The sequence below is a fragment of the Collinsella sp. An2 genome (assembly GCF_002160065.1).
Taxonomy (GTDB): Bacteria; Actinomycetota; Coriobacteriia; order Coriobacteriales; family Coriobacteriaceae; genus Limicola.
The window spans coordinates 1-57,006 of sequence record NZ_NFJW01000007.1 but is presented as its reverse complement, the minus strand read 5'-3'; the positions used below and the strand labels follow the sequence as shown (position 1 = coordinate 57,006).

At 61.6% G+C, this 57,006-nt stretch carries 53 protein-coding genes and 1 riboswitch (1 of these 54 only partly in view); of the genes, 32 read left to right on the top strand and 21 right to left on the bottom strand.

Going from position 1 to position 57,006, the window contains the following annotated elements:
- Window positions 1-1,550, top strand: the 3' portion of a protein-coding gene (locus B5F33_RS06025; protein WP_158095320.1) for a glycoside hydrolase family 32 protein. Its footprint begins 4 nt before the window's first position; the window shows 1,550 of its 1,554 coding nt (coding positions 5-1,554); the start codon falls outside the window, past its left edge; its stop codon occupies window positions 1,548-1,550.
- A gap of 140 nt (window positions 1,551-1,690) precedes the next feature.
- Here B5F33_RS06025 and B5F33_RS06020 read toward each other — a convergent pair whose 3' ends face one another.
- Window positions 1,691-2,443 (bottom strand): SprT family zinc-dependent metalloprotease, encoded by a 753-nt coding sequence (locus B5F33_RS06020; RefSeq protein WP_087410898.1) that lies wholly within the window; start codon window positions 2,441-2,443, stop codon window positions 1,691-1,693.
- Window positions 2,444-2,691: 248 nt separating this feature from the next.
- Here B5F33_RS06020 and B5F33_RS06015 point away from each other — a divergent pair, with 248 nt between their 5' ends.
- Entirely contained in the window at window positions 2,692-3,123 is a 432-nt protein-coding gene (locus B5F33_RS06015) for a peptidylprolyl isomerase (RefSeq protein ID WP_087410897.1), read from the top strand.
- A gap of 184 nt (window positions 3,124-3,307) precedes the next feature.
- Here the strand turns inward: B5F33_RS06015 and B5F33_RS06010 are convergent, their stop codons facing one another.
- The 4 genes from B5F33_RS06010 to rnhA form a co-directional block, all read right to left on the bottom strand.
- Entirely contained in the window at window positions 3,308-3,709 is a 402-nt protein-coding gene (locus tag B5F33_RS06010; protein ID WP_204214427.1) for a transcriptional repressor, read from the bottom strand.
- A 332-nt stretch (window positions 3,710-4,041) separates the two neighbouring features.
- Window positions 4,042-4,317 (bottom strand): acylphosphatase, encoded by a 276-nt coding sequence (locus tag B5F33_RS11090; RefSeq protein WP_255376255.1) that lies wholly within the window; start codon window positions 4,315-4,317, stop codon window positions 4,042-4,044.
- A gap of 136 nt (window positions 4,318-4,453) precedes the next feature.
- A complete protein-coding gene (locus B5F33_RS06000; RefSeq protein WP_087410895.1) occupies window positions 4,454-5,587 on the bottom strand; it encodes a Gfo/Idh/MocA family oxidoreductase in 1,134 nt (377 codons plus the stop codon).
- 74 nt (window positions 5,588-5,661) lie between these two features.
- Complete coding sequence (gene rnhA / locus B5F33_RS05995) at window positions 5,662-6,150, bottom strand: ribonuclease HI (protein WP_087410894.1); 489 nt, start codon at window positions 6,148-6,150, stop codon at window positions 5,662-5,664.
- Between the two features lie 274 nt (window positions 6,151-6,424).
- Here rnhA and B5F33_RS11085 point away from each other — a divergent pair, with 274 nt between their 5' ends.
- The 4 genes from B5F33_RS11085 to hemH all read left to right on the top strand — a co-directional run bounded on the left by B5F33_RS11085 (window position 6,425) and on the right by hemH (window position 10,469).
- The gene (locus B5F33_RS11085) at window positions 6,425-6,559 is read left to right on the top strand and encodes a hypothetical protein (protein WP_255376254.1); all 135 of its coding nucleotides are present in this window, start codon (window positions 6,425-6,427) and stop codon (window positions 6,557-6,559) included.
- Window positions 6,560-6,793: 234 nt separating this feature from the next.
- On the top strand, window positions 6,794-7,978 hold the full coding sequence (locus B5F33_RS05990; protein ID WP_087410893.1) for an aldo/keto reductase: 1,185 nt from the start codon (window positions 6,794-6,796) through the stop codon (window positions 7,976-7,978).
- Between the two features lie 580 nt (window positions 7,979-8,558).
- Complete coding sequence (locus tag B5F33_RS05985) at window positions 8,559-9,443, top strand: deoxyribonuclease IV (protein ID WP_087410892.1); 885 nt, start codon at window positions 8,559-8,561, stop codon at window positions 9,441-9,443.
- Window positions 9,444-9,452: 9 nt separating this feature from the next.
- Entirely contained in the window at window positions 9,453-10,469 is a 1,017-nt protein-coding gene (gene hemH / locus B5F33_RS05980; protein WP_087410891.1) for a ferrochelatase, read from the top strand.
- A 57-nt stretch (window positions 10,470-10,526) separates the two neighbouring features.
- On the opposite strand, the gene B5F33_RS05975 is transcribed toward hemH, so the two are convergent.
- Entirely contained in the window at window positions 10,527-11,825 is a 1,299-nt protein-coding gene (locus tag B5F33_RS05975) for a glycoside hydrolase family 3 protein (RefSeq protein WP_087410890.1), read from the bottom strand.
- Between the two features lie 42 nt (window positions 11,826-11,867).
- Window positions 11,868-13,109 (bottom strand): iron-containing alcohol dehydrogenase, encoded by a 1,242-nt coding sequence (locus tag B5F33_RS05970; protein ID WP_087410889.1) that lies wholly within the window; start codon window positions 13,107-13,109, stop codon window positions 11,868-11,870.
- A gap of 309 nt (window positions 13,110-13,418) precedes the next feature.
- Between B5F33_RS05970 and B5F33_RS05965 the strand changes: the two genes are divergently transcribed.
- Complete coding sequence (locus B5F33_RS05965) at window positions 13,419-13,805, top strand: heavy metal-associated domain-containing protein (protein ID WP_204214425.1); 387 nt, start codon at window positions 13,419-13,421, stop codon at window positions 13,803-13,805.
- A gap of 21 nt (window positions 13,806-13,826) precedes the next feature.
- Here B5F33_RS05965 and B5F33_RS05960 read toward each other — a convergent pair whose 3' ends face one another.
- Together B5F33_RS05960 and B5F33_RS05955 are read right to left on the bottom strand one after the other, a co-directional pair.
- Window positions 13,827-14,189, bottom strand: a complete 363-nt coding sequence (locus B5F33_RS05960; protein ID WP_087410888.1) for a YolD-like family protein — start codon at window positions 14,187-14,189, stop codon at window positions 13,827-13,829.
- Window positions 14,182-15,603: a DNA repair protein gene (locus tag B5F33_RS05955; RefSeq protein ID WP_239284878.1), complete on the bottom strand. Its 1,422-nt coding sequence runs from the start codon at window positions 15,601-15,603 to the stop codon at window positions 14,182-14,184. Before B5F33_RS05955 ends, B5F33_RS05960 begins: the two co-directional genes overlap by 8 nt.
- A 175-nt stretch (window positions 15,604-15,778) precedes the next feature.
- On the opposite strand from B5F33_RS05955, the gene pgi reads away from it, so the two are divergent.
- From pgi to B5F33_RS05875, 16 genes are all read left to right on the top strand, one after another.
- On the top strand, window positions 15,779-17,473 hold the full coding sequence (gene pgi / locus B5F33_RS05950) for a glucose-6-phosphate isomerase (protein ID WP_087410886.1): 1,695 nt from the start codon (window positions 15,779-15,781) through the stop codon (window positions 17,471-17,473).
- A gap of 269 nt (window positions 17,474-17,742) precedes the next feature.
- Entirely contained in the window at window positions 17,743-18,447 is a 705-nt protein-coding gene (locus B5F33_RS05945) for a GntR family transcriptional regulator (protein WP_087410885.1), read from the top strand.
- A 226-nt stretch (window positions 18,448-18,673) separates the two neighbouring features.
- Window positions 18,674-19,090: a hypothetical protein gene (locus B5F33_RS05940; RefSeq protein ID WP_087410884.1), complete on the top strand. Its 417-nt coding sequence runs from the start codon at window positions 18,674-18,676 to the stop codon at window positions 19,088-19,090.
- A 47-nt stretch (window positions 19,091-19,137) separates the two neighbouring features.
- On the top strand, window positions 19,138-19,611 hold the full coding sequence (locus B5F33_RS05935; RefSeq protein ID WP_087410883.1) for a PTS sugar transporter subunit IIB: 474 nt from the start codon (window positions 19,138-19,140) through the stop codon (window positions 19,609-19,611).
- A 306-nt stretch (window positions 19,612-19,917) separates the two neighbouring features.
- Window positions 19,918-20,952 (top strand): SIS domain-containing protein, encoded by a 1,035-nt coding sequence (locus tag B5F33_RS05930; protein WP_087410882.1) that lies wholly within the window; start codon window positions 19,918-19,920, stop codon window positions 20,950-20,952.
- A gap of 62 nt (window positions 20,953-21,014) precedes the next feature.
- Window positions 21,015-21,782 carry a PTS sugar transporter subunit IIC gene (locus B5F33_RS05925; RefSeq protein WP_087410881.1) on the top strand — a complete coding sequence of 256 codons (768 nt, stop codon included), beginning with the start codon at window positions 21,015-21,017 and terminating at the stop codon, window positions 21,780-21,782.
- Window positions 21,782-22,639, top strand: coding sequence for a PTS system mannose/fructose/sorbose family transporter subunit IID (locus B5F33_RS05920; protein WP_087410880.1), 858 nt, complete (start codon window positions 21,782-21,784; stop codon window positions 22,637-22,639). Before B5F33_RS05925 ends, B5F33_RS05920 begins: the two co-directional genes overlap by 1 nt.
- A 270-nt stretch (window positions 22,640-22,909) precedes the next feature.
- Complete coding sequence (locus B5F33_RS05915) at window positions 22,910-23,746, top strand: Cof-type HAD-IIB family hydrolase (RefSeq protein ID WP_087410879.1); 837 nt, start codon at window positions 22,910-22,912, stop codon at window positions 23,744-23,746.
- A 98-nt stretch (window positions 23,747-23,844) separates the two neighbouring features.
- The gene (locus B5F33_RS05910) at window positions 23,845-24,585 is read left to right on the top strand and encodes a GntR family transcriptional regulator (RefSeq protein WP_087410878.1); all 741 of its coding nucleotides are present in this window, start codon (window positions 23,845-23,847) and stop codon (window positions 24,583-24,585) included.
- 280 nt (window positions 24,586-24,865) lie between these two features.
- On the top strand, window positions 24,866-25,288 hold the full coding sequence (locus B5F33_RS05905) for a PTS sugar transporter subunit IIA (protein WP_158095318.1): 423 nt from the start codon (window positions 24,866-24,868) through the stop codon (window positions 25,286-25,288).
- A gap of 46 nt (window positions 25,289-25,334) precedes the next feature.
- A complete protein-coding gene (locus B5F33_RS05900; protein WP_087410876.1) occupies window positions 25,335-25,802 on the top strand; it encodes a PTS sugar transporter subunit IIB in 468 nt (155 codons plus the stop codon).
- Window positions 25,803-26,017: 215 nt separating this feature from the next.
- Window positions 26,018-26,800 (top strand): PTS sugar transporter subunit IIC, encoded by a 783-nt coding sequence (locus tag B5F33_RS05895; RefSeq protein ID WP_087410875.1) that lies wholly within the window; start codon window positions 26,018-26,020, stop codon window positions 26,798-26,800.
- Complete coding sequence (locus B5F33_RS05890) at window positions 26,781-27,635, top strand: PTS system mannose/fructose/sorbose family transporter subunit IID (protein WP_087410874.1); 855 nt, start codon at window positions 26,781-26,783, stop codon at window positions 27,633-27,635. The genes B5F33_RS05895 and B5F33_RS05890 overlap by 20 nt, the downstream gene beginning before the upstream one ends.
- A gap of 153 nt (window positions 27,636-27,788) precedes the next feature.
- Window positions 27,789-28,784, top strand: coding sequence for an SIS domain-containing protein (locus B5F33_RS05885; protein ID WP_087410950.1), 996 nt, complete (start codon window positions 27,789-27,791; stop codon window positions 28,782-28,784).
- Window positions 28,785-28,853: 69 nt separating this feature from the next.
- Window positions 28,854-29,942, top strand: a complete 1,089-nt coding sequence (locus B5F33_RS05880) for an SIS domain-containing protein (RefSeq protein ID WP_087410873.1) — start codon at window positions 28,854-28,856, stop codon at window positions 29,940-29,942.
- Window positions 29,943-30,019: 77 nt separating this feature from the next.
- On the top strand, window positions 30,020-30,682 hold the full coding sequence (locus B5F33_RS05875; RefSeq protein WP_087410872.1) for an HAD family phosphatase: 663 nt from the start codon (window positions 30,020-30,022) through the stop codon (window positions 30,680-30,682).
- A gap of 820 nt (window positions 30,683-31,502) precedes the next feature.
- Here B5F33_RS05875 and B5F33_RS05870 read toward each other — a convergent pair.
- From B5F33_RS05870 to B5F33_RS05860, 3 genes are all read right to left on the bottom strand, one after another.
- Complete coding sequence (locus B5F33_RS05870; RefSeq protein ID WP_087410871.1) at window positions 31,503-31,772, bottom strand: hypothetical protein; 270 nt, start codon at window positions 31,770-31,772, stop codon at window positions 31,503-31,505.
- Window positions 31,773-31,958: 186 nt separating this feature from the next.
- A complete protein-coding gene (locus B5F33_RS05865; RefSeq protein ID WP_087410870.1) occupies window positions 31,959-32,738 on the bottom strand; it encodes a TatD family hydrolase in 780 nt (259 codons plus the stop codon).
- Window positions 32,739-32,740: 2 nt separating this feature from the next.
- Window positions 32,741-33,667: a tRNA threonylcarbamoyladenosine dehydratase gene (locus B5F33_RS05860; RefSeq protein ID WP_087410869.1), complete on the bottom strand. Its 927-nt coding sequence runs from the start codon at window positions 33,665-33,667 to the stop codon at window positions 32,741-32,743.
- Window positions 33,668-33,883: 216 nt separating this feature from the next.
- Between B5F33_RS05860 and ettA the strand changes: the two genes are divergently transcribed.
- Complete coding sequence (gene ettA, locus B5F33_RS05855) at window positions 33,884-35,563, top strand: energy-dependent translational throttle protein EttA (RefSeq protein WP_087410868.1); 1,680 nt, start codon at window positions 33,884-33,886, stop codon at window positions 35,561-35,563.
- A 132-nt stretch (window positions 35,564-35,695) separates the two neighbouring features.
- Here the strand turns inward: ettA and B5F33_RS05850 are convergent, their stop codons facing one another.
- The 3 genes from B5F33_RS05850 to B5F33_RS05840 form a co-directional block, all read right to left on the bottom strand.
- The gene (locus B5F33_RS05850) at window positions 35,696-37,303 is read right to left on the bottom strand and encodes a hypothetical protein (protein WP_087410867.1); all 1,608 of its coding nucleotides are present in this window, start codon (window positions 37,301-37,303) and stop codon (window positions 35,696-35,698) included.
- A gap of 264 nt (window positions 37,304-37,567) precedes the next feature.
- Window positions 37,568-38,560 carry a hypothetical protein gene (locus B5F33_RS05845; RefSeq protein ID WP_087410866.1) on the bottom strand — a complete coding sequence of 331 codons (993 nt, stop codon included), beginning with the start codon at window positions 38,558-38,560 and terminating at the stop codon, window positions 37,568-37,570.
- Between the two features lie 304 nt (window positions 38,561-38,864).
- Complete coding sequence (locus tag B5F33_RS05840) at window positions 38,865-39,926, bottom strand: glycosyltransferase (RefSeq protein ID WP_239284875.1); 1,062 nt, start codon at window positions 39,924-39,926, stop codon at window positions 38,865-38,867.
- A 349-nt stretch (window positions 39,927-40,275) separates the two neighbouring features.
- Here B5F33_RS05840 and B5F33_RS05835 point away from each other — a divergent pair, with 349 nt between their 5' ends.
- The 7 genes from B5F33_RS05835 (at window position 40,276) to B5F33_RS05805 (ending at window position 48,124) form a co-directional block, all read left to right on the top strand.
- Window positions 40,276-42,450, top strand: a complete 2,175-nt coding sequence (locus B5F33_RS05835; protein ID WP_087410864.1) for an NAD(+) synthase — start codon at window positions 40,276-40,278, stop codon at window positions 42,448-42,450.
- Window positions 42,451-42,547: 97 nt separating this feature from the next.
- Entirely contained in the window at window positions 42,548-42,817 is a 270-nt protein-coding gene (locus B5F33_RS05830) for a type II toxin-antitoxin system Phd/YefM family antitoxin (protein ID WP_087410949.1), read from the top strand.
- Complete coding sequence (locus B5F33_RS05825) at window positions 42,807-43,112, top strand: type II toxin-antitoxin system RelE/ParE family toxin (RefSeq protein ID WP_158095317.1); 306 nt, start codon at window positions 42,807-42,809, stop codon at window positions 43,110-43,112. The genes B5F33_RS05830 and B5F33_RS05825 overlap by 11 nt, the downstream gene beginning before the upstream one ends.
- Before the next feature lie 91 nt (window positions 43,113-43,203).
- Window positions 43,204-44,367 (top strand): aminotransferase class I/II-fold pyridoxal phosphate-dependent enzyme, encoded by a 1,164-nt coding sequence (locus B5F33_RS05820; protein WP_087410862.1) that lies wholly within the window; start codon window positions 43,204-43,206, stop codon window positions 44,365-44,367.
- A 269-nt stretch (window positions 44,368-44,636) separates the two neighbouring features.
- On the top strand, window positions 44,637-45,587 hold the full coding sequence (locus tag B5F33_RS05815; RefSeq protein WP_087410861.1) for an L-lactate dehydrogenase: 951 nt from the start codon (window positions 44,637-44,639) through the stop codon (window positions 45,585-45,587).
- 24 nt (window positions 45,588-45,611) lie between these two features.
- Complete coding sequence (locus tag B5F33_RS05810; RefSeq protein ID WP_239284872.1) at window positions 45,612-47,042, top strand: DUF2974 domain-containing protein; 1,431 nt, start codon at window positions 45,612-45,614, stop codon at window positions 47,040-47,042.
- Window positions 47,043-47,119: 77 nt separating this feature from the next.
- The gene (locus tag B5F33_RS05805; RefSeq protein ID WP_087410860.1) at window positions 47,120-48,124 is read left to right on the top strand and encodes a nucleoid-associated protein; all 1,005 of its coding nucleotides are present in this window, start codon (window positions 47,120-47,122) and stop codon (window positions 48,122-48,124) included.
- A 267-nt stretch (window positions 48,125-48,391) separates the two neighbouring features.
- Here the strand turns inward: B5F33_RS05805 and dapD are convergent, their stop codons facing one another.
- The 4 genes from dapD to B5F33_RS05785 form a co-directional block, all read right to left on the bottom strand.
- Window positions 48,392-49,141 carry a 2,3,4,5-tetrahydropyridine-2,6-dicarboxylate N-acetyltransferase gene (gene dapD, locus B5F33_RS05800; protein ID WP_239284869.1) on the bottom strand — a complete coding sequence of 250 codons (750 nt, stop codon included), beginning with the start codon at window positions 49,139-49,141 and terminating at the stop codon, window positions 48,392-48,394.
- Between the two features lie 499 nt (window positions 49,142-49,640).
- Entirely contained in the window at window positions 49,641-50,369 is a 729-nt protein-coding gene (dapB, locus tag B5F33_RS05795; RefSeq protein WP_087410946.1) for a 4-hydroxy-tetrahydrodipicolinate reductase, read from the bottom strand.
- 4 nt (window positions 50,370-50,373) lie between these two features.
- Complete coding sequence (dapA, locus tag B5F33_RS05790; protein WP_087410859.1) at window positions 50,374-51,264, bottom strand: 4-hydroxy-tetrahydrodipicolinate synthase; 891 nt, start codon at window positions 51,262-51,264, stop codon at window positions 50,374-50,376.
- A 1-nt stretch (window position 51,265) separates the two neighbouring features.
- Entirely contained in the window at window positions 51,266-52,573 is a 1,308-nt protein-coding gene (locus B5F33_RS05785) for a diaminopimelate decarboxylase (RefSeq protein ID WP_087410858.1), read from the bottom strand.
- Between the two features lie 11 nt (window positions 52,574-52,584).
- Window positions 52,585-52,753: riboswitch (Lysine riboswitch) on the bottom strand.
- Between the two features lie 152 nt (window positions 52,754-52,905).
- On the opposite strand from B5F33_RS05785, the gene B5F33_RS05780 reads away from it, so the two are divergent.
- On the top strand, window positions 52,906-54,192 hold the full coding sequence (locus tag B5F33_RS05780; RefSeq protein WP_239284865.1) for an amidohydrolase: 1,287 nt from the start codon (window positions 52,906-52,908) through the stop codon (window positions 54,190-54,192).
- 105 nt (window positions 54,193-54,297) lie between these two features.
- On the opposite strand, the gene amrS is transcribed toward B5F33_RS05780, so the two are convergent.
- Both amrS and amrA read right to left on the bottom strand, forming a co-directional pair.
- Window positions 54,298-55,251, bottom strand: a complete 954-nt coding sequence (amrS, locus tag B5F33_RS05775; RefSeq protein ID WP_087410857.1) for an AmmeMemoRadiSam system radical SAM enzyme — start codon at window positions 55,249-55,251, stop codon at window positions 54,298-54,300.
- Entirely contained in the window at window positions 55,248-56,717 is a 1,470-nt protein-coding gene (amrA, locus tag B5F33_RS05770) for an AmmeMemoRadiSam system protein A (RefSeq protein ID WP_087410856.1), read from the bottom strand. Before amrA ends, amrS begins: the two co-directional genes overlap by 4 nt.
- Window positions 56,718-57,006 lie beyond the last annotated feature (289 nt).

The window sequence follows — 57,006 nt, the reverse complement described above, 5'->3', positions numbered from 1 at the left end:
CCACGGTCATGCAGCGCGAAGCGGCGGTCCAGATTCCGACGGAAGTGACGGTGCCAGAAGGGCGGGGCGACCTTTCGGCGCGTGCCGCCGAGGACCCTTCCGCGACGCTGGACAAGGAGGTCCTGAAACGCTGGCGCATGGGCTTTCACATCATGCCGCCGACCGGCTGGCTCAACGACCCCAACGGACTCTGCCAGTTCCGTGGCGTCTATCACGTGTTCCACCAGTACAGCCCCGAGTGGCCGCAGCCTCATGCGCCGCGCGGGTGGGGGCACGTGACAAGCCGTGATTTGGTGCGATGGGAGCATCACGGGATGGTGCTTGCCCCAGACACCCCGGATGACGCTTCGGGAGCTTATTCGGGCTCGGCCGCGGTGGTGCCTGGTGCGGCAAGCGACGGGGGAGACCAGCTGCGGCTGTATTACACCGGCAACGTCAAGGAGCCGGGGGATCACGACTACATCCACACGGGTCGCCAGGCAAACGAGATTCTCGTGACGAGCGATGATGCGCAGGTCTTCTCGGCCAAACGGGTCTTCATGCGCAATGCCGACTACCCGGTCGTGTGCTCGCTTCATGTGCGCGATCCCAAGGTGTGGCAGCAAGACGGATGCTGGTGGATGCTCCTGGGGGCTCGCGACCTCTTTGACCGCGGCATGGTTCTCATCTATCGCTCGGAAGACGGGCTGGCGTGGGAAGAGTATTCGATCGTGCGCCCGACTGCGGAGTTTGGCTTCATGTGGGAATGCCCGGATCGCATCTGTCTTGATGGGTGCGAATACCTCGCCCTGTGTCCGCAGGGCATGGAGGAGCGACCCTGGGCAAACGGCCAGCGCGACCAGGCAGGCTATATCCCCCTTGAGGCGGGGGAACGCCTTATTGACGTGACGGCCGTCGATCCTGCGCGCTTCGAGCGCTGGGACAAGGGGTTTGACTTCTATGCACCTCAGACGTTTGTCGACGATGCCGGGCGCACCATCTTGATCGGTTGGATGGGTATGCCAATCGCGCCCTATGAGAGCGCGCCGGCGGGGCTAGCGTGGTGCCACTGCCTTACGGTGCCGCGTCTTTTGACGAGGGGTGCTAACGGCCTTGTTGCCCAGGTACCTGTGCCCGAGCTGGAGGCACTGCGGGAGTCGCACTGCGAGCTCGCGTCGAGCGGAAAGGTCGAGCTCGACGGCCGCCGAGCGGATGTCGTGCTCGACGGGATTGCGGGAGATATCTCGCTGGTGTTGGACGGCGTGCTCGAGATCGCTTGCGCCGAGGGGGAGCTCTCGCTTGTTTTCCATTACAGGGAAAGCGACGGCCATTCTGTGGGCGCAGGCCGCACCCGGCGCACGTGTGCGGCAGGCGAGCTGCATGACCTTCGCGTGCTGGTGGACGGCTCTGCCGTCGAGGTCTTCGCCAACGGGGGGCTTCAGGTTATGGCGACGCGCTGGTTCCCCACGGCGGAGCACCTGTCGCTTGAGCTGCGCGGCACCTGCGCCTCCGCCGATATCTGGTCCATGGGAGACGGCATGGCCGAGACGTACCGCTCGGCTGATCGGTAAGGTCTATTCTGCTGCAATTCGCACGTTCAAGGGCCTCCAGAAGGGGCCTGAGCGTGTGGATTGCCGCAACATAGAATCCGAGCGTGTGCGTTGCCGCACAACACGCCTTTGTGTTCGAGGTGCGGCTGCTGTCAACGCGCCTAGGCGGGATGGCGAAGTCGCTCGGCGATCGTGCGGTTGTGCGGGCAGTAGATATCGAGAAGCATGTGGAACCGCGCGTTGTGCGTGGGCTCCATGAGGTGAACGAGCTCGTGGGTCACGACAAACTCGAGGCAGATGGGCGGATAGGCGGCAAGAAGCGAGCTGATGCGGATGTTTCGGCTCTCGGGAGTACACGATCCCCAGCGGCTCGTCATGTGGCGCACCTGCCATCGATTGGCCTGCACCCCCATGCGGTCCTCGACGCGATGGGCCACGATGGGCAGGGCGCCTTCCATCTCATGGCGGTAGAGCGCCTTGGTGAGCTCGGCGTGGACGACGGGGTCAAGGGGATGCGGCGGACAGGAGCTCTCGGCGTCGGCGGCCGAGAGCGAAAGGGCAGCTGCTAGGCCCGTCTCCCGCAGGGCTTCGATGAGTGGGGTCCGTTCTCCCCAGAGTGGAACCATGCCGTCGGCAAGCGGCATCTCATGTTGGCGCGCCGCATGGTCGCGGCGGCGTGCGACGCGTTCGGCGATCCAGTCGCGTCGGCGCAACAAAAAGTCCTCGGCATCGGCCCGCGTGCCGCGCAGGGGCACGCTGAGGTGAACCGAACCGTCGGGTCGAACGCGCAGGTTGAGGTTTTTGACCCGCTTGCGTTCCACCTCGACGGGAATGCGGCCGATAGCCGTCTCCAAAACGATTTCATACGACGTCCCGCTGCGGCCGCGCGAGGGGCCGCCGCTCAGATAGCTCATGGGTCCTTCTTCCTGCATCATCGAGTCGAGCCGTCGTATCTTGGAGTATAGCAAAGCCCGTCGAGGGGCTGGGCGCGGCCGCCTCTGCGAGATGCCTGGCAACGTGCGTCTTATCTTTTGTAAGGGATTGCCTGCGAGCGTGCGTATAAGCGATAAGTCATGTATAGTGGGCCGCAATATTCGGGCGGGAGTTCGCGGCAAGCTGTCGCAGCATGGGATGCCTGCCCCAGAGTTGCAAGGAGAGAGACATGTCCAACCAGGGAAAGAAGGTCAAGGCGCATTATCGTGGCACGCTGGATGACGGCACGCAGTTCGATAGCTCCTATGATCGTGGCGAGCCGATTGAGTTCACCTGCGGCGCGCACCAGATGATCGCCGGCTTTGACGCCGCGGTCGTGGACATGGTCGTGGGCGAGAAGAAGACGGTGCACATTCCTGCCGCCGACGCATACGGCGAGCGCCGCGATGACCTCATCCTGCAGTTCCCTGCAGTGCAGGTTCCCAATATCGATCAGATCTCGAAGGGCGATAAGCTGTTCCTTTCGGGCCCGGGAGGCATGCCGGTGCCGGTCGTGGTGCTCAACGTCGACGCCGACGGCGTGCTGCTTGACGCCAATCATGAGCTGGCGGGCAAGGACCTCAACTTCGACATCGAGCTCGTCGAGGTCGAAGAGGACTAACGGCACGGCAGCGCTGCTTGGTGCGCGGTGCGGACCGTCTACAAACGAACGAAATAACAGCGCGGCCCCGTGATTGGCGGGGCCGCGTTTACGTACGAATGGATTGTGTGGACCGCATCCAACGGGTGCGTGAAGACTGATACGAGACGCGGTTGGAACCGTTGCGCCTGCGTTGGAAAGGAGGCTAGCGGGAATCTTCGGCTTGTCGCTTGCGGCAGGTCGGGCACAGGCCCTCGAAGAACGTGTAATGCGAGTGCACCTCGTAGCCTGTCGCCGAAGCGGCCTTCATGTCGAGGGCGGGGTCATAGGGAAGCGGCAGGTCGGCGATGGCTCCGCAGGAGGAGCACAGCACGTGGGTGTGCTCGTCGGTACGCCAGTCGAAACGGCTGCCGCCAGGGGCTTTGAGTATGCGGATCGCGCCTTCATCTACCAGCAGGTTGAGGTTGCGATAGACGGTTCCGCGTCCGATGTGCGGGTCGTGTTCGCGAGCTGCGAGGAAGATCTCGTCGGCGGTGGGGTGGTCGTCCATGGTGCGGACGATATCCAGGATGAGTTTGCGTTGCCGTGTGTTTCTGCGCTGCACCATGCCCTCCTTCCTCATCGCGGGGCTGCGACGTCCCTGCGCCGGGGTCGGCGGGACATCACGAGGGTCCGTCTTCCATGATTGTAATGTTATCGCATGAATAGCTTTTTATGCGACCGCGCTGGCATATACGCCACAGAACAGGCAAAACCTCTGCAGCGCGGCATGCGCGGGGCGGCAAAAACGCACGACGGCGGAAGATCTGCTTTTGCGGCAAATCTTCCGCCGGTATCTCGTCGTTGCTTTGCATGTGCGTTGTTACGCATCCGGCCGCGCCGCGCGGCGTATCCTTCGGCAGCGGCGCTCGTCTGGAGCGAGGCAGCAGCTGCAACGGGCTAGAAATGCACGTCGAACGTGTCTTCGTCGGTCTGGAGCGGCAGCCCGTGCTCCTCGTCCAGGCGAATCTCGTAGCCGGCATGGTTGTAGTAGCTGTGCACGCCGTCGAGATGCTTGATGATCGCAGCAGGCGTTCCCTGCACCTCGAGCTCGACCTTGCCGTCGCGCAGATTCTTTACCCAGCCGGTGAGGTTGAGCTGGTTTGCCACGCCCTGGTTGGTCCAGCGAAACCCAACGCCCTGGACGGTGCCCGAAAAGAGCAGATGAAGGCGCAAGGGCTCGTTGCCATCATTCAGGCTTGTCTGCAGTCGCTTGATGAGGTCGCGCTCAAGGGGACTCCGAAGCGTCGGGTCGATCGGCTTGTAATTCGATGCGTCGGGTGTGCGGAATCGGTCGAAGAACCCCATGGCATCACCGCCCGCTCTCGCTTGTTGATGCTTCTTGAGAGGCAGCGTTCCCGGCGTCGGCAGGGAACGAGATGCCACCCTGGCGGCGCGCTTCGTCCATGATCGACAAGGTTGCAAGCGTCATGGCACGGAAGGTTCCCACGGTGCCGTATTCGCCAGCCGGCGCGTCCGAGACGGGGCAGCCGCCGCGGACCGCCTCCACCGCAGCAATAAAGTCTTCGAGCTCGTAAGCCATGGTGTTGGAGCAGTGGGGCAGGTCGAATTGCTCCACGTGGCCGCCCTCCTGCGAGCGCATGACCTTGGCCGAGCCACGCTCGGCCTTGCCGCGGAAGGAGATTTGGGCGTGCGCAGGAACCGAGATGGAGTCGAGGGTGAGGGTCGCCGTCTCACTTTCAAACTGTACCGGCAGGTCGTCGTTGGAGATCTTCGAGTAGGCAAGCTCCACGATATAGCTGGGATAGCGCGCCAGAATCGAACCGGCACCATCGATGGGTCCGTTAGTGAGCGCCTGAGTGGACTCGTCCAGCAGGACGGGGGCAAAGCTGATGGACTCCGGCTCACCGAAGAGCGCAACCATGGCTTCGACAGGATAGACGCCCATGTCCATGAGGGCTCCCGACGCCATGGCGCAGTCGAAGATATTGGTGCGCTGCCCCGAAAGGATGCTGTCGTAGCGGGACGAATACTTGCCAAAGCGAATGCTTGCGCGGCGGAGGCGTCCCAGGCGCGGCAGAAGGTCGCGCACGGCGGCAAGCGCCGGGTCATGCACCGGCCTCATGGCTTCAAGCGCCACCACCCCCGCACGTTCGGCGGCCTCGAAGACCTGCTGGGCTTCGGCGCGGTTGGAGCCAAAGGGCTTCTCCACGAAGACGTGCTTCCCCTGGGCGATGCAAGCAAGGGCCTGGGGCGCGTGGAGCGCGTTGGGGGAGCCGATGTACACGGCGTCGACCGCGTCGCTCGCGGCGAGCTCGTCGAGGTCCGTGAACGGCTGGGTGCCGCCATGCTCGGCGGTAAAGGACGCGGCGCGGTCGGCATCGCGCGACAGCGTGCCCACAAAGACGGCCCGATCGCTTTGGTTGAGCACCTCGATGAGATTGTCGGTGATCATGCTTGTCCCGATGGTGGCGATACGAAGCACAGAGACCTCCTTTGTGTGAAGCGGGCGGGCGCCGCGCGGGCCGGCGATGTGACGGACGCGTTGCCGTGCGGCTGTCAGTCGGCGTCTGCCGCGGTGAAACCGGTATCGATGTCCAGTCTACCCGAATCGGCCGCGGTGGTAGCAAGCTCGTCGCAGCGCTCGTTGAGCTCGTGTCCTGCATGACCTTTCACCCAGACGAACTCGACATGATGGGGCCGCTTCGCCTCGAGCAGGCGCTTCCACAGATCGATGTTCTTCACCGGCTTTTTCGACGCCGTCTTCCATCCGCGCTTGATCCAGCCGTCGATCCAGTGCTTGTTGAACGCGTTGACCACATACTGGGAGTCCGAGTGCAGCTCTACGTCGCAGGGTCGGTTGAGCGCCTCAAGGGCTGCAATGACGCCCATGAGCTCCATGCGGTTGTTCGTGGTGCGTTCAAAGCCGCCGCTCAGCTCGCGTGTGAACGTTTCGCCGTGGCGGTTGGTATATGAGAGTACGGCTCCAAAGCCTCCGTTGCCGGGGTTTCCGCGGGCGGAGCCGTCGGTGTAGATGGTTACCTTCACACGGGTCCTTTCTTGTAGAAGGGCTCCCGGTCGATGCGGGACGCGTGCGACCTGGGTGCTCTATTGTCACGCGAGAGCGGGATGTATGGGCGAAAAACGAGAAAAAACCGAGACGCGTTGCGGGTTCTGGGTCCCATCGGAGCGGCGCCTTGCTCTTTGCGGACAGCTTACCAAGTCTTTGCCATGGCCTGTCGAGCGGAGCGTAAGGTGTACGGGTGCGATGCCGCGTCGCCTTCCGGGCAGGTGTGGCGATATGTCTGGGAAAGGGGTCTCTATGACCGAGTTCGGTTGGGTGGTTGCAATGGTCGCGGGGGCCGTCGGTGCCTTTATGGCGTCTGAGGTCGTGCGCGAGCTTGAGCGCCGCCACGATGAGATGGCGCTGCAAGAGGCCTCTGAGCGGTCCTGCTAGCAACCACCGACACCTGGGACACGCCGCGTCGTGCAGCTTTGGTTGGTTGCGGCGCTCCAAAGGTGGGTGTCGGGCTTTCCCGTGACGTCGCACCTCTTCGGCTTTCCCGTGGCGTCGCGCTCCTTCGCAGGTGGGCAGGTACAATGGTCGAGGGCCGTGCTCGATGCGCGTGCCCGCCCTGGCTTCCTGTGCCCATCTGCAAGACGCCGGGGCTTCTCGGCGTGAGGAGGATGCATGCAGTATCGAGTCGACCCAACCAACGGGCAGCGTATATCCGCTCTTGGGCTGGGGTGCATGCGGTTTCCCGGCTTCGCCTTGGGTAGGCCCGATGCCAAAGCGGCCGACGCCATCATTGCCCGTGCCGTCGAGCGGGGCATCAACTATCTGGATACCGCCTACCTCTATCCGGGCAACGAGCAGTGTGTCGGCGCGTCGCTTGAGCGGCTGGGCCTGCGCGACCGCGTGCTGCTTGCAACCAAGTTTCCTCACGGCTCATGTAAGCGCGCGTCCGACTTCGACCGGTTCTTTGACGAGCAGTTGCGCCGCCTACGGACCGACCACGTCGACTATTACCTTATCCATAACGTTACAAGCCCCTCGCAGTGGGAGCGGCTGTGCGCCTTGGGGATCGAGGGCTGGATCGATCGCTGCAAGAAGGAGGGGCGGATTGGCCGCATCGGTTTTTCCTACCACGGCAGCGCCGGCGACTTTCCGACTATGCTCGATGCGTTCAAGTGGGATTTCTGCCAGATTCAGTACAACTACCTCAATGAGCACTATCAGGCGGGCACTGCAGGTCTAAAAGCGGCCGCAGCGCGCGGTATGGCAGTGTTTGTTATGGAACCGCTGCTGGGAGGTCGCCTGGCCCAGCACCTGCCGCCGGATGCGAGTCGTATCCTGGAGCGGGCGGCGACCCCCGAGCGCCCGACCCCGGCGGCGTGGGCGCTATCCTGGGTGTGGAATCACCCGGAAGTGACCATGCTTCTGTCTGGTATGGCCTCGCCCGAACAGGTGGATGAGAACGCACGCGTTGCCGAGACCGCCCTGCCTGGGTCGTTCGGTGTTGACGAGCAGAGGACGATCGAGCAGGTGGTGGAGGTGTTCCAGCGCTTCGAGCGCGTCCCCTGCACCGGCTGTAACTACTGCATGCCTTGTCCCCAAGGCATCAACATCCCTGGCTGCTTTTCTGCCTACAACGCATCGTATGCTCACGGATGGTTCACCGGCGTGTCACAGTACTTCACCGCCTCAGCCATCCGCAGCGGGCATCCCAAGCTGGCGACGAACTGCGTGCGGTGTGGCGCCTGCATGCGCCATTGTCCCCAGCATATCGAAATACCCGATCGGCTGGATGACGTCAGGCGCCGGTTGACACCAGGACCGGTAGGTGCCGCGCTCAAGCTGCTTGCTCGGCGCTAGGATTCGGTTGCTGCGGTGACGCTGCACCGGCGAATAATAGCCCTGCTGCCGCCTCATGTCCTCTTGTAGACAAACATCTTTGCAGGTAAACGACCTTAATTTAGCTGTCCTTGGGAGAGGAGCATAACGAATTGGCGCGTCGAGCCGTTTTCTGTCTTGAGCCATCGCAACGTTGTAGAGCCAAAAATGCATAGTTTTGTTTGGTTCTTGCATAGCATGAGTCGGCTTTCGAGCGCATTTGTCGTTGGCAAGGCGCTGCCGGGTTGCAAGGTGGACAAATTTTCGAGATGTCTGTAGGTATAGGGTGTCCAATAATTGAGCTTCATAGCCATTGGCCTTTATTAGACGCCCTATTATGAGGCAAATCTTGATACATAGGGCATAAATGGGCGTCGCGGTTACAGACAACTCGATTATTTGTCCAGTTCGGTAAGGTACGACGTCCTGCTATCGGAAGAGGGGCTCCCGTCCTCAAACGAAGCGTATGCGATGCCGCGTGTGTACACGCTATCGGAGGGGAATCTGGTAAGGTATCCGTTGCCTGTGGGGTAACAGTTTTCATCGGCGAAAGGCGGTCGCGGTGCTTACGATCGGTTGCCATCTATCCATAGCGAAGGGCTTTGCGGCGATGGGTGCCGACGCGCTCGATATCGGTGCGAACACCTTCGCGTTCTTTACGCGAAATCCGCGAGGTGGCAGCGTCCGTGCCCTCGATTTGGACGATGTGGCCCGGCTGCGAGCAATCATGGAGGAGCATAGCTTCGGTCGACTCGTTGCCCATGCTCCCTACACCTATAACCCCTGCTCTGCCAAGGAACATGCGCGGGAATTCGCTCTCCAGGCAATGCGCGAAGATCTGGAGCGGCTGGAGGCTTTGCCGGGAAACCTCTATAACTTCCATCCTGGATCCCATGTGGGACAAGGTGTGGAGCGCGGCATCGAGCTCATCGTCGACACGCTCTGCACGGTCATGGAACCCACCCAGCGCACGTGCGTGTTGCTAGAGACCATGGCGGGCAAGGGAACCGAGGTGGGCAGCAGGTTCGAGGAGCTCGCGCAGATCATCGAGGGCGTTTGTGTTCGCCGGCCAGAGCTTTCCGACCTGCTGGGAGTGTGCCTGGACACCTGCCACGTAAGCGATGCGGGATATGACATCATTCATGACCTCGACGGCGTGCTGGCCGAGTTCGACCGCGTGGTGGGGCTGGACCGTCTGAAGGCGGTTCACATCAACGATTCCAAGAATCCCTGCGGTGCCCATAAGGACCGTCATGCACGCATTGGGGAGGGATACCTGGGAGCCGTCGAGCTTGGCGGCGGTGAAGACGTCTTTGCTGCGATCGTTTCGCATCCCGCCCTGCGCGACCTGCCGTTCATTCTCGAGACGCCTAACGAGCTTGCTGGTTATGCGCGCGAGATCGAGCTGCTGCGCGGCTTGTCCGACGCCGCTTCTTGTGGCAAGTAGGGAGCCGTAATGGAGAAAGCGGATGCGCGGGGCGGCTGGAAGGTCGGCGTGCTCCTTGTCAATACGGGGTCGCCTGCGGCGCCTGAGTCCGAGGCGGTCCGGCGCTATCTGGCGGCGTTTCTCATGGACCCCTGCGTGCGCCCGCTGCCGGCTCCGATATGGTGGGCCATTTTGCATCTGTTCGTGCTGCCGGCACGTAAGCACGCATCGGCTCGCAAGTATCGCCTGATTTGGGAAGAAGATGGCTCGCCGCTTCTATCTCGCTGTGAACGCCTGGCCCGTCGTGTAGAGGACGAGCTCAAACGCCGACATTCAAAGATGGATGCGCCTGTGGTGCGTGCCGCCATGTCCTATGGGGAGCCGTCATGTGCCAGCGCGCTCGTGGAGCTGCGTGAGGCGGGTTGTGCTTGCCTCGTCGTCGTTCCGCTCTATCCTCAGAGTGCGATGTCGACCACCAAGGCGGCGCTGCGCGGTGTGCACCGGTCGCTCGCTAGGCTCGGATGGGCACCCGACCTCGTCGAGGTCAGCGAATATGCTTCGCGGTCGAGATATCTCGATGCCGTGGCGGAGAGCATAGCCGACGCGGGTTTTGACCCGTCGCGCGACTTCGTGCTCTTCTCTTTCCATTCCGTGCCGCTTGCCAATATCGAAAAGGGCGACACCTATGTGGAGCAGGTGAGGGCGACGTGCGACGGCGTCGCCGAGCGGCTTGGCCTTGCGGCGGGAGCATGGGACCTGGCGTTCCAGTCGCCCTTCGAGGACAACCGCACCTGGCAGGGGCCGTTTACGGCGGATGTCATCGCGCACCGAGCGCAAATTGCCCAGCGCACCTTTGTGGTCTGTCCCGGGTTTTCCGTCGACTGCCTGGAGACGCTCTACGATGTGGAACACGAGTTTCGTGCGTGTTTCCAGGCCACGGCAATGCCTGGTGCAGAGCTGATATACGTGCCGTGCCTCAACGATGGCGCGGCGCAGGTCGAGCTGCTCGCGTCCGTTGTCGAGGAACAGGGGATGGCGCGGGCATAGCTCGCAGATCGCACGGCGCTGTGCGGCGTTGCCGTGCGACCTGCCGTTTTAGTGCTATCAGGCAGCGGTGAGCATGCCAGCCTGCTCCTTGAGGCGCAGGACGCGCAGGACCTTCTCGTCGATGTCCTGCTGGGAAAGCGTGCCGTCGTTTACGGCTGCAAGCACACCGTTATAGGACACGCGCAGGTCCTGCGGCATGAGCAGGACGTCGCCTCCGGCCTGGAAGAACCTGACAGCCGCCTCCGCCGGTGCGTAGCGCTGGGTGATGGCGCCCATCGCAAACGAGTCCGAGACAATGACGCCCTCGAAGCCCAGGCTTCCGCGGAGCACGTCGTTCATCATGATGGGGGAGAGCGAAGCGGGCAGACCGTCCGCCGCATATCCGGGTGTTTCGATGTGTCCCACCATCACGAGTGGGCAGCCGGCGGCGATGGCCGCCCTGAACGGCTCGAGCTCGCAGGAATCGATTTCTTCGCGCGACCGCGTCGAGACGGCGGCGCCTGTGTGCGAGTCGCCCGCGGTGTCGCCGTGTCCGGGGAAATGCTTGACACAGGGCAGGGTTCCCGTGGCGAGCATCGCGGCGACCTCGGCCTCGACCATGCTTGCCACCAGAGCGGGATCGGAGCCAAACGAGCGCGGGCCGATCACGGTATTCTGGGGGTTGGTGAGCACGTCTGCCGAAGGGGCAAAGTCCAGATTGAATCCAATGTCTGCCAGGTAGGTTCCGATAGCCTCACCGACCTCTGCAGCCTTCGAAGTGTCTCCGGTCGCGCCGATCTGGGCCATGTTGGGGAAGGTCGGCACGTTGAACAGGCCGGAGTTCGCGACGCGCGCGACGAGCGTTCCGCCCTCCTCATCGACCGTGAGGAAGGGCGCGATGTGCGCTCCCGCCGCGCAGCAGAGCTCGCGCGTTCCGGACAGGAGGTCGCGCACCTGCTGGGCGCCGGTGAGGTTCTTGCTGAAATAGCAGAACCCGCCCACCGGCAGCTCGGCCAGGGCAGCCTCGGTGAGGCCGCCTGCGATGGTCGCGCGCTCGACGCCGGTCAGCGACTCGGGGGTGACGATGAACAGCTGGGCGACCTTTTGCTCGAGCGTCATGGTCGAAAGCAGGCGATCGGCGGTGGCCACGGGCGTCTCCTCGCGCGTGGGCTCGTCGGAGATCACGGGAACGTCCTCGCTGCCGGGGTCGGTGGTCTCCGGTTGCGGGCTCTCGGTGTTGCTTGGTGCCGTTGGAGTGCTCGGCTCCTTGGATGCGTTGCAGCCGCTCATGGCTGCAGCGCTTGCTCCGAAGGCGGCGGCAAGTCCGGCGGCGACCACGCCGCGCCTGGTGATCGACGTGCTGCTGAGCTTCGTCATGTTCATCTCCTAATTGGTTCGCAATGCGTCTAGCGGGGACGGTTACAGGGCGCTTCGATAGATTTCGCGCGCGTCGTCGAGCGTGAGCTCTTTGAACGACCCAAAGCGCTCGCCGCGGTTGATCGCAAGGCCCGGCATGAGCTTCTCGATGTCTTCCTCGGCGATTCCCAGCTCGCCGAGGGTGCGGGGCATGCCGAGGGATACGAAGAAGTCCTGCAGCTCGTCGATGGTGGCCTCGACGGCGTCGTGCACGGCGCGCTCGGGGGTGATCTCCTCGTCGATGTCGGACAGGTCGTCCAGCTCGGGATCGACGGGCTCGATGCCAAACACCTGGCGGCCGAACTCGAGGAAGCGCTCGGGGTGTTCACGCCACACGAAGCGCATCCAGGAGGGGAAGATGACGGCAAGTCCGGCGCCGTGGGTGATGGCGGGGTCGAGCGCGGAGAGCTCGTGCTCCAGCCCGTGGCAGGTCCAGTCGCCGTCACGCTTGCCCGGGATGCCCAGGCCGCACCCTGCAAGGCCGTTGTGGGCGAGCGTGCCCACCCACATGAGATTTGCCCGCGCGTCGTAGTCGCGGGGGTCGTCCATGACGCGCGGGGCGGCGTCGATGGCGGCACGGATGAGACCGCAGGCGATGTTGTCGGTCACCGGCACCGCCGGCTCTCCCGAGAAGAAGCGCTCCATGACATGGGAGATCATGTCCGTCACGCCCGCTGCGGTCTGGTAGGGAGGCAAGGTAAAGGTGAGCTCCGGGTCCAGGATGGCAAGCACGGGGCGGTTGAGGTCGGTGTTGATGCCGCACTTGAGCTGCTGTGCGTCGTTGTTGATGACACAGGAGTTCGACGCCTCCGAGCCCGATGCAGGAATGGTGAGGACGACTGCGACGGGCAGGCGGTCTGCTGGGACGGCTCGCTTTGCAAAGAAGTCCCAGACATCGCCGTCATAGCGGACGCCCAGGGCGATTGCCTTTGCGCAATCGATGGCCGAGCCGCCGCCCACCGGCAGCACGACGTCGACGGCTTCCGCACGAGCGAGCTCGATACCTTTGCGCACGAGCTCGACCTCAGGGTTGGGGCGAACGCCGCCAAGCTCCACGTAGCCGATGCCCGCCTGGTCAAGCGAGCGCTTCACGCGGTCGAGCGTTCCGGTGCGCACCACCGAGCCGCCGCCATAGACGATAAGGGCGCGTCGGAATCCCTCGGCGGCCACCTCTTCACCCGTTCGGTCGCATGCGCCGCGCCCGAATACGCATCGGGTGGGAGAGTAAAACGAGAAGTCGTTCATGGCCGCTCCTTAGCTGTTTGGTAGTTAGGCATTCTTACTCATCAAGATAGCGCAACCGTGCCGCTGCGACCGCCTGGCTGCGAATACAGGGACAGGGTTATAGGTTCGTTGAGGCTCGAGGCATTTGAGGCTGCCGAGGCTCGAGATGGCGCGTGTCGTGCCACCCGCGCGGGGCCAGATCGGGACGGTGCGCACCATGGCTGAGGCGCATGGGCCAAACGAGTAATACATGGTAAACTTTATACGTGACACATGAGGGGCGTCAGACGCGGTGATGTCCGTTTTGCCGCATGAAGGGATGTGGGGGCTGTGGGAGATGTGATTACGCCGGCAAATGCTCTGGTGGCCGTTATCGTGCTCGTTGCGCTGGTGGTGGGGGTGCGGCGTGCCGTCCGGGGCCTCACGAGGGGACAGAGCTGCTGCTCCGATGGCGCGCCTATGCCCTCGTCGCAGCGGGCGGAGGTCGCGGACACCGACTGCTCACACTATCCCTATGCCGAGGAGTTCCTTATTGGCGGGATGAGCTGCGAGGGGTGCGCCAGGCGTGTGGAAGGCGCCATAGATGCGCTCGGCGATGTCTGGGCGACGGTCGATCTTCGCGAACACACCGCGCGCGTTCTCGGCAAGACGCCGATCGACCGCCCTGCCGTCGAGGCCGCCGTCAAGGGGGCGGGCTACTACGTCATGAAGCCGTAGGTGGTTCGCGCGGCGTTATCGTCAGCACGGCACGACGGAGAGCTCGCGGATGTCGTCCAGGGCGATGACGGTGCGCACCACCGTGAGCTCGCGCTGTACAAGATCGATGCGCGCCACGCATCCGGTGAGCGTCGTGTAGGCGTCGCGGTCGTAGTAGGTCACGCGTACCATCTGCCCGCGACGCAGCTGGGAGATGGTGCTCGAAAGCGCGACAGCCTCCTCATCGGTGAGCTCGTGGCGCGGCTCCTTTACCCGTTCCTGCTGTCGGACGAGCTCGTAGTAGCCGCGCAGGGCTGCGAAGGGCATGAACTGGGCGGCGCGGTCTGCGCGCGGCCGTCCGCTGGCGGTACACCGCGGCGCAGAGCTGCGCGATGGCTCATGCATGGTGGCCTCCTACCTGTTCGTTGCGCTCGCGGCCGGTCGCCTTGTCGCGCAGGCTCACGCCGCGGATGAGCGCGTTTTTGCCAAACTTGTCTTTGACGGCAAGCACCGCTCGTTGTAGGTCACGCTCGCGCCCCTCCGCCTCCTGGTCGGTAAATAGGTCACAGGTCGCAAAGTCCTCGGGAAGCAGGTTGCCGAGCCCTACGTTGATGCGGCGTATGGTGCGGCGTGCGTCGACGGTCTCGCTCCAGAGCCGGTCGAACTCCTCCATGAGCTTGCGCAGCGAATTGGTGCGGACGGCAAGCTTGCGCGAGCCGCCTCCGTGCGCGCCTCCGCGGCCGCCGGCCCGCCTGGTGCCGTGCTCGCCCACGATATAGGAAGGCGCCGCGCTCAGCCGCGTCGTGCCCGTTTCGGTGCGCGCGGCATGGCCTCTGGCCCCGCCGCCAAAGCCGCGTTCTCCAGGGCTTTCTGCGCTCCAGTCGGCTGCGGCGCCGTGTCCGTATCCCACGTAGAGCGAAATGTGGTCGCATACCTGCTGTCGGTCCACCAGCTCCAGCACCGATGCGTCGACCATCTCCTTGAGCACGATGTGCGCGTCCTCATAGCGATAGTCCCTCGGCAGCACCTGGCCGTTCACGTAGGAGGTCTCGGTCGGCCGATAGGCCTGGATCTCGGCAATGGTCACTGGTTCGCGCCCGAAGGCATGGTCGATGAGATACTCCGCGTTCACCCCCAGCTCGTCGTAGAGCACGTCCTCGTTGAGCGCGGCCACGCCCATAAGGTCGTATACGCCGTGGGCGGCGAGTCGTGCGGCGATGCCTGGCCCGATGCCCCAGATGTCGGTGATGGGCCGATGTCTCCAGATCTGGCGGCGGAAGCTTTCTTCGTCGAGCTCTCCGATGTTGTCCGGTACGTGTTTAGCGGTGATGTCGAGTGCGACCTTGGCAAGGAAGAGGTTGGTGCCGATGCCTGCCGTGGCACAGATGGCCGTCTCTTTGCGCACGGCTTCCATGAGTCGCTTCGCGAAGGAGCGCGCGTCGGTGCCGTAGAGCTTGAGGTAAGGCGTCGCATCGATGAAGCATTCGTCGATGGAGTAGGGATGGATGTCCTGTGGGCTCACGTAGCGCAGGTAGATGCCATAGATGTTGGCCGATACCTCCATGTAGTGCCGCATGCGGGGTTTTGCCATGATGTAGGGGATGTCGTGAGGGATGTCGAACACGCGGCAGCGGTTGCGCACCCCGAGCGCCTTCATGGCGGGGGTGACGGCCAAGCATATGGTGGACTCGCCACGGGTGGGATCGGCGACCACGAGGTTGGTGGTAAACGGGTCAAGCCCGCGGTCGGCGCACTCGACCGACGCATAGAACGTCTTGAGGTCGATGCAGATGTAGGTCTTTGTCTCGTCGCGCTCCACGGGCCACCTCCTCGTGCCCCAAGTATACCCGAGCGACCGGACATATGTTCGACGACTCATGGAAACGACGAAGGAACAGCCCTTCGGCGGGCTGCTCGTCGCTCGTCTCTGGCTGCGCTAGAATAGAGACGCCTGCGCCGGCAGGCATGTTCTACGCATGTCGTTAGGAGGAACCATGTCAACTGTTCCCGCGCCGATCGATGCCACCGCTACTCCCGCCTGGGAGGCCTTGAAGCAGCATCACGCTCAGCTCGTCAAGGAGGGAATCGACCTCAAGGGTTGGTTCGCCGCAGACCCCGACCGCGTCAAGAAGCTCAGCTTCGAGGCGGGCGATTTGCACTTTGACCTTTCGAAGAACCTCATTACCGACGAGACGGTCAAGCTGCTGGCCGATCTGGGTCGCGCCGTGAACCTCGAGCAGCGCCGTGACGACATGTATGCCGGCGTGCATATCAACACCACCGAGGACCGCGCCGTGCTGCACACCGCGCTCCGTCGCCCCAAGGACGAGATCGGCTCCATCATCGTCGACGGCCAGGACGCCGTGAAGGACGTGCACGAGGTCCTCGACCGCATGTATGCCTTTGCCGAGAAGGTTCGCTCTGGCGAGTGGAAGGGCGTCTCGGGCAAGCGCATCGAGCATCTGGTGTCCATCGGCATCGGCGGCTCCGACCTCGGCCCGGTCATGGTCTATGAGGCGCTCAAGCCCTATGCGGATGCCGGCATCGACTGCCGCTACATCTCCAACATCGACCCCAACGACCAGGCCGAGAAGCTCAAGGGACTCGATCCCGAGACCACGCTCGTGATCATTGTGTCCAAGACGTTCACCACGCTCGAGACCCTCACCAACGCGCGCGAGGTCAAGGCCTGGATGCTCAACGCCCTCAAGGAGGCCGGCGCCATCGACGGCTCCGACGAGCAGAACGCCGAGGCGATCAAGAAGCACTTCGTCGCCGTTTCCACCGCGCTCGACCTGGTGGCCGACTTTGGTATCGACCCCGAGAACGCCTTCGGGTTCTGGAGCTGGGTCGGCGGTCGCTACTCCGTCGACTCCGCCGTGGGCCTCTCGCTCATCGTGGTGTACGGCCCCGAGCGCTTCCAGCAGTTCCTTGCCGGTTTCCATGCAATCGATGAATACTTCCAGAAGACCCCGCTCGAGGAGAACGTCGTCGCGCTCATGGGCCTCATGAACGTGTGGTACGTGAACTTCTTTGGTATGAAGAGCCACGCGGTGCTGCCCTATACGCAGTACCTGCATCGCTTCCCGGCCTATCTGCAGCAGCTCACGATGGAGTCCAACGGCAAGAGCGTGCGCTGGGATGGCACGCCCGTGACTTCGGGCACCGGTGAGGTGTTCTGGGGCGAGCCGGGCACCAACGGTCAGCATGCGTTCTACCAGCTCATTCACCAGGGCACGGAGGTTATCCCGGCCGACTTTATCGCTTTTGCGAACACGGCCAACCCGGCAAAGGACGGCGACCAGGACGTGCACGAGCTCTTCCTGGGCAACTTCCTGGCTCAGACGAAGGCCCTTGCCTTTGGCAAGACGGCCGACGAGGTGCGTGCAGAGGGTACGCCCGAGCAGATCGTTCCGGCGCGCGTGTTCACGGGCAACCGTCCCACCACGTCGATCTTCGGCGACACGCTGACGCCCTTCGCGCTGGGTGAGCTCATTGCGCTCTACGAGCACATCACGTTTGTTGAGGGCACGGTTTGGGGCATTGACTCCTACGACCAGTGGGGCGTTGAGCTGGGCAAGCAGCTTGCCAAGCAGATTACGCCTGCCTTCCACGACGACGAGGCGCTCGCTACCCAGGATGCATCCACGAAGGGCCTCATCGACTTCTACCGGAAGCATAGGAAGTAGTAGCTACCTATCGCGTTCATGCGAGGGGTATAGGGCGGGTGCGTTGCGCAGCAGGGTGTGGCGCACCCGCCTGTTTTGTCTAACGAGGCTGGCTGATGATGGGCGTTTTCCGTCAAATGCTTCCTACAAACGGATGGAAATGCCCGGTGAGCGGCTCAGTTTTGCCGCTTACGTAGGGGATTGTTTGAGGGTGGTTGTCTTTTATCGCATAGGGCATGACAATACGATATATATTGTATTGTCCTCCTGCGAATCAAAGGATCCGTCTCATGATTGAAGCAAACAGCGTTATTCCCTTGTATAAACAAATCGTGCATGCGCTTCGGGATGAGATAGCTGCTGGAACGTATCGAGCAGGGGACAAACTTCCAGCTGAGACCGAGCTCATGGAGGCGTTCGGCGTGAGCCGCATTACGGTGCGCTCGGCAATCAAGGAGCTCGAAGAGGCCGGCATGGTTGTTCGTGCGCGAGGCAAAGGAACGTTCATCTCGTCGAAAAAGCAGCTTATCGCCGCAAATGACCAAGAGAGCTTTTCTCGTTCGTGCCAGCTTGCTGGAAAGACCGCTTCTACCGAGGTGCTTGATCTTGCGTGGACTATCCCCACCTTTCGAGACGCTAAGTTTCTTGGCGTAGATGAAAACACAAAGGTGCTGCGGTCGCGCCGCTTGCGCTATGTTGATGGCGAGCCCACGCTGCTCGAAACAAACAGCTATTCCCGCACGCTTGCATTTTTGGAGCACGAGGATCTTAACGGATCGCTTATGGATGTGCTGAGTGAACACAATGTTGCTATGGGACGGAATATTCGTACGCTCGAGGTGTGTAGCGCAACTGACTATGAAGCGGAGTATCTCCACGTGGAGGTGGGGTCTCCCTTGTTGCTCTTTGTTGACAAGCGCTTTGACGCTCACGATGACCCGCTGTTTATATCTCGTCAGGTGTATTGTACGGAGCGACTCAAGTTTTATCTGTAGGGCAGAAGCGTCTTAAGCAACAGAAACAACCACATTACATGGGGGCATGGAGCGCCGATACGTTCCATGCCCCTTTTCTGATTCAGGCACAAATACCTTTTATGGGCTAATAGATACCGTTCACGGACGCATTACGTTAAGTTTGAGGCTCATCAGCGGTCCTCCACAACGGAATCGTATACTCAGCAGGACAATATAATACGTAATAATATTTTATAGGAGGACTATGAATCGGATACTGTTAGCGAGTCATGGACCGCTTGCACGCGGTATGAAAGAAACGCTCGCCTTTCTTACCGGGGAGAACCCCCGCATTGAGTGCATGTGTGCATACGTAGATGACAATTCGCGCGACGTTGCCAAGATGATTGATGCTTGGGATGCCTCACGCGAGGAGGGCGATTGGTGGATTGTTGTAACCGATGTGTTTGGCGGCTCGGTTAACAACGAATTCTTGCGTCGCGAGGCTTCTGGCTCATTTGCGCTGGTTGCCGGTATGAATCTAGCGTTGCTCGTTGAGCTTACGATGACGCTCGACTCGCTCGATGAAGCAAAGTTGGAAGCTGCGGTAGCGGCCTCTCGCGAAGCTACTCGTATCTGCCACATCAGTGAGGCGGCGACCGAAGATGAAGAGGACTTCTAGTCCTTATTGATGGCACAACTGTTATTTCGATTGGAGAGGTTATTGCCATGATTAAGCTGATGAGAGTTGACTACCGACTGATTCATGGTCAAGTTGCCATGGCGTGGACGCACACGATTGGTGCGGATTGCATCTTAGTTGCAGGAGATGCGATAGCTGCGGACGATATGCGCAAGGCGACGCTTCGGCTGGCTCGTCCCAGTGGAGTAAAGCTCGTCATCAAGGATATCGACAACGCTATTGCTGCACTGAAAAGCGGTGTGACGGAAAAGTACTCGCTGTTCATCATTGTTGAGTCTATTGAAGACGCATATCGCCTTGCAATGGGGTATGACGGCATCACTTCGATTAATTTGGGTGGCACACGTTCCACCGATGACACCAATCACCGTCTTGATACGGCGATTTTTGCTACGGATCATGACATCGAGATGCTCCGCGAGCTTTCCCAAAAGGGTGTGGAGATTGAGATACGTCAGGTTCCTACCGACGACAAGGTGGATGCTTCGAAGCTGCTGTAGCTCTTCAGATATTGGTAACCCATGAGGTAAACGCACGGGGCGCCTTTCGAGGCGCCCCGTTTCTGTAGAGGGGAGCGGTCTTGTTGCTCACGTGCTGATGGGGCCGCAAAATGCCTGTTCCGCTTCACGCGGGACGTGGAGGAAATCCGTTGGAGGCGGCTTGTTGCCGTTTACCGGTCAAAAACAACCGTCTGTCGCGTGTGCGGCGCATGCTCGATTTCATTCTTGCTTAATACATACTGCAATGTATTATAACGTTATAGGATGAACAGAGGGATCATCCACTAACGAAAGGGAGGAACAAGTATGTTCAACTTTGACGAGCCGCGCTACGAGAAAGTTGTGAGCGACGCCCTCGCACTCCGTCCGCAGATCGAGGCTGCGGTGGACGAAATCTGCGAGCAGGGCTATTCCAACATCTTCTTCATTGGTTGCGGCGGCACCTGGGCTCACACGCTGCCCATGAAGTATTGGGTTGACACCACCACCGCCGACATCGATGTTCACTGCGAGATTGCTGCCGAGTTCCTTGCATGCCCGCCCAAGGCGTTCTCCAAGGATTCGGTCTGCGTGTTCTCCACGCGCACCGGCACCACGCCCGAGATTATCGAGGCTGCCAAGTATTGCCAGGAGCAGGGTGCCCGTACCCTTATGTATGTCTCCAACGACAACACTCCTGCAACCGAGTATGCAAATTACAAGTTCTTCAGCTTTGCAGAGGACGACGTACTTTGCGAGGCTATCTACACCTATCAGATTACGCTCGTGGCACGTTTCCTGAAGAACGCGGGCGACTTCCCCAAGTACGACACCTTCATGGAAGAGTTCGGCCAGATCGCCCCGTATCTCATTAAGGCCAAGGAGGCCCAGGATGAGCGTTGCGCAGCCATGGCTGAGGACTTCAAAGACACTGATTACCACATGGTGATTGGCTCCGGCATGCTCTGGGGCGAGGCCTATGACTATGCCATGTGCATTCTTGAAGAGATGCAGTGGATCAAGACCAAGTCCATCCATGCGGCAGAGTTCTTCCATGGAACTATTGAGCTCTGCGAGGAGGGTACGAGCCTCATCATGCTCTATGGCGAGGACGATACGCGCAAGCTCATGGATCGCGTGGACAATTTCACCCACATGCTCGCCGACGAGAAGGACGTACACGTTCGTGTGAACAAGTTCGATACGTCTGAGGTCGAGCTTCCGTTCAGCGACCCAGAGTTCCGCAAGATTGTCTCCCCGATGGTCATCTACACCATCACTGAGCGTCTGAGCTGCCATCTCGAGGATGTTCGCAAGCATCCGCTCACCACGCGTCGTTACTACCACCAGATGAACTACTAAGCGCTTGGGGCGCCCAGCTTTGGGCGCCCACCCCTGCGCGTGTTTGATTAGGAGCTGATGAGATGCTAGTGCAATATATCTTGGTCGCTCTGGTTGCCTTTGTTGCATCGATGGATGAGCAGCTGTTTGGCATCACCATGCTTGGCCGTCCCCTGTTTACCAGCTTGTTTGTTGGTTTGATTTTGGGAGATGTCACAAACGGCGTTATCGTTGGCGCTGCGCTGGAGTCCATGTTCATGGGTGCCATCATGGTAGGCGCCGCTGTTCCGCCTGAAGTGTACGCATCCGGCGTGTTGGGTTGCGCATTCGCGCTTATTACGGGCACGGGTGCTGCCACCGCGGTTGCCTTGGCTCTTCCGGTCTCGGTGTTCCTTCAGGTTTGGCGAAACTTCTGCTATGCCGTTCCGGGAGCATTTGCATGCCGTAAAATCGAGGCTGCCGTTGAGAAGCATGAGCTTGCAAAGGCCAACCTCTATCATCTTACGATCGTTCCGCTTTCCATTGGTATTCCGTCTGCATTGCTGGTGTTCTGCTCGCTGTTCTTTGGCGCCGACCTTATCAACAATGCGCTGAATGCGATTCCGCAATTTGTGATGGATGGCCTCAACGTTGCTTCTGGTGTCATGGTGTGCGTTGGCTTTGCCCTGCTTATTCGTACTATGGGCGACAACAAACTGCTCCCTTGGCTGTTCCTGGGCTTCATCATGGTTATCTACCTGAGCATGGACGTCATTGGTGTCGCTGCCGCAGCCTTCTGCATCGCCGCCCTGTTCGTGTTCAACCAGGGCTCTGCCACCAAGGTAGCTGCTGAAGAAGAGGAGGATTTCTAATGGCAACACTTGAGAACAAGGGTGTCCAGACTTCCCCTTCCAAAACCTCTGAGGTCATGACGCCTGATATGTACCGCAGTATGTTCTGGCGCCAGTTCACCAGCCAGTGCTCGCAGTCGTACGACAAGATGATGGCAATGGGCTTCATGTACACCATCGAGAAGCCGCTGCGCAAGATCTATCCCAATGACGAGGATTACTATGCGGCCCTGGAGCGTCATACCGAGTTTTTCAATATCACGCCGCATGTGCTTCCCTTCGTAGCCGGCCTTACGGTTTCCATGGAGGAAGAAGCAGCTCGTGACAAGAACTTTGACACCTCTTCAATCAACGCCATGAAGGTTGGTCTGATGGGCCCGCTTTCCGGCATTGGCGATTCCTTCTACTGGGGCACGTTCCGCGTGGTTGCTGCTGGTATTGGTGTTGGCATCGCAGCGACGGGCAATCCCTTGGGCCCCATCGTGTACGCCCTGCTGTATTCGGCGGTCAACGTGATTACCCGCTTGATTCTTCCTCATATTGGTTACAACCTGGGTACTTCGTTTTTGCAGCAGTCGCAGGAGAACCATCTCATTGATCGTCTCACTCAGGCAGCTGGCATCTTGGGCATGACGGTTATCGGCGCCATGATTGCCTCGCAGGTGGCGCTCTCTACGTCGCTTGTGTTTAATGTCGGCGGATCAGAGATTGTCGTCCAAGACTTGTTTGATGCAATCTTCCCGGGCATTCTTCCGCTTGCCGCTACCTTCATTTGCGTGGCGCTGTACAAGCGCGGGGTGAAGACCATCTATATCATTATCGGCATCTTTGCCGTGTGCATTCTGGGTACGTTCTTGGGCGTGTTCAGCGCGGCATAACGGTTACGGCTTGCATGTTGCCTAACCTACTACGACCTTCTTAGCTGCAGATGGCCTCATGTCCAAGGATGTGAGGCCATCTTGCTCTCGCGTATGTTTGGGCGGCTGAACATGCGTGCAACGCCGTAGGGAGCAACGGGTTCTATGAATCATAAAGGGACATATGCTGTCATTGTGCAGCATAAGACATGACATACTAGGACGTTTTATCATAGCAACGCTTTGTGATATGTATGCCTGCAAAACGCCATACACAGACAAGGGGAGAGCATGAATATCAAGGCTATCGCACTCGATATCGACGGCACGCTTACCAACGACCAAAAGGTTATTACGCCGCGTACAAAAGAGACGCTGATGCGCGCTCAGAAAGCGGGCATCACGCTCATTCTGGCATCGGGCCGTCCCATCCAAGGTTTGCGCCGTCTTGCTCACGAGCTAGAGCTCGATAGCCATCACGGCATGCTTATTGCCTACAACGGCTCAGAGGTGCGCGATGCCTCCTCGGGCGAGCTCCTGTTCAACCAGGCTATTTCTGTTGAGGACGCGCGGGCGGTGCTGGAGCACATTCGCTCGTTCGATGTCATCCCGATGCTTGTTGACGGCGATCGGCTCTACGTTGAAGATGCGTACGATTGCACCATCTTCCATCGTGGAAAGCCCAAGAACATTATCAAGGATGAGCGCGATGCGTGCGACCTGCGCCTTCATGAAGTGCGGTCGTTGCTCGACTGGTGCATCACGCCGCAAAACAAAATCCTTACGGCGGGTACCGACACCTATCTTCAGGAGCACTACCGCGCTATGGAAGCACCCTTTGTGGGCCGCTTGAGCTGCATGTTTACCGCGGATTTTTACTTTGAATATACGGCGTGCAACGTCAACAAGGGCAATGCCCTCCTGCATGCTTTGCCCGAGCGCGGCATTGACCCTTCGGAGCTTGTGGCGTTTGGCGATGGGCAAAACGACCTGCCCATGCTGAAGCTTGCTGGCATGGGTGTTGCCATGGCAAATGCAAACGATGAGGTTAAAGCAGGTGCAAACATGGTCACCGGTTCGAATAACGACGACGGTATTGCTGCGGCGCTTGATCAGTTGCTTGCATAAGAACACCGCTTGACGCGTGTGCGCCCCTCCATAACGATATAATGGATTAACCCGTATTAATTGGGGCATAACCATGTATCGAAAAGGAGGGGCGTGCCATGGCGATTTCTACCAAACTTGATGAGACATCATCGACGCCGCTCTATGCACAAATCATGGCGGCCATCGTATCTGGGATTGACAGCGGCGAGTACAAGCCTGGTGACCGCATTCCCTCCGAAGAGAAGCTTATCGAGGCGTTTTCGGTGAGCCGTATTACGGTTCGCCGAGCCATTCGCGAGCTGGTGGCCGACGGACGCCTCGTCAAGCGTCCGGGTAAGGGCACCTATGTAAGCGAACCGCAGGTTAAAGCCAAGTTCACACAAGACAATGAGGTCAACAGCTTTACTATTGCGTGTGCGCAAAACGGCATGCTTGCAGGCGCCCATCTTATCTCGCTGACGGTTGTGCCGGGCATGGAGCAGGAGTGTTCCTTCTTTGGATTTGGTCCCGAGGGAAAGCTCTTGCGCATCGAGCGCGTTCGTACGGCAGATGGCGTGCCCATCATGGTGGAAGAGAACTACTTCCCCTATGAGCGGTATGCGTTTCTTGAGCAAGAAGGCCACGAGAACACATCGCTTTTTGCGGTCATCTTCGACCATCTGCATATGAAGCCCAGCCTGAAAGAGCCATGCACGCTCGATATCGAGAAGGCGTCAACTACTTTGGCGGCACACTTGGAGGTACCTTGCGGCGAGCCGCTCTTCCTGTATGTAGGCCGCTATTTTGACGATAACGGCGAGGCCATGTATCTAGGCAAGCAGCATATCGTGGGGTCGCGCTACACGTTCCGTATCTAGCGGTTGCCGGTCCGCCCCATATTGGCAACCCGTCATAACCCGTACTACCGTTTATCCCTGTTTTGATACCGTTTACGGAAAGGGATAGATTCCAGGTGGGTTCTATAATCTGCGAGCGATGCAAAACTTACCATATCTACCTGCGGTAATGTTATTTCATTTCCTATTTTAGGTTTTCGTCCAACGCCTATGTCCTAAATTGTCAGGTGGTCATAACCCGTAATAGATGATATAACGGGTTATGACAGGTTATACCGACTCGCAAGGAGAGGGCGGAAACATGGCGCACATCATCATCGCCTCGCATGGCGGACTCGCCGAAGGTATGGTCGATTCTATCGGCATGGTTGCGGGAGGTGCCGCAGACCGCATCGAAACCTACAGCCTTCATCCGGGCGAGAACCCCAACGACTTTTATGAGGCGATGCGCGAGCGCGTTGCTCATGACAGCGAGCAGTACATCATCATGTGCGATATCAAGGGCGGCAGCGTTCACAATGCCCTTTTCCGTCTTACCGAGTTCCCCAACGTTGTTGTATTCGCAGGCGTGACGCTTGCTATGGCGCTCGAAGTTGTTCTGACGGTTCAGGATCGTCTTGAGCCCGATGCAGCAGAGCGCGTTCTCGATGCCGCGCGTGCGGGCGTCACCGTTTCGTTTGGTGGCGCGCTTCCGACTGACGAAGCGGAAGACGAGGAATTTTAGCTTCAAGCCGCGCGAGGGGCGCGGTTGCAAGGGAAAGGGGAGGCTCATGATTAAGCTTCTGCGTGTCGACCATCGTTTGCTCCACGGACAGGTTGCTGTGTCCTGGAAAAGTGCGCTCGACATCGACTGCATCCTGGTGGCAAACGACAAGGTTCCGGGCGACGCATTCCGTAAGTCTGCCATCAAGATGGCTAAGCCGGCAGACACGAAGCTTGTTATCAAGACCATCGATGATTCCATCGCGGCAATCACAAGCGGCGTCACCGACAAGTACAAGCTGCTTGTTGTGGTGGAGTCCATTGCCGACGCTGCTCGCCTGTGCCGCGCCTGCGGCATCAAGCAGCTCAACCTCGGCGGAACCAAGGCAACCCCCGAGACGCGCAGCCTTTCCAAGGCTGTGAATGTCACCGAGGATGAGACGGCGCTTCTGCGCGAGCTTATCGCCGAGGGCGTGGATGTCGAGATTCAGATGGTTCCCGACGATAGCCCGGTCAAGGCGGAGCGCGTTCTCTAAAGCAGCCTCGCAGGCGAATCTAGCACACAAATCCATAGATGCGTAAGCCCCGCATGCCGGGCTCGATACACCCGTTCAGTTTTTCGCTCAGCGGGAAGGGACTTTTGTGCGCAAATTCGCCCATACATCGGTCACCGCGACGCTGGTCAAGCCATGCGTTCGGGAAGATACGGCGGTCTAGCTACAGGTGCTAGACCAAGAAGGAAGGAGTGGAGATGTTAGTCCAAGCGATTTTGCTCGGCCTCGTCGCCATGCTCGGCAACGCTGAGTACCTGTTGGGTACCAGCTGCCTCTCCCGTCCCCTGGTTATGGGTGCTCTCACGGGCATCATCATGGGGGATATTCCCACCGGCGTGACGCTGGGTGCCACGTTGGAGCTCGCCTTTATGGGTTCGTTCTCCATCGGTGCGAGCATTCCTCCCGAGATGATCTCGGGCACGGTGCTGGGTACGGCCTTCACCATCTCGACGGGTTCGGGGCTGGAGACGGCGCTCACTATCGGCATTCCTGTGGCATCGCTCGTCCTTATCGTAAAGAATGTCGGCATGGTCTTCATTCTGCCGCCGTTTGTGCACAAAGCCGATGACTATGCGGCCAAGGGTGACATGAAGGGCGTCGCTCGCATGCATTTCCTGGGCGGCTTCTTTGGCGTGAACCTCATCATCGGCCTGTGCGTGGCAATCGGCTTCTACGCAGGCGGCCCTGCTGTCCAGGCACTGCTCGACATCATTCCTGAGTGGGTTTCCAACGGTCTGCAGATCACCATGGGCCTGCTGCCCGCCATCGGCTTCGCGCTGCTGCTCAACATGATTATGAACAAGAAGGTTGCCTGCTTCTTCGTGCTTGGCTTTGCACTCTCTGTATATCTCGGTATCCCCACTACTGGCGTTGCCATCTTTGGCGCGGTCGCCGCGATTGTGCTCAGCCAGCTCCAGCATGCTGGCTCCACGCAGGTAGCTCTCGAGGGAGGTATGGACGATGACGACGAAGACTTCTAATGCGGTTGAGTCCGCGGCTTCGGGCGAGAAGAAACTCACCAAAAAAGATCTCAACAAGGTTGTCCTGCGCTCGCTGGGCATGGAGTGGGACTGGAACTACGAGCGGCAGATGAACATGGCATTTTGCTACAGCATGCTGCCGGTGATCAAGAAGCTCTATGACAAGCCCGAGGATCGTATCGACGCCATGAAGCGCCACCTCGAGTTTTTCAACACCACCCCTCAACTCTCCACGCTCATCCTCGGCATCACTGCCGCAATGGAGGAGACTGCTGCCAACGACCCTTCGTTCGACAAGGAGAGCATCTCCAACGTCAAGGTCTCGCTCATGGGTCCTTTGGCGGGCATCGGCGACTCCTTCATCTGGGGAACACTGCGCATCATTGCTACCGGCGTTGGTGTGTCGCTGGCGAGCCAAGGCAACATTTTGGGTCCGTTGCTCTTCCTCCTCATCTTCAATGTCCCTGCACAAGGTCTGCGTTACTACCTCATGCATATGGGCTACAAGCTGGGTAGCGGCTTCCTGCAGAAGATTCAGGAGAACGGTCTCATGGAGACCCTCACCTATGGCGCATCGGTGCTCGGCCTCATGGTGATCGGTTCCATGACCGCGGGCAACGTCGCGGTGAATGTGCCGCTCGTCATTGGCGAGGGAGATGCCGCGACCACGTTTGGCGATATCTGCAACACCATCATGCCTGGTCTGCTGCCCCTCGCTTTCACACTGTTCATCTACTACCTGGTGAGCAAGAAGAACGTCAAGACCACCACCTTGCTGCTGCTGTTGGTTGCCGTGGGTCTGGTCGGCTCGTTCTTTGGCATCCTGGGCGTCTAGGCGTCTGACCCATTCTGGCGGCGCGGGAGCACCGGAAGGTTCCCGTCCCGCGCCGTTTCGCGGCGCCGCAACGCATTTTTGTCCTGCACGCCGCATTCGAATTCACATCTTGAGAGACTTTTTTGATTCGTAAGGAGCTTAACTGTGTCTGATATGGTCAATTTCAATATGCAGAAGAAGGTCGACAGCGTGAACGGCGCCCTTGCCTTGCGCCCCCAGATCGAGCAGATCGTTGACGGCATCTGCGAGAAGGGCTACCGCAATATCTGCTGGATGGGCATCGGCGGCACCTGGGCGAGCGCCATGCAGGCGACGGTGCATATGAAGCAGTACTCGGGAATCGAGGTCTGGGCGGAGAACGCCGCCGAGTACCTCACCACCGGCAACAAGCGTATCGGCGAGGGCACCGTTGTGGTGACTTCTTCGGTCACCGGCAGCACGGTCGAGGTCGTCGAGGCCATCCGCAAGGCCCAGGCCGCTGGAGCTGAGGTAATCGGCTTCATCGACCGTCCCGAGACCGAGCTTGCCAAGATGGTCGACCACGAAATCGCCTACGACGAGAACGAGCAGCTCAAGTTTTTCATGGTGGCGGACCGCTTCATGAAGAATGCCGGCGATTTCGACCAGTACGACGCCCAGTACGCCAACTACGACGCACACCTGGCCCAGGCCCTGGTGGACGTCGAGTGCGCAGCCGACGAGTTCGCCGCCGCCTTTGCCAAGAAGCACTGCGAGGACGAGATGCACTACTTCGTGGGCGCGGGCAACCAGTGGGGTGCCACCTACTCCTACGCCATGTGCTACTGGGAGGAGCAGCTGTGGATGAAGACCAAGTCCATCACTGCGCCCGAGTTCTTCCACGGCATGTTCGAGATCGTGACCAAGAACACGCCTGTCACCATCTACGTGGGCGAGGACGCCCAGCGCCCGCTCTCCGAGCGCGTGGTGCGTTTCATCCCGCGCATCTGCGCGAACTACACGGTGATCGACACGAAGGACTACGAGCTCGCTGGTATCGAGACCGAGTTCCGCGGTGACATCTCGCACCTCGTGATGCACGCCGTGAACAATCGCATCGACGTGCACATGGAGATCGAGACGCGCCATCCCATGGAGATCCGCCGCTACTATCGTCAGCTCGACTACTAACAATCACGTTTGAGCAATGTGCCGCGCGAGGCCTCAGGGTCTTCGCGCGGCGTAGGCGGGAGGTGCGGCATGGACCGGAAGATGACCATGCTCGATTACATTGACGAGGCCCCCTCGGTAGCGCGCGCGAACATCATTCGGCGTGACGAGCTTGTCGGACCGGTGGTGGAGCTTTGCAAGAACGGGGTGCCGCGGCGTATCGTGCTTGTGGCCTCGGGCTCATCATACAATGCGTGCATGTGCGCGATGCCATTCATGCAGTCCTGCTTGGGTGCGGCTTGCGCGCTACGGCTCGTGACGCCGTTTGCGCTCACGTATTACGAGCATGACCTCACGCCGGACGACTTGGTGCTCGTGGTGACGCAGAGCGGCCTCTCTACCAACGCGATTGAGGCGCTCGATGCCCTGCGTGTCCGCGGCCTTCGCGCCGCGTGTCTTACGGGCAACGTGGAGAGCGACGTGCGCGACCATGCGGATACGGTCATTGACTACGGCGTGGGCGAGGAGCTCGTTGGATACGTGACCAAGGGCGTCACAACGCTTACGGTGTTTTTAATGCTGCTCGCGGCACGTCTGGGAGCGTGCGAGGAGCGTGTGAGTGAAATCGAGGGCGCCCTTGGCGTGGCCGAGGCCGTTCGTGCTGCGGCCGATCCCTTCTACGAACAGCACATCAAGCGCTTTACGGGTATGGACGTATGTTATTGCTGCGGGACTGAGCCCACGCGCGGCGTGGCCCGCGAAGGCGCTCTCAAAATCGGTGAGACGGTGCATATTCCCTGTCCGGCATACGAGGTTGAAGAGTATATTCATGGGCCCAACCTCCAGCTGACGCCTTCCTACACCTGCCTCTTTTTTGATGCGGGCGACGAGGCCTCTGCACGGGTGGAGCGAGTGTGGAGGGCAACCTGCGAGGTCACTGACAGCGCATTTCTGGTGACGCCGCATTCTCTCGCTGGGTCCGACGGACGCGTCCTCGTCACGCCGCCGCTGCCCACACCCGATGTCGCTTCCCTTGCGTACCTGCCGTTCATTCAGTTGTTGAGCTATCGGGTGAGTACTGCTTTGGGAGGCACGCGCCAGCATCCGCTTATGAGGAGGTTCAAGGCGGTTGCCGCGGCCAAAACAGGGCATTTCGTCAATTACGACGAGGACGATTGATACAATGCCACTACCGTGATGGATGGCCCCACAGCTGCGGGGTTCATTCATATAAAGGCAACATGAAGTAAGGGGGCATGGCTGTGCCGTTTCCGTATCAGGCCGTCATCTTTGACATGGACGGCGTCATCGTCGACACCGAGCTGTACTACTGGAACCAGATTCGAGACTTCTCCGAAGCGTTCGGGCTGGGCCTGACCGTGGACGACCTCAACAAGCAGGTGGGGCAGTCCCACCAGGCTTTCCAGCGCAGCGTCGCCCGTTGGCTCAAACAGGGCGGCAGGGGAGACTACACCCCCGAGGAGGCCGAGCGCGTCTATGACGATTGGGCCCGCGACCTGCCGAAAGACTATCGTGCCCTGATGAACCCGGGAGTGGGCTCCACCATCGAGGCACTGAAGGGCATGGGCGTGCGCGTCGCCCTGGCCTCGTCTTCTCCTCGCCGCAACATCGATGCCGCGCTCGCGGAATGCGGCCTTACAGACGCTTTCGAGCTCATCGTATCGGGTGCCGACTTCAAGGAGAGCAAGCCCAATCCCGAGATCTACCTGCATACCATCGAGGCGCTGGGGCTGCCTGCGGAGAAGTGCTGCTGCATCGAGGACTCCGTTCCGGGCATTACTGCCGGCAAGCGCGCCGGCCTCACCGTGATTGCCAAGCGCGAGGAGCGCTTCGGCTTCTCGCAGGACGCCGCCGACATCATCATCGACCAGATTCCGGACGTGTTGTCGATCGCATAGAGGGGCTATCGACCTGCTCGGGGCCGGCGAACCCGGTTCCGAGATATTGTGGGCGACGCGGACCTAATGCATGTGGAGGGGCGGAGGCCATACGCCCCTCCTTCTTTGACCAAGATGAAGGCATGACGCGCCGGTCTCCCGACAAATCAAGCTTGATGGTCCAAAGTGTTCGGCACGTTTATGCTGGTTGGACTTTTTGATACATCGCTATGTAAAGTAATCGCAGTTTATCACGTCGAGCGCGTAAAGAATATACATGGTGTGAGAGGGCCAGCGGGCGCCGTCCCTCCGAAGCCGCCCCGAAGTGTGCAAAAAATCGATTTGTCGGTCAACTTAAGGTGGCGCAGGGAGGACGCATAAAGAAAACCCGAGGATGCTGTTGAGATATATTCTCAATAAATGTGATGGGGCATGTGTATAAGCCATCTCATTGACCGACAAATCGATTTTTTGCACAGAATTCGCGCGCTGCGAACGAGAAGCTTTTCTCCAGCTCGATCTGGAGCACATTCTTATCCAGAATCAATCCATTCTTATGCATTTTGATGGAGTGTCTCCCTTTATTGAGTGTTTGCGGCCCGTCGGGCAAGATGTCGGACGTGGCGACTCGGGAACGCGCCGATGTCGACGCTGGTTCCTAGCGCAAGAGGCCTATGCTGCATGAAAAGCTTCTTGCGTGTTTCAAGCGGGCGCCCATATCCGAAGCGCGTCGGGGGCGTGTCGGGCAACGCATATAAGGCGGCCGGCACGTCGTTCTCATTGACGCGCCGGCCACCCCATTATGCCGTGCAATCCGAGAGCGTGTTCAGGCGGATAGCGGCTATGCCTGGCGTATGGGCAGCGAGTTCATGGCGCCGTGGGCGGAGCGGACGGTTGCGGCGGCGCGAGCCCCCGTCGAGGAGCCTTCGTCATGCCATGTCGGCTTGACGCGTGCAGTCCAGCCGAGGGAGGCGTCCTTTGGCTGGAACCAGGTAGACCAGCGACGTGCAAGCGAAGGCGCGACCGAGCCGAGCCCCTCGGCTGCAAGACACGCCACCACCGGCAGGGCGATCATTCCAACGAGTGTGAAGACGGCGTTTGCGTTCATCATCGGTCCTCCTATCGCAAGCTCGGCGGCTATTGATGCCTCATCAATTGCATACCCGCTTTTATTGCGGCTAAGCGGGAGTTTTGGCGACCGGCGTCTATGGGCCGCCGACCCGTTGGTCGGCAAGGCGTCGTTTGGAGGGGCGTATTCGCATGGAGGTGCGGCCTGGCTTGAGCACGGCGTGGCCGGCTAGCAGAGGAGCGACAAGCTTGTCTGCGCTATATGAGCGCCGAGGTCGTGGGAGTCGACGTTGCGGATCGCTGCGACGGCGTCAAGCGTGCGCGCAAGCGATGCCTCGAGGTCTTGTGCGTTCCAGGGCGCATCGAGCTGAGGGGGCGCATCCGTCTCAAGAAGCAGGCGATCCTCTGGGATGATGCGCGCATACTCCCGCCCGCGCCTGGTGGCGAGCATGTGCTCATTGACGGAAAAGAAGCAGCCTGCCCGCCGTGCCCGCGCGAGCTCATCAGAAGTTCCCGAGAACCAATGAAAGATGCATGAGAGCCCAGGCGGGGCGGCCTTTCCCGCAAGGCTGTATCGTTCCAGCACATCGAGCGCCGCGCCGGCGGACCGCACCGCATGGATCGAGAGCACGCGGTGGGGGAGGTGGCGCTCCGCAACGGTCTCGGCCATCCGGCAAAACGCTTCAAGCTGTCGCTCGCGCGCATGCTCGTGGCGACGGCTAAAGTCGAGGCCGACTTCCCCTACGAAGGCAGAGCTTGAGACGAGCTCGACAAGAAGGTCGACATCGCTGTCGGTGCAGCTTCCGTCCGAGAGCCACCACGGGTGCAAGCCGACACCCACGCGAACGGTGTCGCAGGACCCCAGCGTGCGCCGTGCCAGGAGCGCTTCCCGAGGCGCGACGGTGGTGTCAAGAATTGCGATCCCGAGTCTGGCGGCGTCGCTCGCGACCGCCGGCGCGTCAGCGATGCGGTCAAGGTGGCAATGCATGTCTACGAGACGCGCTTCCATGGCTACGCCTTCCGATTTCCGGCAGGCATCGAGGCGGGCTCGTGGGTGCGCAGCCGGAGCGCGGGGGCGGCCGCCGCCTCGTCTGGGTGGCTGGTGGCAGGCTGGCCGCCGGCTGGCGCGCCTCCTGCCTCGGTACCGCGCGCGCGGCCCTGCCCTTTTGCCTGGGCGCCATCGATAATCGAGCGAATCACGTGGCCAGCGATCATCTGTCCCATGATGGGCGGCAGGTACGATGCCGTGCCAAGCGGGGCTTTCGGGGCGCCGGCTTGCCGCCCGGCGCGCGCGGCCCCGCCCGGTCGCCTCATGGGCTCCTCGAAGGAGGACAGCACGGTGAGGCGATCGATGCCGCGCTTGCGGCACTCCTTGCGCATCACGCGCGCAAGCGGGTCGTTTGCAGTCTCGAATAGGTCGCAGACGCGCAGCTTGGATGGGTCGAGCTTCATGGCGCCGCCCATGCTGCTGATGAGGGGCACGCCCCGCTCGGCCGCCCATGAGGCGACGGCGAGCTTTGCGGACACGGTGTCGATGGCGTCCACCACATAGGCGGGCATGCCCTGCTTCGAGATGATGCCGTCCATAAGCGCGGGGACGTTTTCTGCTTTCAGAAACACATCGATGGGGCTGACCTCTGCCTCGGGGTTGATGCGGGCGATGAGGTCGCGCATAGCCTCCACTTTGCGTTTGCCGACGGTGTCGACGAAGGCGATTGCCTGCCGGTTGATGTTGCTCGGAGCCACCTCGTCGCCATCCACGATGACGAGCCTGCCCACGCCGCCGCGAACAAGCGCCTCCACGCAGTTCGAGCCGACGCCGCCCACGCCGAGCACGACGACGAGGCTTCGGCGCAACCGGTCGAGTCCCGCCTGCCCCCACATGAGTTCGAGCCTCGAAGTCGCCGTTTCGGGCGCGATGTCGCGTGAATCGTTCATAGGTGCCGCCTGCTCGTCGGGGTTCACTGGTGCTACGTAAGTATAGGGTAGCGCTCGAAATGAATCGAATGCGGTGGGTCTCCTGCTTAGGTGGTTTCGTGATGGAGACGGGGCGATAGTGCGGCAAATCGTCGCGGTACCTGAGACTATACGGTACGACCGACAAAGCTGCCGATTAATGTCAAGGCGGCAGGCGTGCGAGCAACAAGGAGCGACATGGCAGAGTTCATCTACCAAATGTATCAGGCGCGCAAGGCGCATGGCGACAAGGTCATCTTGGACGACGTGACCCTTTCGTTCTATCCCGGTGCCAAGATCGGCGTCGTGGGCCCCAACGGCATGGGCAAGTCTACGCTGCTCAAGATCATGGCGGGCGTCGAGGAGGTCTCGAACGGCGAGGCGCGCCTCACGCCGGGCTACACCGTCGGCCTGCTTCCGCAGGAGCCGCCGCTCGATGACGACAAGACCGTCATCGAGAACATTCGCATGGCCTTTGGCGACATGCTTGCCAAGATCGACCGCTTCAACAAGATCGGCGAGGAGATGGCCGAGCCCGATGCCGACTTCGATGCGCTCATGGCCGAGATGGGCAAGCTTCAGGACGAGATCGACGCGGCCGACGCCTGGGATATCGACAGCAAGCTGGGCGTGGCGATGGATGCGCTGCAGTGTCCCGACGCCGATACTCCGGTGAGCGTCCTCTCGGGCGGCGAGCGTCGTCGCGTGGCGCTCTGCAAGCTCCTGCTTGAGGCGCCCGACCTGCTGCTGCTCGACGAGCCTACGAACCACCTCGACGCCGAATCGGTGCTGTGGCTCGAGCACTTCCTCAAAAACTACCAGGGAGCGGTGCTCGCCGTCACGCACGACCGCTACTTCTTGGACAACGTCGCCGAGTGGATCTGCGAGGTCGACCGCGGCCACCTCTATCCCTACAAAGGCAACTACTCCACCTACCTGGAGACCAAGGCGGCGCGCATCGCCGCGCAGGGGCAGCGCGACGCCAAGCTTGCCAAGCGCATGGCCTCGGAGCTCGAGTGGGTGCGCTCCAGCCCCAAGGCCCGCCAGGCCAAGAACAAGGCCCGCCTCGCCCGCTACGAGGAGATGGAGGCCGAGGCCCGCGCGAGCCAGAAGCTCGACTGGACCGATATCCGCATTCCGGTGGGCCCGCGCCTGGGGGCGAAGGTGCTTGAGGTCGAGCACCTGCACAAGGAGTTCGACGGCCGCGTGCTCATCGACGACCTCAGCTTCAGCCTGCCGCGCAACGGCATCGTGGGCGTGATCGGTCCCAACGGCGTGGGCAAGTCGACGCTCTTCAAGATGATCATCGGAGCCGAGCAGCCCACGTCGGGCACCATCACGCTCGGCGAGACGGTCAAGATCTCCTACGTCGACCAGAATCGCGAAGGCATCGATCCTAACAAGACGCTCTGGGAGGTGGTCTCCGGCGGGACCGACAAGATGCTCGTGGGCGAGACCGAGGTGCCAAGCCGTGCCTACGTGGCGAGCTTTGGCTTCAAGGGCTCCGACCAACAGAAGCGCGCAGGCGTGCTCTCGGGCGGCGAGCGCAACCGTCTGAACCTCGCGCTTACGCTCAAGCAGGGCGGCAACCTGCTGCTGCTTGACGAGCCTACGAACGACCTGGACGTCGAGACGTTGTCCTCGCTCGAGGCCGCGCTGCTCGAGTTCCCGGGCTGCTCGGTCGTCATCAGCCACGACCGCATGTTCCTCGATCGCGTGGCCACGCATATTCTGGCGTGGGAGGGCACCGACGAGAATCCTGGCAATTGGTACTGGTTCGAGGGTAACTTCGCGTCCTACCAGGAGAACCGTGTGGCGCGTCTGGGCGAGGACGCCGCCTGTCCGCACCGCATCCATCGCAAGCTCACCCGCGACTAGGAGCCCGGCACTTTCTTCTGCCGACATCTGCGCACGTAGAGAAGCCCCGCCGTCTCGCATGGAGTCGAGACGACGGGGCTTCCTCTATATTGATGTGCGGTCGCGGAGGCCAAATCGTTTGGGCCGGGGCTTCTAGGCGTCGGGGCCTTCGACGGATTCGACGGACCAGGGGACGCTTGCCCCGCTTCGGCGCTTGATGGTCACATGCGCCCAGAGGCGCTTGCCGTCACGGACGATGCCCACGGGGAAGGTCGCACGCGAGCGGTTTCCTTCGATGGTCTGCTGGAGCTTTGCGATATCGAAGTAGCAGCTCAGGATTCCCATAACATCGGCGCCGTACGGCAGGAGGCGGGCAAGCTCGCTCAGTTGCTCTCCAGGGCAGAAGGCCTCGAGCACAAAGTCGGTCGGGTAGCTGTCATAGGCGCGAGGCGGTCGGTGGGTGTTCGTTCCGCTGGTCGATGGCTTGGGACCCCCGGATGCGTGCGGTTCCGTTTGCACCGACGCGTTAGGAGCGGGGGAGGACGCCGCCTGCCTCATCTCATGCGAGGGAGGCTCGGCGGCTTGTTCGTTGTGGATGGCTGCCGCAGGTGTCGAAGCTGCGGGAGCTTCGGTGCTCGTGTTGGCCGGCCTGCCCGTTGTGGGTGCAGTCGCGTCGGCCATGGATGGCGCGACTGCGGCGGCGTCGATCATGAATGGCGCGGCTGCGGCGGTGCTGGCCTTAGGAGCTATGGGTTTGGTCGAGGATGCAGGACGGGAAGCCGCCGACGCGACGATAGTGGCGGCTGCGGCTTGCGATGCCGGTTGGGCGGCCTTGGGCTGCACGGCTTCCGGCCGCGCGGTTTCCGTCCGCACGGCCGCCGGCTGAGTAGCCTCGGACTGTGCGTCTTCAGGCTGCTCCGACACCTCCGCTGCCGCTTCGTCCGGGTCATACAGGATAGTGAACTTGATGCTCGGCTCATGCGTTGCCGGCTCGACTGCGAGCTCTGGGGTAGGAGGGACGGCCGGCACGGAGGCGTTCTCCGGCTCGGCAGCAGCCGCCTGACCGGCGGATGCCGCGGCGGTGTTGTCCTTCGGCTCGTCTGCTACTTGCATGGCAACGACGTCGGGCGTTTCCGCCTCGCTCGCGGCAGCCTGGTCGGCAGAAGGCCGGGTATGCATGTCGGCCGCGCTGTTCGAATTCTGCCTCGTGGGTTCTTGGGCTGCTTCGGCCCCGGCTGTCTGTGTGCCTTCGGCGGCGTTCAGCGCTTCCGTGGCGTTTTGAGCCGACTGTTCCGACGTAGGTTCGGTACCGGGGGTTGTCTCTGCGTCAGGACGGGGAATGGACTCCTGCTCGGGTGCAAGTACAGGCTCGGGACGCTTTACCCGCCGCGGCTTAACGGCCTTGAGGTCCTTGGAAGTCTTCTTTCGTTTCCAGGACTTTCCGCCCTGCTTGCCCTTTGCGCCCTTGTTGCGATCGGCGGTCGCTAGGGCCTCGTCCCAGGCGGGTTGCGCCACGACGGTCGCATAGATGCGCCCGCCCTTGAACACCGTGAGGGTCAGGAAATCGTCGAGCTCCTCCAACAGCGTGCGCGTGTCAGAAAACCCCAGGTCATCGGCCGATAGGTTCTCGCCGGACAGAACCTCTTCGATCTGTGACACAAAGGTCTGTTTACCGGTTCCCACGGTATCGCGTAGCAGGCGATAGAGATAGATATGGTTGCCAGGCGATAGCCGTGGCGCTTGTGGATTCGTATGAGACATGCATGCTTCTTTCTTTGTTGCTTGCCCCAGCATCTTAGCATCTTGTCTCATACGGCCGCGGTGTGTCCCCGTGGAGGGGGCATTCGGCTCCGCGTGCGGAAACGGGCGGTGGTGTGGGCGCGCGGCGCCGCCACGGGACGCGCGGCGGCGCCGCAGGCGTCGAGGCTCGATGCCCCCCGATGCCTCACGGTCGACGCGTCTCACGGTCCGAGCAGGCGGAGGGTGTCTCCGCAACTCTGAGACGTAGCGGTGGGGGGAGGTATGCTACGACGCCTGGTTATTCGCGGTGCCTGTTGTCGCCCCGGTTCCATTCGTCGTGGTTCCGGAAGTTGACTCGCTTCCCGTGTTGCCCGCGGTCCCAGACTGCGTGGAGTCTCCTTGGGCGTTGCTGCCATCCGTGCCCGTCGAGGGCGCGGTGTTTCCTCCTGTCGCGCTGCTCGAGTCAGAGGCACTTCCGCCCTGATTCTCGGTGCCGCTGTTCTGCCCCGTCGCATCGGCTCCGCCCGCGCCCGTATCGGACGTGGACGTGTCGGTGGTGTTTTGCGTATCCGAGGTCGCATTGTGAGACGTCGTGTCGTTGGCGGCGTGGTCGCCGACCGAAGGATTGGCGTGCGCCTGGTCCTCGTCTTCGAGCTCGGTTGTGGAGGCGCGCGGGATAAGGGGCTCGGTCTTGGTTCCAATGCCCTCGCCGGCGGTTCCGATCAGGATGGCTGCTGTGCAGACAATCACCATGACCACGGCGATAACAATGGAGAACACGACCACCTTGCGCTGCGTGGCGCTTCGTTCGGCGGCGGCGCGCGCCTGAAGCTTTGCCGGGGCTATGCGGGCTCCGCGCACGTTCGCGCCCGCAGCAGCTCCTCCGCGGCCTTCCAGAAGCGCGGTCTCGTCCGATGCGTTGCGACCGGGTCGAGGAAGGTCGCTCACCCGGCCAAGCGCGTCATAGCTATCTTTGAGCTTTCGTGCTCCCGCCGAGAGAAAGTTGCGATACAGCTGCGAGGCGATCACGGTGACGACGGAGCTCACGGCGGCGCCGATCACCGAACCGGCAATGCCGATCTCGGACGCAAGCACCATGGAGGTGACGGCCGCGCCGGCGCCGGCAATGAGCTGGGCGATCGAGATGCCCTCCAAGAGCTTCGGCTTCTGTGTGATGGCCTGGGTGTCGCCGATAGACGCGCTCGTGCGAGCGTGACGTTCAAGTTTTTTGCGGTCCACGACGCGGGTCCGCTGCTGGTCGGTATATTGAGATGCCATGCAAGGTCCTCCCTGTCCATGGCTTGAGATGTTCTAGAGCCGTCGACAGGCGATGCGCCTGCCGGCGATGTCGCGATGGGATGGTACGACTTTGGTACCCGGATGAGGCGGGTTCCAAAAAACATGTGCGAGACAACACAAAAGCGCCGTCTCCTGCTGTCCGGTTCCTGACGCACGGTCTTGACATCGGGCGGCGCGTCAGTCTGTTCCATTGGGGACGGGTACATTTGGCAAATCGTATGGCAGATGGGCCATCCGCCTGCCAATTGTACCCGTCCCCAATGGCAGGGGGCGGCTGTCTGTCTTAGCGCGTATCTTCTTTGAGCGGCGGCATGGGGCGCCAGTCGCGATCGCGATAGATCTTGCGTGCGTCGCGCATGCCGCGGAAGAGCGCCGGGATGCCCGTTTTGAGGGAATCGCGGTTGACCATGACAAGGCGGATGACCTCCTTGGCGAAGGTTGCTGCCGTGCCCAGGCCAAATAGGAAGCGGTTGTAGTCGCCGTGTAGACGGAAATACTGCATCATGTAGCCGCGGTTGCGCATGATGTGGTAGCGGTTCATGTCCGAGGTGCCGTTGAGCTGGCGCACGCCTGCGATATCCCAGTTGGGGATGTCACGACTTCGCTGCAAGATCAGGTCGGAGACCACGATGGGTTCGGTGACCTTCGAGGCCAAATATCCGTAGACCGTGTCGTCCCAGTAGATGAAGAAGCGCGGGTCGGGCAAGCCGATGCGCTCAACGACCGAGCGGGCAAAAAGCCCGCCCTCGAAGCAGAGCGTGTTCATAATGCGGTATCTCGATTCGTCGAAGGCGCTCGGTGCCACCGGGTTGGGAATGCCAAGCGGCACGATGAAGTCGTACTGCCAATAGAAGGCGCCGCCATCGTAGTCCAGGCGCGACCCCTGGACGACCTCGTGGCCATGCGTCCAAGGCTCAAGTTTGTCGATGGCGTCCGGAAGGACGAGCACATCGTCGTCCATGACCCAGAACCACTGGGCTCCCAGCTCCCAGGCACGCTTGACGCCGGCCGAAAAGCCGCCGGCTCCGCCCAGGTTGTCGGCCTGAGGCGCGTAGACTACGCGCGCGGTGCCACCTTCGGTGTCCGGTCGCTCCTGTTCCACGCCCCACAGGGCGTCGGTGCGACGGCCAAGGTCTGCCACCATGTCGCGGGTCTTGTCGGAGTGCTCGTTGTCTACGATGATGATGCGCCAGGGTGCTTGCGTGAGGGCGCAGAAGGAATCGAATAGCTTTGCCAGCAAGTTCTGGCGCTTAAAGGTAACCACCACCAACGCGAGGCGGTCGATGCCGCTGTCATCCGTTGCGGTGGGGAAGGTTGTGGTGCCGGGGCGTGCGGATTCGCTCACGATCCTGCCACCTTTCATATATCTATCGTTTCGGGCGCAGGGCCCGTAGGTGTTTCGCGCCTCCATTATACGGCGAGTCGCACTATCCAAGAATCTCTACAGATGTGTGGGGGAGCGACAGGCAGCGACGAGGTGTGAGCACCGTTGCCGCTGCGCCGTGGATGTTCTGGACATGGGCTCATGCTGCGGTTGCCAGAGCACGGGGGCGTCGCGGCCTCCGAGGGGATGTGAGAGGCGGCTGTGTCCGGGCAACCCTGCTGTATCGATGCGATGTCCCGAAGCCACGGTACAATGGATGTCGGAAATCATCAGCGGGCGCGTCTGCGCTTCGCCGTGCAAAGGAGTTGCTATGGACGAGCTGTTCTTTACGGACGCGAGCGATGGCGCCGGCGCAGGTGCTGGCGACGGGTTCTTCCGCATCGCGGCGGCAACGCCCCATATTCGCGTGGGTGACGTGCGGAGCAACGCCGAGGTCGCACTTTCTCGCGTTCGCGCGGCTGCCGAGGCGGGCGTGGGCGCGCTCGCGCTGCCTGAGCTGTGTCTCACGGGCTACACCTGCGCAGACCTCTTCTTCGACCGCTCCCTGCAGCGCACGGCCGAGCAGGCGCTTGCCTGGCTGCTGCGCGAGACGCAGGGGCTGCCCATCCTCTTCACCGTGGGCGTGCCGGTGCCGCAGGCGGGCGCGCTCTACAACTGCGCGGCCGTGTGCTGTGCGGGCCAGCTTTTGGGCCTTACCGCCAAGCAGTACCTGCCCAACTATGGTGAGTTTTACGAGCGTCGCTGGTTCACGCCGGCGCCGCGCGCATGCCGCATCGTGGAGTTTGCGGGCCAGATGGCGCCGCTCGGCGCGCGCATCGTCTATCACTGCGCCGACGCGGGCATGCAGGATGTAGTCGTGGGTGTCGAGGTCTGCGAGGACCTGTGGGTGGCCGACCCGCCGAGCGTCGACATGGCGCGTGCGGGTGCCACGGTCATTTTGAACGCCTCCGCTTCGGATGAGATCATCGGCAAGGCGGCCTATCGCCGCAGCCTGGTGAGCCAGCAGTCGGCGTGCCTGTACTGCGCATACGTCTACGCGGATGCCGGCGCGGGCGAGTCTACGACGGACCTCGTGTTTGCGGGTGAGAACCTCGTGGCCGAGAACGGCTCCGTGCTTGCCCAGACGCCGCTCTTTAGCTGCGACATGGCCGTGGCCGACGTGGACCTCGACCGCTTGATGGCCGAGCGCCGCCGGTCGACCACGTGGGTGGGGTCTGACGATCTGGACACTTCCGACGGCTGCTTTGCCATGGACTTCTCGTTTGCAGGTATCCCGGGGATGGTCGACGCGCTGCCCATAGACGGCTCGGCCTCGCTCTTTGCGGCGGACGAGGAGTCCGGTGCCGCAGCCGCGAGCGAGGATGCCGGTGCTGTCGCGGGCGATTGCGGAGCAGGCGCCGCGGGCGACGATACTTATGCCACGGCGGGCGACCCTGTCGATGACCCCGCGGCACTCCTCATGCGCTCCGCCCTCGACATCGATCGCGTCTTTCCGCAGACGCCGTTCGTTCCGGCCGATGCCGGCGACCTCGCCGAGCGCTGCGAGGAGATCTTGAACCTGCAGGCCGCGGGTCTCGCCACGCGCCTTGCCCATACGGGCACCAAGCACGCTGTCATCGGCCTTTCGGGCGGGCTCGATTCCACGTTAGCGCTCCTTGTGACGGTGCGTGCGTTTGATGCGCTCGACCTTCCGCGCACGGGCATCACGGCGGTCTCGATGCCGGGCTTCGGTACCACCACGCGCACCAAGACGAACGCCCAGGTACTCGCCGAGGCGCTCGAGGTGAGCTTCCGAGAGGTACCCATCGGTGCCGCGGTGGAGCAGCACTTCAGCGACATTGGCCACGACCCGGCCGTGCAGGACGTGACCTACGAGAACAGTCAGGCGCGCGAGCGCACCCAGGTGCTTATGGACCTCGCCAACCAGCAGGGCGGCTTTGTAATCGGCACGGGCGACCTCTCCGAGCTGGCGCTCGGTTGGGCTACCTACAACGGCGACCACATGAGCATGTACGCCGTCAACGCGAGCGTGCCCAAGACGCTCGTGCGGCACCTGGTGCGGTACGCGGCCGACGTCTTCGGCGGGCAGATTGAAGCGACGCTCCTCGACATCCTCGACACGCCCGTCTCGCCCGAGCTCCTGCCGCCCACAGGCGACGGCGAGATCGCTCAGCGCACCGAAGATCTCGTAGGTCCCTACGAGCTGCACGACTTCTTTCTCTACTATCTCCTGCGCTTTGGCTTTGCGCCGGGCAAGATCTTCCGCATGGCGTGCCGCTCGTTCGAGGGCGTTTACGACCGCGTGACCATCCACAGCTGGCTGCGTGTGTTCTACCGGCGGTTCTTTGCACAGCAGTTCAAGCGGAGCTGCCTGCCCGATGGTCCCAAGGTCGGCTCGGTCACGCTCAGCCCCCGCGGCGACTGGCGCATGCCGAGCGACGCGAGCGCCCGCCTCTGGCTCGCCGAAATCGACTCCCTCGCGTAAAACGAAAATGCTCAAGTTGGGGACGGTCCCCAGTTTGAGCATTTGGTGGCTATGCTATGATGGGGCCATAATCGTGGCCCCTATTGAGGAGGTGGCTATGCCTGCGTGCGTTCCCATTAAAGAGCTCAAAAATACGGCTGAGTTCGCGGCGACGGTCGAGGCTTCGCCGGAGCCCGTGATCGTGACGCGCAACGGGCGCGAGGTCTTTGCGGTAATGACGGTGGATAAGCTTGATGCCTTGCGTATGGAAGCGGCGCGTGCCGAGCTGTATCGCACCATTGCAGCTTCGGAAGCCGATATTGAGGCGGGCCGTGTCGTGTCTGCCCGGGATGCCCAGCGTGAGGCGCGCGAGCGTTATGGCTGCTAACGTTTACCTAACGCAGACGGCCTTACGCGAGCGCGACCATATTCTCTCGTACCTTGCTGAAAGCGTTGGCAATGTGTCGGCGGCGGCATCCGTTTTAGACGATCTGGACCGGCTCATTGAGGTGCTCGAGGCATTTCCTTTGTCCTATCGTGTCTCGGAGGACGAAGCACTTGCAGCGCGGGAGCTCCGCGTAGCCCCCTGCGGGCGCTACCTTGTGCTGTATCGTGTTATCGGCGACGATGTATATCTTGAGCACATGTTTCACGGCTCCCAGGACTACGCGCGCCTTGTCTAACGTGAAACGAGGGCAGAGGAAATTTCACCTGACCTAGTTCGCCTATTTCACCTGTTGGCTTACGCGGCATTACCGGTAGAAAGGATTCGATATGCAGTTTTCCCAGCGACTCGACCGGTTTGGGGCCGAGGTCTTCAGCTCGCTCAACCAGAAGCGTCTGCAGCTTGAGGCGGAGGGGCGCACCATCTATAACCTCTCTGTGGGCACGCCGGATTTCGCGCCGTACGACCACGTGGTCAAGGCACTGCGCGACGCTGCGGCCGACCCGGCCGAGTGGAAGTACAGCCTGGGTGACCTCCCCGAGCTCAAGCAGGCCGTGTGCGACTACTACGAGCGCCGCTTCGGCGTGACGGGCATCACGCCCGACATGGTGGCCAGCTGTAACGGCACGCAGGAAGGTGTGGGACACCTGGGGCTCGCGCTCCTTGACCCGGGTGACACGGTGCTCGTGCCCGACCCGTGCTACCCCGTGTTCGAGGCCGGCGTGAAGATTGCCGACGGCAACCTCGCCTATTACCCGCTCAACGCCGAGCATGATTTCTTGCCATACGTGAAGGGCATCGACCCCGAGGTCGCCGACCGCGCCAAGTACATGATCGTGTCGCTGCCGGCAAATCCCGTGGGTAGCGTGGGCACGCCCGAGGTCTACGAGGATATCATCGCCTTCGCGCGCGAGCACGACCTGCTCGTCGTGCACGACAACGCCTACTCAGACATCGTCTACGACGGGCCGCGCGGTGGCAGCTTCCTCGGCTACCCTGGCGCGCTCGAGGTGGGCGTGGAGTTCTTCTCGCTCTCCAAGTCGTTCAACGTCACGGGCGCGCGCATTGGCTTTTTGGTCGGTCGCCCCGACGTGGTCGCCGCGTTCTCCAAGCTGCGCAGCCAGATCGACTTTGGCATGTTTTTCCCCATCCAAAAGGCGGCCATCGCTGCGCTCACCGGTCCGCTCGACGAGGTGGAGCACCAGCGCATGATGTACCAGGAGCGCCGCGACGCGCTCTGCGACGGACTTGAGGCCATCGGCTGGGAGCGTCCCAACGCGCACGGCACCATGTTCGTGTGGGCCAAGCTTCCCGGCGGCCGTACCGACTCTATGGCCTTCTGCGAGGAGCTCATGGAGCGTGCGGGCGTGGTCGTGACGCCTGGTGCGAGCTTTGGGCCGCACGGCGAGGGCTATGTGCGCATGGCGCTGGTGCTCCCGCCGGAGGGTCTGCGCGCCGCCGTCGCTGCCATCGAGGCTGCTGGCATTCGATAGCCGGCATGTGCTGCCATGTGCCATTGGGGACGGGTTCGTTTGGCAGACGTGATGGCGCGCGCATCCCATGTCCCAGTCAGTCTGCCAAACGTACCCGTCCCCAATGGCGAATGGCAGACAGGGCGGGCCGTGCCATATTGTTTCAAACCGTGTAGGAGATGGGCCGTTTGGGCCCATCTTCTGTATAGCGAGCCTGCGTGGGGGAGATAATCGGCTGTGGAATCACGTCGTGCCGGAGTGGCCGGCACTGTCCCAAAGGAGTGATAACTATGGTTAACGACAGGAAGGTTGCCATCGTAGGTTGCGGCTTTGTCGGGTCGTCGTCTGCGTTTGCCCTCATGCAGAGCGGGCTGTTCTCCGAGATGGTGCTTATCGATGTCGATCACGCACGTGCCGAGGGCGAGGCGCTCGATATCGCACACGGCGTTCCGTTCGCGAGTCCCTGCAAGATCTACGCCGGCGACTACAGCGACGCTGCTGATGCTGCAATCATCGTGGTCACCGCCGGCGCTGCACAGAAGCCCGGCGAGACCCGTCTCGACCTGGTGAACAAGAACGTCGGCATCTTCAAGAGCATCATTCCGCAGATTCGCGAGAGCGGATTTGAGGGCATCTTGCTCATCGTCTCCAATCCTGTGGACGTTCTCACCTATGCCGCCATCAAGATGTCCGGCCTGCCGGAGGGCCAGGTCATCGGCTCCGGCACCGTGCTCGACACCGCCCGTCTCAAGTACATGCTCGGCGAGCACCTCGAGGTCGACCCGCGCGACGTCCATGCCTACATCATGGGCGAGCACGGCGATTCCGAGTTCGCGGCCTGGTCGAGCGCCATGGTCGCAGGCGTGCCGCTCAACACCTTCTGCGAGATGCACGGCCATCACGACCATAAGGCCACCGAGGCGCGCATCGCCGAGGAAGTCAAGAACAGCGCCTACGAGATCATCGAGAAGAAGCATGCCACCTATTACGGCATCGCCATGTCGGTAAGGCGCATTTGCACGGCCATCATGCACGACGAGGATACGGTGCTGCCGGTCTCGAGCCTCATGGTGGGCGAGTACGGTCTTAACGACATCGCCATCTCCATGCCGACCATCGTGGGTCGCCGCGGCGTGGTGTGCCGTGTGCCCGTCTCGCTCTCCGAGGCCGAGATGTCCGAGCTCCAAAACTCTGCATCCGCTTTGAAGACCATCATCGACCAGGTCGATTTCGAGGCATAGCCGATCACACGAGATGGGGACGTCATGAAGGCACGGGCGCAGCGGTCCCTGGTGGGACGAAGTGCCGCCAAGGCGAGGACCGGGGCTGAAGGCGCGGTCGCCGAGGCGGCGTCCAGTCCTGCCGCTTTCGCAGCGCGTGAGGACGCTACCTCGTCCATGGCGCCCGACGCTCCTGGCCCCGCGCCCTCCAAGGCGGAGGGGCCTGCCGGCGTGTCCGATGCTGCTCATGACGCCCCGTCTATCCGCGATGCCGCCTCGACGTTGTCGGCGGCGGCGCGGGCCTATTTGCCATCGCTCCCACATAAGGCGGGCACGATGCTCACCTATGTTCAGTCTCAGCTCGATACGTTTGACGAGCGACCGCTCTGCGCGGTAGACAGTTTGGTCTTCTCGTGGCTGTCGTACTTCCGGCTGGGGGAAGGTCTGCGGGCTGCTTGCACTCCTGTGGGTATCCCGTTGTACGAGCTGCTTCGTGCGGAGGATTTCGAGTCCATGTTTGGGACGAGCTGGGATCCCGACGGAAGTCGTGAGCTGTTGTTTGCCGCATGTGCCAGCCCGCGTTTTCGCGAGGTTCGACTGTGCGATTTTGTCTTCAAGACCGATGCCGCCCAGGAAGAGCAGTTTGCGGCCACGACCTTCGCGCTGCCTTCGGGCGGTATCTACGTTGCGTTTCGTGGAACGGACTCAACCATTGTGGGCTGGAAGGAAGACCTCAATATGGCATACCTCTGCCCGGTGCCGGCGCAGGAGGAGGCACAGGCCTACCTGGAAGAGGCGCTGCGTCACCACGAGGGACCGGTATATGTGGGAGGCCATTCCAAGGGCGGCAACCTGGCCGTCTACGCCGCGGCGTCCTGTCGCGAAGGCTTGCAGAAGCGTATCTGCCAGGTGTACTCGCACGACGGCCCGGGGTTCAGCGATGAATTTCGAGCCGGTTCGGGATTCCTGCGCATTCAGAAACGCATGACCAAGACGGTTCCGAAGTCTTCTGTCATCGGTCTCATCATGGACGACGGTTCCGACTCTCGGGTGGTGGAAAGCGGCGGCTTCTCCATCTTCCAACACAATCCTTTCCTATGGGAGGTCGATGGCTGCGCGTTTGTTCCAGCGGATGGCTTGACGGCTAGCGCACGATACCTCGCTGCTACAATCGCCGACTGGATGGCGCGCTTCACGCCCGAGGAGCGAGGGCGCTTCATCGATACGCTTTTTGACGTCATCGGCGTGACAGGCGCAACGCGTTTTGCAGACATTCGCGATTCGTGGAAAGAAAGCGTGCCTGCTATGCGAGCTGCGGCAGAGGCGCTTGGTCCCGACGGGCGCGCGTTTGTGCAGGATGTGCTCAAGGCGCTTGCGCGAACGGCGACCATCGACAAGGTTTCCGATGCGGCGGGGTCGCTGCTGGCAACGCTTAAACCGGTCGATGACGCCTCAGAGGAGGATGGCGGCATCTAAGCGGCCAGGCCTTCGGGCGTCCTATGACGCATGCTATACTGGCCTGCGCTCAATAGACGACAGGAGGCCAGCCGCATATGAACATCAACCACGCGATCCTGCACATCCTGGATTTTGATTCCGGGGTGAACGTGTTCAGCCAGCGCGAGCTCGAGCTCGATACGCGTGCAGTGCGGTCGTTTGTCACCAAGCATCTTGCCCGCGCACGTGGCGCCGCAGACAATCGACGAGGTTCGTTTGCAGAGAACAGCGCCTTTGCCGGCGAGCTCAAGCGGTTCTTCTTCGGCGAGCGTGATTTTCTCGACCTCTCGCTCGATGTTGCGGAATTCCTTTCCGGGGAGCTGTCTCGTGCCGATAAGCTCGAGTCATGCGACATCCTCGTGGCAGATTTTGACGACGATGACGATGCCCGTTGGTTTGCCGTGCTGCTGCTTCAAAGCCGCATGGCATTCATGCATGAGGTCGAAAACGGCCAGGGAGGCACCTCCTGCGGCATCGCGCGGCACTACGCCATTCTTCCGAGCCCCTCGCAGAAGGTCACGTCGTTCGCGCTGGTGAGGGCAAGCAACCTCGAGGTGCTCTATCAGGACAAGGAGCGCTCCATCGCAGGCGAGAGCCGCATGCTCATACCCCAGGGACTGCTTCAATGCTCCGAGGGTGTTTCAAGCAAAGAGGTCATCGATACGGTCTCGCGCATCGTCGAGGAGGCGGCCGAGGAGCATGGCGCGAACGCCTCGGTGGCGCTGGCGGCGGCGAAGGCCGCAATCGTGGAGCGGGTGGAGGAAGACGAGGACCTGCCGCCCTGGGACGTGGTCGACGAGGCCTTCGAGGACGAACCGGTGTTGCGCGACACCATCAAGCAGGCGCTTGAGGAGGAGCGTGTTCCCGAGCATGTGACCGTTGAGCGCGCTCAGGTGCGCAAGGCCGCGGTGAAGAACCAGAAGATTCGCACCGACACAGGCATTGAGATCTCGTTCCCCGCAGAGATGGCCCGCAACTCTGAATACATTGAATTCGTGAACGAGCCCAACGGCCTCATCTCAATCGAGCTCAAGAACATCGGGTCAATCGAGAACCGCTAAGCGGCGAGACCGCTGGCTTCTGCGTGTGCCTGGGGGAGATCGGCGCGCCGCCTTCGCTTGCCATATCCAAAAAGAGTCCAGCAACTACCTTTGTCTAAGATAAGGGCCAAAATCTGGCCTTAACGTAGTCAATCATAGCTGCTGGACTAAAAACAGCTGTCCGAGGCGAGGGAGGCTGTTCAAAGCGGTTGCTGGGTGAGGGCGACCGTTCGGAACCGTTTAGCGAAGCTACCCCGTATAGATTTCTCTGCGCGGGGCAACATGCGCCTACAGCGAACGAAGCGACTCCACCAGGCCGGTCTTGCTATCGGTCTTCTCGTCGCGATACTTGATGACGCGCGCGGGCACGCCGGCGACCACGGCGCGTTCGGGCACATCTTCAACGACTACCGCGCCGGCTGCGATGACGGCCTTGGGACCAACGTAGACGCCTTCGAGCACCACGGCATTCGCTCCAATCATGACGTCGTCTGCAATCTCCACCGGCTTGGCGCTTGCTGGTTCGACTACGCCGGCGAGTACGGTGCCTGCGCCCACGTGGCAGCGCTTGCCCACGATGGCGCGTCCGCCCAAGACGGCTCCCATGTCAATCATGGTTCCCTCGCCAATCTCTGCGCCGATGTTCACGATGGCACCCATCATGACGACGGCGTTGTCGCCAATGCTCACGTGGTCGCGAATGATCGCGCCAGGCTCGATGCGAGCGTTTACGCCCTTGAGGTCAAGCATCGGCACGGCGGAGTTGCGGCAGTCGTTCTCGACCTCGTAGCTTTTGATGTTCGCCTTGTTGCGCTCGAGTACCGGTTCGAGGTCGGCCCAGTCGCCGTAGACCACGCGGCATTTGCGACCGCCGTATACGCGTACGGGGTCGGCAGCGCCCGAGCCCGTACCGGCCGCCCAATCAATAGCGGCTCCGCGCTTTTCGTGCACGATGAGCTTGACCGGCGTCTTCTTGGGCGCCGAGGCAATGTAGTCGATGATTTCCTGGGCTGTCATGTCACATGCGTTGGTAGCCATCACATACCTTTCTGATTGAGGTTGGTCGTTGAGGGAAACGTTAATCAAAGCATTCCATAGCTGGATTGCCTGTCGAGCGTCTAAGTACTCAGGCTGCATGGGCGCAGCGTGAGTATGCGTTCTTGCCTTTAGGCCCAGTCGTCCGGCGCGCCGTCCTGCGCATGAAAGTCCTTCATCAGCGTTTCCCTGGGATCGGAGCGGATAAGTCGTCGCTGGCGGGTTGGTCTCTTGACTCTTTGTACCCCCGCTCCGTCCGAACGTATCGGGTTTGCTTACGGGGCAAACTCGATTTCGGAGCATTTACAGCCCCTCTGTGCACGCTCGTTTCGAAAAAGGGCGTGCACAGGGCGACTTGTCGAGTAGGCCCATTTGGCTCAACCGTTCTACCTGCGAATTTGTTTTTGGTAGACTCCGGTCTACTCGCCGGTTCGCGTTTTCGACGCCCTTTTCCGAAACGAGCGTGCGCGCCGGGGATGGCAAGATCCCCGGCGGTGCATTTTTAGCTGAACATCACCTCGTCAAAGGTGTAGAAGCCGGCGGGTTTTCCCGCAAGCTTTTGGGCGGCGGCCAGAGCGCCCCGTGCAAAGATCTCGCGGCTTTCGGCGCGGTGCGTGAGCGACACTTCTTCGCTTGGCCCGAAGAACGAGACGGTATGCGTGCCTGCCACGGTGCCTCCGCGAAGCGCATGCACGCCGATTTCGTGGGGGTCGCGCGCCCCACATGCGCCTTCGCGCCCGTAGACGGCATGCGCCTTGGCGTCGCCTTTGTTGTCCACGACGGCGTCGAGCAGCATCTTCGCCGTGCCGCTTGGTGCATCGGCTTTCTGGTTGTGATGGCATTCGACAATTTCAACGTCGAAGCCGGGAAGCTCATGTGCCGCCTGTGCGACCAGGTGTCGCAGCGCCGCTACGCCCAGAGAGTAGTTGCCTGACCATAGGATGGGAGCTTGCTCGGACAGTTCGCGAAGGGCGCTCATTTGCGCGTCGGTGTATCCCGTCGTGCCCGAGACGAGCGCTGTTCCCGTGCGCGTCACGTAGGCCGCGACGGCATCGAGCGTGCTGGCGTTCGAGAAATCGATTGTCACGTCGGCCGCGGGCATCGCGCGAAGGTCTTCCACGTTCGACCCCACCTGTCCTACGATGTCAAAGGCGGGCAGCCCGTCCGTGTCGAGCGCTTCTTCGGCAAGACGCCGTATAAGGGTTCCCATGCGCCCCGCTCCAACAATCATCATGCTAAGCAAGAAGACCAGCTCCCTTCATGGCTTCGACGAGCCGCGCGCGCGTATCGTCTGCCATGGGACAGAGCGGCATGCGATAGTTTGCCTCGATCATGCCCATCTGGGAGAGCGCCTCTTTGACCGGAATGGGGTTCACCTCGGAGAAGAGGGCACGGACCAGCGGGATGCCTTCGATTTGGATCTGCGTCGCGCGCGCGATATCCCCGTCAAGATAGGCTCGGCACATCTCGTGTACAAGCGCCGGCTGCACATCCGCCCATACCGAGATGACGCCGGAAGCCCCGAGGCTCATGAGGGGCAACACCATGTCGTCGTTGCCCGAGAACATTTTGAAGTCCGGTCCCAGGCAGTGGGCGATGTCTGCGGCGTAGGAGACATTCCCGCTTGCCTCTTTGATGCCCATGACGTTGGGATGTGCTGCCAGGCGCTCCACGTTGGCAACCGAGATCGAGCAGCCGGTACGGCCGGGGATGTTATAGAGGATGCAGGGGACTTCCACGGCGTCTGCCACGGTGGCGAAATGCCGATAGATGCCCTCTTCGTTTGCTTTGTTGTAGTACGGCGTGATGATGAGCAGGCCGTCGGCGCCCAAGTTCTGGTACGAAAGGCTCTTGCGCAGCATGGTCTCAGTGCAGTTTGAGCCCGATCCAGCGATGACCGGCACGCGCCCGGCGACGCGCTCGACCACGAAGCTGCAGACCGCATCGTCCTCTTCGTCGGTCATGGTGGAGCTTTCGCCGGTGGTGCCAAGGGTCAGGATGCCGTCGGTGCCCTGCTCGATCTGAAAGTCCACAAGCCTGCCGAGCGCGTCAAAATCCACGTGGCCGTCGGCGTCAAACGGGGTCACCAGGGCCACGATTGATCCGGTGATGTCGCGAATGTCCATGCTAGGCTTCCTCTCTCTTGCTGCGTTCGATAACTGCGCACCCCAGCGGCGTGACGTCCAGGGTGGCAAAGTAGTCCGCCGGGTTCTCTGCGCGGCGGATGAGTTCGGTGGAACCATCTTCGCGCAGCAGCACTTCTGCAGATCGCAGACGGCCGTTGTAGTTGTAGCCCATGGCGCGTCCGTGGGCTCCGGTGTCGTGAATGACCAACAGGTCGCCAAGCTCGACTTCAGGAAGCGATCGATCGATGGCGAACTTGTCGTTGTTCTCGCACAGGTTGCCCGTGACGTCGTAGGTATGCGTGGGCGGCATCTCGGACTTGTCGGGGCCGCCTTGCTGGCCCATCACGGTGATGTGGTGATAGGCGCCATACATGGCGGGCCGAATGAGGTCGCATGCGGTGGCGTCCACGCCGATATAGTCTTTGTAGATATGCTTTTCGTGGATGGCGCGGGTAACAAGGCATCCGTAGGGGCCGGCCATGAAGCGTCCCATCTCGGCGCAGATGGAGACATCCTCCATGCCGGCGGGTACCAGAACCTCCTCGAAGGCGCGGCGCACACCCTCGCCGATGGCGTGGATGTCATTCGCCCGTTGGTCGGGTCGATAGGGTATGCCAACGCCTCCCGAGAGGTTGACAAAGGTGACGTGCGCCCCGGTCTCGCGCTGAAGGCGCACGGCGAGCTCGAACAGCAGGCGAGCGAGGACGGGATAGTAGTCGTCGGTCACGGTGTTGCTGGCAAGTAGGGCATGAATGCCAAACTCCTGAGCTCCTTTTTCGTGCAGGATTCGGAAGGCCTCGAAGAGCTGGTCTTCGGTCATGCCGAATTTGGAATCGCCCGGGTTGTCCATAATGCCGTTTGCCAGCTGAAAGAGTCCGCCGGGATTGAAGCGGCAGCTAACAACGGGTGGTATGGGCCCCGCGACCTCTTCAAAGAACTCGATATGCGAGATGTCGTCGAAATTGACGACCGCTCCGAGCTCGCGCGCGAGGCGAAAATCCTCGGCGGGGGTGTCGTTGGACGAGAACATGATGTCGCGTCCGCGAATCCCGAGAGCGTCCGCCAGCATGAGCTCGGTTGCCGACGAGCAATCGCAACCGCAGTCATATTCATGCAGGATCGAGACGATGGTGGGATTGGGATTGGCCTTTACGGCGAAGTATTCCTTGAAGCCCGGGTTCCATGCAAAGGCATCGCGAACAGCTTGCGCGTTTGCCCGCAGACCTGCTTCGTCATAGAGGTGAAAAGGGGTTGGATATTGCTCGGCAATGCGAACAAGCTGGTCTTTCGACACAAATGGCCGCTTCATGGGCATGCTCCTTGGCTGATAGCGCTCCTGCAGACTCTTGCAGACAGTCCCGCAGGTATTTCCCGCGGACCCACCCGGCGCCTGTGCCCAGGCAGTCGAGTTCGGCGGGGTCGCCTCTCTGCGGGGTCTCTGCCTGCCGGCTCGCCCGCGATTCTTCTTCCCCGCGCCTCTATCAAGTCGTTTCACGGTATCACAGCGTCGCTCTGGCGGACAAGAGTGCGTGCTGGGGAAACGTGCACGAAATGTTATAGCGCGCAGATTTGACGCTGCGGCGGCGCGTGTTCGCTCCAGGTATACTGGCCAAAGATTTGAGTGAAGCCAGGGAGGGAACTATGTCGGAACGCGATGGGCAGAGCGTATCGATTGCCGGGGGCGGATCGGCTGCAGCTGCGGCTTCGACGAGCAGAGATGCCGAGGGTTCGCGTGATATCGCGGCAGGTGCCGCTGCTATGCCCGCGGGATGTGCACCGGCGGCCGATGCGGCCATCTCGAGCGACCTTGCAGAGCTCACGCAGATGCGGCGCGACCTGCATCGCATTCCCGAGCTTGATGACGACCTGCCCGAGACCACCGCATATGTTCGCAACGTTTTGAGCGGGCTCTCCTGCGAGGTGTTCGAGCCCTGCACGGGGGCGTTGTGCGCCTACTTCGACTTGGGCCGCGACGAGACGGTGGCCCTGCGTGCAGATATGGACGCGCTGCCCATCGAGGAGGCGACGGGGCTCGGTTTTGCCAGCTGCCATCCGGGGCGCATGCACGCTTGCGGACACGACGGACATATGGCCATGGTGCTTGCCGCCGGGCGTTGGGTCGATCGGGTGCTTGCCGGGGAGGTCCCGGGGGTCGGCCCCGAAGCGTTTCCGCGCAATGTGCTTCTGGTATTCCAGCCGGCTGAGGAGACCACGGGCGGAGCCAAGCGCGTGTGCGAAAGCGGCGTATTCGAACGCTTCAGCACGACGCGCATCTTTGGATTTCATCTGTGGCCCGACCTGCCCGAGGGCGTCGTCGCGTCGCGCCCCGGCCCACTTCTGGCGCGTTCGAGCGAGACGACGCTCGTGTTCCACGGGCTTTCGGCGCATATTGCCAAATGGCGCGAAGGCCATGACGCGGTGGGGGCTGCGGCGCGTTTTGTCGTGGGCGCCAAGTGGCTGTCGCGTCGGCTTGAACAGGACGAGCCCTGCACCCTGCGTTTTGGCCGCCTGGTGGGGGGCACCGTTCGAAATGCCGTGGCGGGAGAGGCGCGCGTTGAAGGCAGCTTGCGCGTGTTCTCTGACCACATGTTTGACCGCGCGCGCGACGAGGTGCGCTCGCTTGCACAGACGGCTGCCGATGAAGAGGGCTGTACGTTCGACTTGACCTTCTCGGAAGGATATCCGCCTGTCGTAAACGACGAAAAGCTGTTCGAGGACGTGTGCGCTACGCTGCCCGGCATGCAGACGGTGCCGGAGCCGCTGCTCATCGCCGAGGACTTTGCCTTCTACCAGAGGCATCTTCCTGGTGTGTTTCTGCTGCTGGGCACCGGCACGGGCATTCCGCTTCATGCGGACACCTTCGCCTTTGACGAACGCGTGCTGGTGCGAGGCCTTGAAACCTACCGCGCGCTGCTGCTCATGCCGTAAGGCTCGGAACCTCTAGGCAGGGACGCCGGGACACGCCTCTAGGGCCGCGAGGTCGTGCGGCGGTGAGGCCGCGAGACGGGACGATCGACGGCCGCTTTCACGGTGCTAGCAGTTACCGGTATAGACGTGGCGTAGGTGTCGGCGGGCCACATCGGCACACGCATAGACGGTGTCGACTGGCGTGGGGCCGCGGTCGCGCAGGCGCCAGCGGGGGAAGAAGCGCGTGACGTGGTAGGTGAGCTCTTCCGCTCCGGTAACGGTGCCGGCGGGCGTTTGGTAGGGAAGCGCCGCGAGCCATGACGAGGCGGTGTCGATTTCGGATTCGGTATCGTTCATGCCCGGCACGATGAGCGTGGTCACCTCTACGTGGCATCCAGGCTTTGCTGCCAGGAGCTGGATGGTTTTGCGCACGCAGTCAAACGCGTCGGGCCCGCCTGCGCAGCGCTCGTAGAAGGTGGGCGAAAACCCCTTGAGGTCGATGTTTGCGGCATCGATGAGCGGTGCGATCTCACGGATGACGTACTCGTTTGCCAGGCCGTTCGTCACGAGCACGTTGACAAGGCCCTCCCGGTGGGCGCGCTCTGCGCAGTCTCGCACGTACTCCCACCCCACAAGGGGCTCGTTGTAGGTGTATGCGATACCTGTCACACGTTTGTCCTGAGAGCGAAGCCGCACGGCCATGGCCACCAGCTCGTCAGGTGCGATCTCGCGCCAGGGAACGTCGCCCTCACCGACTTGCGCGATCTCGTGGTTTTGACAAAACGGACAGGTGAGGTTGCAGCCGTATGAGCCGACCGAAAGCACCAAAGTTCCAGGCATATATCGGGCAAGCGGTTTTTTCTCTATGGGGTCGAGCGCCAGCGAGGTCACGCATCCGTAGTTGGCGGCAACGACGCTGCCCTGGCTCTCCCGCCGCGCGCGGCAGCGGCCGAGCTGGCCGGGACGCAGCCGGCAGCGATGCGGGCAGACCGGACAGGTCGCCGTGCCGTCGCCGCGGTCGGTCGCGGCCGGGGCCGCAGGGGCTGGGGCCTGTTCCTCGATGCTCGATAGTGATCTCATAGATGCCTCGTCACCGTGAAGCGCTCAAGCTGTACGTCGTCCGCGTCGGGGTCGATGCGGCCTTTACGAGCGGCTATGTGTATCTGCTCCTCTGCCGTATCGATGCCGTCGAGGTCCGGCAACAGCAGGCCGCGCCTGCCATCCGACGTGCTCACGATGACGCCGTAGCGGCGCGGGTCAAGGTCGTTCGCCGAGGAGATGCGCTCGGGTGTAGATAGGACGTCCACGTCATAGACGAGCTCGTCCAGCTCCGAGGGTTCCACCGGATCGAAGCGTGGGTCTCGGCATCCGGCCGAAATCGCGTTTGCACAGATCTCCTCCGCGAGCGAGTCGCGCGTGGGGAGGATGGTGCCGATGCATCCTCGAAGCTGACCGTTCTTTTTGAGAGACACGAAGGCGCCTGCCTGTTTACGGAAGAGCTCCGGAGGCAGCGTATCGGCCAGCTCCGGCGTCAGGTCGCGCCTCGGGTCGACGCGCCGCCCGCCGCGCACGTACGATTCCAGCGAATAGCGGGCGAGTCTTACCCAGTGGTCTTCGGCAGAGCGCCGTATCTGCAGGTCTTGGGCGTGCCAGGTCTCGTATTGGTCTTCAAAGGCGCGGCTCTCGTCAGACCCTGCAGGTCCTGTGGGAATAAACGCGGCTATGCCATAGCCCACGCCGAAGGGTCCTTCATGGGACAGCAGCTCAGAGCGAACCGGCGTGCGGTCGAGCGCTCCGGCCATGATCTGGAACGACCGCAGGCCACATTCCGCGGCTCGCTCGCACATGCCAGGGTCTGCGGTGAGCAGGTCGAGGAAGGAGCCGTCCCGAAAGACGTTGCATATGAGTTCGTCGAATACGGGTCCGTCCGGCGAGTAGCCATAAGGCCCATCGTCCTTCAGCTTGTGCGAGAGGTCTCCCGAAGCGATATAGACCACGTCGCGTCCCAGCTCCTCAGCGGTTTGTTGTACAAGCTTGCCCATGCGGTAGTGGTCGGCGGGGGAGAGGCCGGAAAGCCCCATGCGCACCACCGGGCAGGGGAGCGTGGGCAGGCCGGCGGTGCGCTCGATGGTCGTGCCGGTTTCGCGATACCCCTGCATCACGAAATGGAGCGGGACGAGCACGCCCCAGTCGAGCTGGGGGTCGCGCTCGCCCTGGGTGCCGGCGGGAAGTCCCGCGGCCCGGGCGACGCGACAGAGCTCCTGCACGAACTCCTCGTCGTAGCGCACGCGCGTGCCGTCATGAGCGGCCCCGAAGCGCGCGAACGTCCCGGATGCCTGAGCTCCGCCTGCGATGTGGATGTAGTCCAGGTACATCTCGGTGTGAGGGCTTGAGATGACGATCGTGTCCGGCTTCAGCGCCGCGATATGCCGGCCCACTTCGCGATAGGCATCAATGGTGTGCGAGATTCCCTGCTCGCGGCCGTGTCCGACGGCGGGGATGATAAGCGGCGGATGCGGCACGGCAAAGCTTGCGACAATGGACATAGATGCCTCCCAATGCGCTGTTTCTCGACAGTATTCCCCGTTTTTGGTGGGGAAATAGCCAAGACAAGCCGGGAGAGGAAAAAACGCACGAACGGGTGAGGGGCGGTGAGGGGCCTCCTTACGAAACACGCGTCCCTCCTACATAATTCATCTTCTCGTGATAATGGTCCTAAGGCTGTGTTAACCCTCTATTTGTATCCTTGTCCGCTCGGCGCGCTACCCTTCCGCTGGAAGTCCGTTCCCGGGGAGAGGAGCTTGAGATGTCGGCGATGGGCTGGGAGAGCATGTT

Coding starts and splice junctions, on each gene's coding strand:
- B5F33_RS06020 (WP_087410898.1), bottom strand. CDS start 2,443: ATGAGCTATCTGAGCGGCGGCCCCTCGCGCGGCCGCAGCGGGACGTCG.
- B5F33_RS06015 (WP_087410897.1), top strand. CDS start 2,692: ATGTCCAACCAGGGAAAGAAGGTCAAGGCGCATTATCGTGGCACGCTG.
- B5F33_RS06010 (WP_204214427.1), bottom strand. CDS start 3,709: ATGGTGCAGCGCAGAAACACACGGCAACGCAAACTCATCCTGGATATC.
- B5F33_RS11085 (WP_255376254.1), top strand. CDS start 6,425: ATGACCGAGTTCGGTTGGGTGGTTGCAATGGTCGCGGGGGCCGTCGGT.
- B5F33_RS05990 (WP_087410893.1), top strand. CDS start 6,794: ATGCAGTATCGAGTCGACCCAACCAACGGGCAGCGTATATCCGCTCTT.
- hemH (WP_087410891.1), top strand. CDS start 9,453: ATGGAGAAAGCGGATGCGCGGGGCGGCTGGAAGGTCGGCGTGCTCCTT.
- B5F33_RS05975 (WP_087410890.1), bottom strand. CDS start 11,825: ATGACGAAGCTCAGCAGCACGTCGATCACCAGGCGCGGCGTGGTCGCC.
- B5F33_RS05970 (WP_087410889.1), bottom strand. CDS start 13,109: ATGAACGACTTCTCGTTTTACTCTCCCACCCGATGCGTATTCGGGCGC.
- B5F33_RS05960 (WP_087410888.1), bottom strand. CDS start 14,189: ATGCATGAGCCATCGCGCAGCTCTGCGCCGCGGTGTACCGCCAGCGGA.
- pgi (WP_087410886.1), top strand. CDS start 15,779: ATGTCAACTGTTCCCGCGCCGATCGATGCCACCGCTACTCCCGCCTGG.
- B5F33_RS05945 (WP_087410885.1), top strand. CDS start 17,743: ATGATTGAAGCAAACAGCGTTATTCCCTTGTATAAACAAATCGTGCAT.
- B5F33_RS05940 (WP_087410884.1), top strand. CDS start 18,674: ATGAATCGGATACTGTTAGCGAGTCATGGACCGCTTGCACGCGGTATG.
- B5F33_RS05935 (WP_087410883.1), top strand. CDS start 19,138: ATGATTAAGCTGATGAGAGTTGACTACCGACTGATTCATGGTCAAGTT.
- B5F33_RS05930 (WP_087410882.1), top strand. CDS start 19,918: ATGTTCAACTTTGACGAGCCGCGCTACGAGAAAGTTGTGAGCGACGCC.
- B5F33_RS05925 (WP_087410881.1), top strand. CDS start 21,015: ATGCTAGTGCAATATATCTTGGTCGCTCTGGTTGCCTTTGTTGCATCG.
- B5F33_RS05920 (WP_087410880.1), top strand. CDS start 21,782: ATGGCAACACTTGAGAACAAGGGTGTCCAGACTTCCCCTTCCAAAACC.
- B5F33_RS05915 (WP_087410879.1), top strand. CDS start 22,910: ATGAATATCAAGGCTATCGCACTCGATATCGACGGCACGCTTACCAAC.
- B5F33_RS05910 (WP_087410878.1), top strand. CDS start 23,845: ATGGCGATTTCTACCAAACTTGATGAGACATCATCGACGCCGCTCTAT.
- B5F33_RS05905 (WP_158095318.1), top strand. CDS start 24,866: ATGGCGCACATCATCATCGCCTCGCATGGCGGACTCGCCGAAGGTATG.
- B5F33_RS05900 (WP_087410876.1), top strand. CDS start 25,335: ATGATTAAGCTTCTGCGTGTCGACCATCGTTTGCTCCACGGACAGGTT.
- B5F33_RS05895 (WP_087410875.1), top strand. CDS start 26,018: ATGTTAGTCCAAGCGATTTTGCTCGGCCTCGTCGCCATGCTCGGCAAC.
- B5F33_RS05890 (WP_087410874.1), top strand. CDS start 26,781: ATGACGACGAAGACTTCTAATGCGGTTGAGTCCGCGGCTTCGGGCGAG.
- B5F33_RS05885 (WP_087410950.1), top strand. CDS start 27,789: ATGGTCAATTTCAATATGCAGAAGAAGGTCGACAGCGTGAACGGCGCC.
- B5F33_RS05880 (WP_087410873.1), top strand. CDS start 28,854: ATGGACCGGAAGATGACCATGCTCGATTACATTGACGAGGCCCCCTCG.
- B5F33_RS05875 (WP_087410872.1), top strand. CDS start 30,020: ATGGCTGTGCCGTTTCCGTATCAGGCCGTCATCTTTGACATGGACGGC.
- B5F33_RS05870 (WP_087410871.1), bottom strand. CDS start 31,772: ATGATGAACGCAAACGCCGTCTTCACACTCGTTGGAATGATCGCCCTG.
- B5F33_RS05865 (WP_087410870.1), bottom strand. CDS start 32,738: ATGGAAGCGCGTCTCGTAGACATGCATTGCCACCTTGACCGCATCGCT.
- B5F33_RS05860 (WP_087410869.1), bottom strand. CDS start 33,667: ATGAACGATTCACGCGACATCGCGCCCGAAACGGCGACTTCGAGGCTC.
- ettA (WP_087410868.1), top strand. CDS start 33,884: ATGGCAGAGTTCATCTACCAAATGTATCAGGCGCGCAAGGCGCATGGC.
- B5F33_RS05850 (WP_087410867.1), bottom strand. CDS start 37,303: ATGTCTCATACGAATCCACAAGCGCCACGGCTATCGCCTGGCAACCAT.
- B5F33_RS05845 (WP_087410866.1), bottom strand. CDS start 38,560: ATGGCATCTCAATATACCGACCAGCAGCGGACCCGCGTCGTGGACCGC.
- B5F33_RS05835 (WP_087410864.1), top strand. CDS start 40,276: ATGGACGAGCTGTTCTTTACGGACGCGAGCGATGGCGCCGGCGCAGGT.
- B5F33_RS05830 (WP_087410949.1), top strand. CDS start 42,548: ATGCCTGCGTGCGTTCCCATTAAAGAGCTCAAAAATACGGCTGAGTTC.
- B5F33_RS05825 (WP_158095317.1), top strand. CDS start 42,807: ATGGCTGCTAACGTTTACCTAACGCAGACGGCCTTACGCGAGCGCGAC.
- B5F33_RS05820 (WP_087410862.1), top strand. CDS start 43,204: ATGCAGTTTTCCCAGCGACTCGACCGGTTTGGGGCCGAGGTCTTCAGC.
- B5F33_RS05815 (WP_087410861.1), top strand. CDS start 44,637: ATGGTTAACGACAGGAAGGTTGCCATCGTAGGTTGCGGCTTTGTCGGG.
- B5F33_RS05810 (WP_239284872.1), top strand. CDS start 45,612: ATGAAGGCACGGGCGCAGCGGTCCCTGGTGGGACGAAGTGCCGCCAAG.
- B5F33_RS05805 (WP_087410860.1), top strand. CDS start 47,120: ATGAACATCAACCACGCGATCCTGCACATCCTGGATTTTGATTCCGGG.
- dapD (WP_239284869.1), bottom strand. CDS start 49,141: ATGGCTACCAACGCATGTGACATGACAGCCCAGGAAATCATCGACTAC.
- dapB (WP_087410946.1), bottom strand. CDS start 50,369: ATGATTGTTGGAGCGGGGCGCATGGGAACCCTTATACGGCGTCTTGCC.
- dapA (WP_087410859.1), bottom strand. CDS start 51,264: ATGGACATTCGCGACATCACCGGATCAATCGTGGCCCTGGTGACCCCG.
- B5F33_RS05785 (WP_087410858.1), bottom strand. CDS start 52,573: ATGAAGCGGCCATTTGTGTCGAAAGACCAGCTTGTTCGCATTGCCGAG.
- B5F33_RS05780 (WP_239284865.1), top strand. CDS start 52,906: ATGTCGGAACGCGATGGGCAGAGCGTATCGATTGCCGGGGGCGGATCG.
- amrS (WP_087410857.1), bottom strand. CDS start 55,251: ATGAGATCACTATCGAGCATCGAGGAACAGGCCCCAGCCCCTGCGGCC.
- amrA (WP_087410856.1), bottom strand. CDS start 56,717: ATGTCCATTGTCGCAAGCTTTGCCGTGCCGCATCCGCCGCTTATCATC.